Genomic DNA, 57,091 nt, shown 5'->3' on the forward strand with positions numbered 1-57,091 from the left:
GTTTCGAAGTTGTATTCACCATCGAGGTTCTGGATCTGCTCGATGACTTCCGGTGCAGTCTTCGACGGATGGCCGCCAACCTGCAGCAGGGCGAGCACCAGCGAGGTGGAATTCGTGCCCCATCGGGATGCCAGCGAAACGCAGGCTGATGTTGCCACCGATGCGGTTGAGTGCGAACGAGGGCTTACGCACGTCATCGCCGTCAGTACGCAGCGTAATCTTGTCGCTCAGGCTGGTGATCTCTTCCAGCAGGCTGAGCATTTCCTGGGATTTGGCACCGTCATCGAGGGACGCAACGATCTCGAACGGCTGGGTGACCTTTTCAAGATAGGCCTTCAACTGGGTCTTGAGATTGGAGTCCAACATGAGCAGCGATCCCCTTCTTGCGAAATTCAGGTAATAAAACGCCCGGACGGATCACGCCCAGGCGTTGGAGCTCGGATCGACGAAACGTCCGAAAAACAACCTTGCTGGCGCTGCGCAAGACGCAGCGCCGAATGGCCGTTTAGATCTTGCCAACCAGATCCAGCGACGGGGCCAGAGTGGCTTCGCCTTCTTTCCACTTGGCTGGGCACACTTCGCCCGGATGAGCGGCAGTGTACTGAGCGGCTTTCAGCTTACGCAGAGTCTCGGATACGTCGCGAGCGATCTCGTTGGAGTGGATCTCGACAGTCTTGATGACGCCTTCCGGGTTGATCAGGAAAGTGCCGCGCAGAGCCAGACCTTCTTCGGCAATGTGGACGCCGAACGCGTTGGTCAGCTGGTGAGTCGGGTCGCCGATCAGCGGGAACTGGGCCTTGCCGACCGCTGGGGAAGTCTCGTGCCAGACCTTGTGCGAGAAATGGGTATCGGTGGTGACGATGTACACCTCGGTACCAGCCTTCTGGAACTCGGCGTAGCTGTTGGCAGCATCTTCGATCTCGGTCGGGCAGTTGAAGGTAAAAGCTGCCGGCATGAAGATCATCACCGACCACTTGCCCTTCAGGGACTCTTCGGTAACTTCGATGAACTTGCCATTATGGAAAGCGTTGACTTTAAACGGCTGGACTTGGGTGTTGATCAGAGACATCTGCTAACTCCTTTTGGGATTCAGAACTTTAACGGCGCCTACGATACCGCAGACAACCGCATACGGTTAATTGATTGAAGAAATTGCGGCGATAGCCTATGCCTATCAACGCGCTCTTCAACTGGCGACGGCACTCGATACGACACCGATTTGGCCCCGCAATTCGGGCGATGACTCGCTTTCGACTCGGCTGCCGGAAACGGCTGTTTATCGCGGCCAGAGTGCCCGGATAGCCGCCACGCCTTGCGCGCCCTCGCACAAGGCTTGCGCCAGATCGTTTGGACCAAGACCGCCCAGCAGATAGGCGGGCTGGCCGAAACCTGACAGTAATTCGGCAGCGCGGCGCCACCCCAACGGCTGCGCTTCGGGGTGGGTCGCGGTACGCAGTATCGGCGAGACAGTAATGAAATCAACATCCAATGTCGACGCCATGCCCATTTCGGCCGCATCATGGCATGACGCAGCCAGCCAGCGTCCAGGTGCCAATGGCCGGCCCTGCCCCTCATGCTGACGTAATTGCTGAGCGGTCAGATGCCAGCCAGCTTCAGGAAAATCGTCCGCCCACTCCAGAGGCCCTTTGAGCATTACCTTCGCACGACCGACACACATATCCGAAACCTCGGTCGCCAGCGATCGGTAATCGGCGTCATCAAGGGACGTCGAACGCAATTGGATCAGACGAATACCTGCGTCCAATGCCAACGCCAGCCCGTCTAGCAGCTCGCGAGGGGCAAGATGATCCGGCGTGATGAGGTAATGATTCGGTAACCGCGCTGCAGTCACTATTGGCCGGTTCGCAGCAGGAAAGCTGTAACTCGACAGATCTTCGGGTTCCACCCAGGCTAATGCCTGCCCCTCTGCACCGTAGGCTTCGCCCGAGAAAGACAGCACTTCCCAGACATCCAGCAAAACCTGTTTATCTGGGTAATCGTGACGGACCTTAATCAACGGCCGCGCCGCAGCCACGGCGATGCCTAACTCTTCGGCCAGCTCACGAGCCAGTGCGGCCTCGGCTGTTTCGCCCGCCTCGACCTTGCCTCCAGGAAACTCCCACAGCCCGCCCTGATGCTTATCCAGCGGGCGCCTGGCGATCAGTATATGACCATCACCCCGACGAATTACGCCGGCGGCTACATGGAGTCGTTTCATGCCTCGGCTCCATGCCATGGGCTGCAGGACGGAAGCAGTAGCTGGTCCCGATCTGTCAGCCAGCCAGTCGCCGCAGCGACATCAGGTACGGTATTCAGCATTGATACGCACGTACTCGTGAGAAAGGTCGGTGGTCCAGATAGTCTCGCTGCAGCTGCCGCGACCCAGCTCGATTCGAATTTCGATCTCCTCCTCGGCCATCACCGCGGCGCCCTGCTCTTCGGTGTAGCTCGGCGACCGCCCGCCCTGGCTGGCAATGCAGACAGACCCGAGATAGACATCTATTTTGCTGACGTCCAGCTCAGGCACCCCAGCACGACCAACCGCCGCCAGAATGCGCCCCCAGTTGGGGTCGGAGGCGAACAGCGCGGTCTTGATCAGCGGTGAATGCGCAACGGCATAGCCGACGTCGAGACATTCCTGATGATTTTTCCCGCCGTTGACTATCACCGTGACGAACTTGGTCGCGCCCTCGCCATCTCGCACGATGGATTGCGCCACTTCCATGCTCACGTCGAACACGGCCTGCTTGAGCTTGATAAACAACTCGCCACTGGCCTCGGTGATCTCCGGCAATGCCGCCTTGCCGGTCGCCACCAGCATGCAGCAATCATTGGTCGAGGTATCGCCATCAATGGTGATGCGATTGAACGACTTGTCCGCCGCATCGCGCACAAGGTCCTGTAACACCGCCTGGCTGACTTTGGCATCCGTGGCGATATAGCCAAGCATGGTCGCCATGTTCGGGCGGATCATGCCGGCGCCTTTGGAAATGCCGGTAACGGTGACGGTGACACCCTGATGCTCGAACTGCCGACTGGCGCCCTTGGGTAGGGTATCGGTGGTCATGATGCCGGCGGCCGCTTCGGCCCAATGGTTCTCGTCCAGGTCAGACAGGGCTGCTGGCAACGCAGCCTCGATCTTGTCGACAGGCAGCGGCTCGCCGATCACGCCGGTGGAAAACGGTAGAACATTCTTTTCATCAACGCCCGCAAGGTTAGCGAGGCTGGCACAGCTGCGCATCGCCGCCTGCATGCCCGGCTCGCCCGTACCGGCGTTAGCGTTACCGGTGTTGGTCAACAGATAACGAACCGCTCCCTGCGCTCGCTGCTTGGCCAGAATCACTGGCGCAGCGCAGAACGCATTCAGGGTAAACACACCAGCAATCGTCGATCCTTCGGCGCAGCGCATCACCACGACATCCTTTCGCCCCGGTCGCTTGATGCCAGCCGAGGCAATGCCGAGCTCGAAACCGGGAACCGGATGCAGTGTAGGTAAGGGACCAAGACCGACAGCCATTGATGCACTCCTCAGGACATTTGGATGGCTTTCAGCCACCAGTAAAAAACAGGGCGAAAAACGCCGCGAGCGGCTAGGCCGGTCGCGGCGCGGGTCATAACAAAACGGCTCTGGTTATTGAACCTGTCCGTGACAATGCTTGTACTTCTTGCCGGAGCCACAAGGGCACGGCTCGTTGCGTCCGATCTTCTGTTCGGTACGCACCGGCGCGGCGGCAGCCACGCCGCCCTCGGCTTCCGGCTCATCGTCCGATTGCTCCAATGCCGATACTTCAGCGTGTTGGAACTGCATACGCTGCGCCAGCGCTTCGGCCTCACGGCGCAAGCGCTGTTCTTCCTCGGCCGGATCTTCACGACGAACCTGTACGTGGGACAGTACACGGATGCTGTCGCGCTTGATGGATTCGAGCAGATCCTGGAACAGCGCGAACGACTCGCGCTTGTACTCCTGCTTCGGGTTCTTCTGGGCATAACCACGAAGGTGGATACCATGACGCAGATGATCCATCGTCGATAGGTGATCTTTCCACAGATCATCGAGTACACGCAGGACGATCTGTTTCTCGAAGGTGCGCAGCGCTTCGGCGCCGGCCAGCTCTTCCTTCTCGTGGTAAGCGTCGGTCAACGCCTGGAGGATGCGCTCGCGCAGGGTTTCCTCGTACAGCTTTTCGTCTTCATCAAGCCACTGCTGAACCGGTAGCCGCGTACCGAAATCGCTGTAGAGGACGGCTTCGAGACCAGCGATATCCCATTGTTCCGGCAGCGACTGCGGCGGGATGTGCAGGCTGATTGCATGGTCGAGCGCCTCACGGCGGAACTCGCTGATGGTCTCGCCGATTTCGTCGGCGGCCAGCAGGCTATTGCGCATGTGATAGATCACCTTGCGCTGCTCGTTGGCGACATCATCGTACTCGAGCAGTTGCTTACGCATGTCGAAGTTGCGGCCCTCGACCTTGCGCTGGGCCTTCTCGATGGCGTTGGTCACCATACGGTGCTCGATGGCCTCGCCGGACTCCATGCCCAGCGCCTTCATGAAATTCTTCACCCGATCCGAGGCGAAGATGCGCATCAGGCTGTCTTCCAGGGACAGGTAGAAACGGCTCGAACCGGCATCCCCTTGACGGCCTGCACGGCCGCGCAGCTGATTGTCGATACGACGCGATTCGTGACGTTCGGACGMATCACATGCAGGCCACCCGCTTCCAGCACCGCCTGGTGACGTTTCTGCCAATCGGCCTTGATCTGCGCGACCTGCTCGTCGGATGGATTTTCAAGCGCCGCGACTTCGACTTCCCAGTTGCCACCGAGCAGGATGTCAGTGCCCCGGCCAGCCATGTTGGTAGCAATGGTCACTGCGCCAGGACGCCCGGCCTGGGCGATGATCTCGGCTTCCTTGTCGTGATGCTTGGCGTTGAGCACCTTGTGCTCGATGCCTTCCTTTTCCAACAGGCGCGAGACGTATTCCGAACTCTCGATAGTCGCGGTGCCGACCAGAACGGGACGACCATTGTTCTGGCAGTCCTTGATGTCAGCGATGATCGCAGCGAACTTCTCTTCCTGCGTCAGATAGACCAGGTCGTTGTAGTCCTTGCGCGCCAGCGGCTTGTTGGTCGGGATGACCATCACTGGCAGGTTGTAGATCTGCATGAATTCGAAGGCTTCGGTATCGGCGGTGCCGGTCATGCCCGAAAGCTTCTTGTACAGGCGGAAGTAGTTCTGGAAGGTGGTGGACGCCAGGGTCTGGCTTTCCGGCTGGATCGGCAGCGCTTCCTTCGCCTCGATGGCTTGGTGCAGACCTTCGGAAAGGCGGCGACCCGGCATGGTACGACCGGTGTGCTCATCGATCAGCAGGACCTGGTTGTTCTGCACGATGTATTCGACGTTGCGATGGAACAGCTTGTGCGCGCGCAGGCTGGAATAGACGTGAGTCAGCAACCCTAGGTTGTGCGCAGAGTAGAGGCTTTCGCCTTCTGCCAGCAGCCCCGCCTGGGTCAGCATTTCTTCGACGAACTGATGCCCCTGCTCGTTCAGCTCAACCTGCCGGGTCTTTTCATCGATACTGAAGTGGCCTTCCTGGGTAACGACACCCTCTTCTTCCTCGATGTGCTGCTTGAGGAGCGGGATCAGCTGATTGATCTGCTGGTAGAGCTTGGAGCTGTCCTCGGCCTGACCGGAAATGATCAGCGGTGTACGTGCTTCGTCGATGAGGATCGAATCCACCTCGTCGATGACCGCGAAATTGAGCTCGCGCTGATTCTTTTCCTCAAGGCTGAACGCCATGTTATCGCGCAGGTAGTCGAAGCCAAACTCGTTGTTGGTGCCGTAAGTAATGTCGGCAGCATAAGCCGCTCGTTTTTCTTCCGGCGGCTGGAACGGCGTGACGATGCCCACCGATAGGCCCAGAAATTCATATAGCGGACGCATCCAGTTGGCGTCGCGGCGAGCCAGGTAATCGTTCACCGTCACCACGTGAACACCTTTACCAGCGAGGGCGTTGAGATAGACCGCAAGCGTCGCCACCAGAGTCTTACCTTCACCGGTACGCATCTCGGCGATCCGGCCTTCATGCAAGGTCATGCCACCGATCAGCTGCACATCGAAGTGACGCATGCCCATCACTCGCTTGCCGGCTTCACGGCAGACAGCGAAGGCTTCGGGGAGAATCTGGTCGAGGGTCTCGCCTTGGCCGAGGCGGGCCTTGAACGCTTCGGTCTTGCTCCGCAGCTGCTCATCGGAGAGAGACAGCATCTGCTCTTCGAGCGCATTGACGGCCTGTACCGCCTTGAGCATGCGCTTGACCTCACGGTCATTCTTGCTACCAAAGAGCTTCTTCATTAAAGGCGCAAACATATCGACAAAGACTTCCATGCTGGGGATGGAGGCACGACCGCAGGGCCACCGCGGCTGCGTGCAAAGGGGGCATTCTACTCGGAAACGCCCGCGAGGAAAGGTGCCTACTGCGCAGCTGCAGCAGCCAGCGAGGCCGTAATTTTGCGACCTGGCGGTCACGCCAATAGCCAGCCAGAGCAATCTGCCAGTACGGACCAGCGCGGTCGCGGGCTGTCTGTTGGCGTGCTCGTCCGATCGCAAGCCTATTGATCGCGATACCCAATCAGCCCGGGCTCTCCGGCGCTTCTGCTAAGATTGCCGCTCACCTTCCATCTCCCCGGATGCCTGCTATGTCGTTGCGTCCCCCGCCAGCCCGAGCGCCCGCAACGTTGCTGCGCGAGGCGAAGCCGCTGAAAGCCTTGTTCGGTGAGGCAAGACGACTCGACCGCCTGCAACAACTGGTCGAAAGCCAACTGCAACCAGCCGCACGCGAGTACTGCCGAGTCGCCTCATGGCGCGAGGGCACTCTCCTGCTGATCGTCACGGATGGTCATTGGGCGACGCGTCTGCGCTATCAGCAACGCCGCCTGCAGCGTCAGCTGCAAGGCATGGAAGAATTCCGAGCGCTGAGCCGGATCCAGTTCAAGGTGCAGCCTCCCGAGACGCCTCGGCATAAGCCTGGCCCGGCTCCGGAACTGTCGGCACGGGCGGCGGACAACATTCAGGAAACCGCGCAGGGCATCACGGACCCTAGACTCAAGGCAGCGCTCGAGCGACTCGCCAGCCACGCGCGGCCAGCGACCGACGACTGATCGCCTCGAGGGCGTTAACAGGTGCTTGGCTGTGTCGCAACCCGCCGCTGCCAGCGTTAGGATGTCTGCGAACTCAAGCGAATAGAGGTACCGATGCCTATCCACCTGCAAGGCGATTCGCCATGCTGATTGGCGCCCTGCTGATCGCCACCTGGGTGATCCTGCTGGTCCGCTACCCACGTCGAGCCGTGCCGATTTCGCTGGGCGCGCTCCTAGGCTTGGGGTTGGTTGCCGCATGGGTGATCTGGCAGGAACAGCGTGAAGAGCATCTACTGGCTCAACTCGAGTTGCGACTGGCATATGCACCTTCCACCTGCCCACCTGCGCAGCCACTGCATATCACGCTCGACAACCGTAGCCCGAGCCCCTTGCGAAGTTTGCGCTGGGAGGTAGCCGCCTACCCGCCCGGCTCCAGCCTGAATCTCGTGACCTCTAACTACGATGCGCCGCAATACCGTGGCCCCGGCGATTTGCAACCCGGCCAACGCTGGACATCCTGCGCCCCCTTGCCGCCGCTGCGCCCGGGTTACCGCAGCAGCAGCCTGGAGTTTCGCGCCGAGCGGCTTCAGGGCCGATTCGCCAACTAAGATGGCCATCTGACACGCAGTGCTTTCCATTCTTCGCCAAGCGACTTATCCTGTACAAACAACCAGTACTTATTCAATTCAGCCGAGGTGGTAGATGGCCGTCGAAGTGGTATACCGCAGCAGCCGGGACCTGGAGCGTTTGTTCATGGATAAAGCCGAAGCCGATCGTCACGACAAAATGCTTGAGCTGGCGGAGGCTCTGGCCGCTGCGCTGCAAAAGGCCTCGCCATCACTGAGCGAGCAGCAGGCCGACGACATCGGCATTTTCATGGCGCGGCACCGAGATCTGTTTGCCAAGGCATTCAAGAACAATCCTGAAGCGCTGGCGGAGCTCCCGACGTTGATTGAGGCGTCCTGAGGCGAACGGCAACCAGGCACAGCGGCGAATCGCATGCTACGTTTTGCCGCTGCGGAACGCGCCCAGCGGGCGAAACTAGTTAATCCAGACTCGGTCCATTGGTGCAGGCATCCAATCAGGTAACCGGCGTGGACAGTCCATTCAAGAAAATCAGCGATGTGTTTCAGCCAGACTACAACGTCAATTTCAGCATTGAGAAACCTGACGGTAGCATTCTGCTGACTCTGACCGACGCCGCTGGCGTGGCGGTCAAGCGCTTCATCAGCTCTAGTCAATGGCGGGACCAGCAGCAACTCGAACGCTTAATTACCAGCCTGCAATTCAGCCTCGCGATTGAGCGCGGCGAACAGTCCAGCTCCTATCGTTTGACCAAGCATTCACACTCAACCGCTCAGTAGCTCTGCCTGACCGCCGGCCTGCAAACGGCCGCCCCAGCCCACCTTCCGACAACAATAATAAGATCTGTTGATCCGGCACTCCACCGGCGCGGTGCGTTTCTGTGCCTGGCGGGCCGGCCGATACGACTCACAACCAGGCCAACGCCTTGGCTCGTGCGACGGCCTGCGTGCGCCTGGCTACGCCTAGCTTGGTATTGATCCGCCGCGCATGGGTCTTGACCGTGTGTAAGGAAATAAAGAGCTGCTCGGCTATTTCCTGGTTCGAACAGCCTTGGGCGATGAGGCGCAGTACCGTGAGTTCCCGGTTGCTCAGAATGACCTCGTCACCCGAGGCGAGGGCGTCCTCAGGCTCGCGTTCGAATTGCAGCAGGCGATCACGAAGACTTTCCCCCTTGCCGTTGGGCAGCACGCTGGCGAGCCACTGCGGCTGGCGATGCTGCAATTCGTACAGAGGCTTGGCCAGTTGCTGTCGCGCGGCCTCGCCAAGTGCCTTTCGTAGTTCCAGCTCCGCTTCGTCGCGCCGACCGTCCAGCTGAAGGGCTTCCGCAAGGGTAAACCGGCATTCACAAGCCAGGCCCAGCCGCTGCGAGCGAAGATTCTGCTCGATCAGCTCCCGAAGGGTGTCGATGGCTAACGCCGAGCGTCCCGAGAGCAGGTCGACCACCGCGAGATAGCGTTGAACCCGCGGCAGCAGCTCATAGAACCCGGAAGGCGCCAGATACATATGCCCTTGATAAAGCTCTAGTACCTGCAGGAAGACGCATCTCGCCTTTCTCAGCTGCCCCTGATGCAACCAGGTCAGCCCCGTTATCAAAGGCAAGATTCCGCGAAAGCGCGCCTCTGGCACGTGCCGCCACTGGGTGAGCCGCTCGGCTTCGCGTAACCAGTGATAGGCCGTAGGGAACTCTTGATTACGCGCAGCCAGCTCCGCCAGCCCCGCGTAGCCGAAGAAAACATAGGAATCACCACAGGTTTCAGTCTCGATTCGCCCTTGTTGAAAAGCCTCACGGGCTGGCTCATCGAGCCCTTGATAGGCCAGCAGGTGCCCCTGTAGCAGTTTCAACCGACCGATAATCGGGCTGTGCCTGACGCTATCGCGCAGCACTAAAAGCGACTCTTCCAGTACGCCGACCGCCCGCTCGAATTCTCCGGTAAGTTCCAGCAGCTGGATTCGATCGACATTGAGCATCGCTTCATACAACACGCTGCCCTTGAGCCGCGCCAGCTTCATCCCTTCGCTGTTGTACTGCTGCGCCAGTTCGAGCTGACTCTCCGCCATCGCCTGCTGAGACAGCGCCTGGTAACAGAGTACCCGCTGCGCCCATGCGTGATCGGACAGAACTTCCAACGCTTGGAGACAGTAGCTGCGCGCCTCGGGCTCTCCACGTAAGCGCGCAAGAAAGCCGCGCAGGGCCTGCCACTGAGCCAGTAACTGTGCCTGGCGCCGAGCGTCGGGCTGGGGGAAGAACTTCGCCAGCCCGGCAAGACAGTCATCCACCTCATCGAGCCGGGCAGAAATAATCAGCGCCCAGCCATGCAGCACGATCAGCCGAGTCGTACTATTGAACAAATCCTGTGGCAGCTCGCTCCGCCATTTCATGAAATGCGAAACGTTATCGCCGATAAGCAACTGTTCCTGCCCGTAGCGCTGCAGAAAATTGGCTGCGACCTCAGGCTGCCCCGCCCACAGCGCATGCTCCACTGCCTCGCGCATCTCACCGCGATTGGCAAACCACTGACACGCACGCAGATGAGTCTGAGTTGGCGATACCGCTTCGGGTATCCGTTGCAACATCAACGCTAGCGGGCGCCACAGGCGAAACCACTCGCCGCAGTTGTCGATCTGGCGGATGAAAAGCTGGAAAGTCTTCAGAACGTCAAGAATCTCACTGCCTATCCCGTCAAGCACATGCTCGCAGAGCGGCGGTGAGAAGCGGGGCATCCGCGCCAGAGCAAAGAGAGCCCGGCGAACATCTTCGCTCTGCCCTTCGAGTACTTCCCGCTGAATATAATCTCTCAACAACGGCGTCCCCGCGACCAATCGCTCGCGCACGGCCTGCTCGTTCGCATTCAATAGCAGCAAACTGACACCGGCCAACCACCCCTCGCTGCCCGTCAGCAATTGCTTGAATGTATCGTCGGCTACATCCAGGCGGTGCGCCTTGAGTACTTGCCTAAGCTCGCCGGCGGTGAGAGCCAACGCCTCGGCCTCCAATTCGAATAGGTCGCCCTGCAGTAAAAGCCGAGGCAGTTTCCAGGCAGGTTGCCGGCGGCTACTCACCCACCAGCTGACAGATTCAGGGCCCCTTTCAATAAGCTGGTCGAGGCACGCATCGAATTGCACTGCCGTGTCACGCGGGTAATCGTCCAGCATGATCCACAGCGGCCGCGGAAAGCCCTCCATGAGTGCGATGAGGTCCAGCTGCACGTCCCCGCTGGGTATGGAAGAAGTATTGAGAACCCGGCTCAGCTGTGCATAAAGCGCTTCGGCGGAAAAAGGCCGGCCACCGAGATCGAGCCAGACGAGATGGGTGTCGGCAGGTACCAGCCGAGCACACTCGTTCATCAGCACGCTTTTGCCGAAACCTGCCGGCGCGCAGATCAAACGCAGGCGACAGCGGGCCTCGAGTAACGCCTCAACCAGCCGAGGCCTTGGAATATGTGAAGGAGGAAGGCGTGGAATAGTCGCAACTTGAACCTGCGCGGCGGCTTCTGTGCCGAGTACACCAGGATTGAAGCGTACGGACATAGCGAGGTTTCTCTTATTCGTATCAGTCCATTGAGGAACGCGACGCGCGCAGCCATCGGTCGAGTCTTGACCTGGCACACTGACCAGGTCGGTGCGTGTGCAACAACCTGCACGATTACGCGTCTTTTGTCGACTCGCCCGAATCGCCGAACCCTGTCCGACCCGATCCCCTAATGGCTAAAACCTATCACCCTCCTCCGAGCCTGAACAAAAAAGGCGGCCAACTGGCCGCCTTATTCACAACATGGATGCTAGATGATCAGCGCACCCCTGCGTTACGCAGTGCAGCCGGTGTGAAGTCTCGCGCCGAGGTCTTGTAGCCGAACTCGTGCGCTTTCTCCTCGTTGCTCATGCCGATCGCAATATAGCGCCCGGAGATCACATCGTAGAGCGCTTCGAATGCATAAGCCGGAACCTTGTGCTGGTAATACTGCAGCATGTGGGCTTCACCGACGCGCCACAGCTGACCACGGCCGTCATAAAGCTCGGACTGCACGATGGTCCAGGTATCTTCGTCCACGAAGAAACGGCGCTTGGCGTAGATATTACGTTCGCCATCTTTGAGGTTGGCCTCGATCTCCCATACCCGGTGCAGCTCATAACGCGCCAGATCCTGGTTGACATGACCGGCCTTGAGAATATCGCTGTATTTCACCTCGCTGGAGTTGATATCGAAGCTGTTGTAGGGAATGTACAGCTCCTTTTTGCCGACCAGTTTCCAGTCGTAACGATCCGGGGCGCCACTGAACATGTCGAAGTTATCGGTCGTCCGCATGCCGTCGGCCGCAGTACCGGGTCCGTCATAGGCGACCTGCGGGGCACGACGTACGCGACGCTGACCGGCGTTGTAGATCCAGGCCTGGCGTGGCTCTTTGACCTGATCCAGCGAATCGTGCACCAGCAAGACGTTACCGGCGAGACGCGATGGAGCCGTCACCCGCTGCTTGAAAAACAACAGTGCGTTCTTGGCGCGCTCCGGGTCCAGATCCGACATGTCGCTGGGAAACGCCACTTCGTCCTCGAAGTGCACCAGGGTGTAGCTGCCATTCGTTTGTGGAGTGGCCTGCACGATGTTACGGCGTACGTTGCCACCGCGATAACGGGTGATGTGGTTCCAGACGACTTCCAGGCCGTTCTTCGGAATCGGGAACGCGTAGTAGCGGCTGTCAGCAAAGTTGGCGATACCGTTACCGCCATCCACCAGCTCGGTATTCAGAGCACTTTTCTTTGCGGCCTCATAAATGCGATCCGGCACGGCAGCGCTGCGATGTGTCGGAAACACGCGAATCTTGTAGGTGTCTGGATAACGCTTGAACATCGCCTGCTGGCCTGCGGTCAGCTTGTCCTTGTACTGGTCGACGTTCTGCGCAGTGATGACGAACTCGGGCTGCTCATCCTTGAAGGGGTTGGTTATATGCCCGTCTTTTAACGGCGCTGCATCAGTAGGGAGACCGCCAGTCCACTCGGGAATGGTTCCATCGGCGTTACCAGCCTTCTCGGCGCCGAGTGGGGTCAGCGAGTTGCCGAGCTTTGCGGCTTCTTCGGGAGATACGGCAGCCATAACGCTGCTTGCCAGCAGCGAGAGGGCCAAGACACTGAATAGTTTTCTTGTTGTTTTCATACGTTTCCAGTTCCTCTTGATCTTGTTTTGGCCGGAGGCCTTGCATAACCGAGCCACGTGCGGAGCCCTGAGCAGGGCTCCGCGCCGGGATATCTGAAGCGGCCTCCTTAGAAGTTCACGCCCATGCTAAGCGCGAGGAAGTCACGGTCGACCAGGGTGTTGTAGTCGCCACCGAAAAAGTCGGTGTAGGACAGGCTGGCGGTGTAAGTATTCTGGTATTCAGCATCGACACCCACACTAACGGCCTTGGCGCCTTCGTTGAACAAACCGTTCGGTCCGTAGCCATCGACATCATGGGAGAAGGACAGGTTAGGTGTCAGGTTCACACCGGCAAAGACGTTGCTGTAGCTGGCCAGTGCGCGTAAGCGGTAGCCCCAGGAATTGGCGGTTACGAAACCGTCATTTCCATACGCCGCCAGTTGGCCAGCATCATCAGGCGTGCCGTAGATTGCGTCACGGCCATAGCGGAGTTCGCTCGTGCTCTCCAAACCGCCGACATGCGCGTAACCGACCTCGCCAACCAGAGTCACGCGACCCGCGCCAAGCACCTGATCGATGAAGTGAGTGAATGTGGTCTGGACCTGAGTGATTTCCTTACGGTTATAACCGCGGTTGTCCGCACCGAATGTACTCGAGACGGGAGAAATGCCCGGGGCAATCGGATTGAGCAGCGCCCGCGTCACGTCTGTCGTATTGATCTGAACTGGAGCATTAGGACGATAGCTCACCTCGCCCGACCAGGCGGTGCCTGTAGGGAGAGTGGTCGAGAAGCTCAGACCATACAGGCGAATGTCTTCTGGGTACTCCAGATAGTACTGGCCATTACCCAGCATCACGCTTTGGGCCAGACCGATTCCGGAGCCTGGCATGATGCCCTCAGCCGTACCGATAATGCTCGGCAGGGCTGCGGCAGTCCCCAAGCCTGCTGACTGCGTACTCACGTTTGGCGTGCGGCTGTGGTAATTCATGAAATACGCACCGTACTCGGTGGCATCACCGAGCCAGCGAAATGCCAGACCGAACTGCCCGGAATCACGGGCGTCACGATCGCCGCCACGAGGCAGCACGACCCCCTCCGGGGTTACCTCAAAGCCCTGCCCGAACATCGCGGCAACAGGCTGCAGCGGTGCGATAGCCGGATTACCGACGTGGTAGTTGTTATCGCAGCCATCTTGGGCAACGTCGACTGCGAAGAACGTGCCGCAGTTGTCGATAATTGTCTGGTCCCATTCAAGTTGGTAGAACGCCTCCATGCTCAGGCGATCACTTACACTCTGAGAGACGTAAAGCATATTTACCGGAATCAGACCCTCTTTAATCTCCGCACCGGGGCGGCGGAATGCTGCAGCATCGAGAGGGTTAATCGAGTTAATCGAGTTACCGATAAAGGTGCTCTCCCCCCAGCTCACAACTTGGCGTCCGACACGGACCGTGCCAGGCAGATCGCCTAGATAATAGTTGTGGTAGAGAAAAGCATCGAGAATCTGCGCACCGGAAGATTGCGCAGCTTCCTTGCGGTTGCTGTCACTGATGTCCTTGAACAGGCGATTTTCATCCTTCAGCTCAAAGTCATACCAATACTTACCACGAATAAAGGCGCCGCTGTCACGGTAGCGCAGCTCTAAGTCATGAATGCCCTTAAAGATCTTCGAAAAAGTTTCGCCTTTTTTAAAGTTCAGACGGCCATCATCACCGGTCTGAGTGTATCCCGTTCCACCATTGTTGATACCCACCAAATCCATATCCCGGTCCGTCGTTGACCAGCTGGCGCCTATGGACATGGCCGAGTCGAACTGCCCTTCAATTTCCCCAATATTGAAAGTAACCGCATAAGCCGGTGTGGCGATGCCCAGCGCGACCGCGAGGGCCAATGTCTTGGGCTGGAAGATTCCTTGCCTTGTTGTTTTTGTCATGAGGCGCTCCTGGTTGGTTCGAAGTACGCTCACCCTAACCACACGGCAACGGGGGGTTAAGCGCACTAAGGTTTGATTTGGCTTGTAATTCGAAAGTATGAATAGCCTTCCCACTACTGGCCTGCAACGGAACCTCACGGTGATTGCAGCGCGGCCCCTAGCGAAGCTATCCGAGAGCTTAGCCGCAAGCAAAATTGGCGCAACCTCCGAAATAGAGCAGCTGCGACGTTGTTTGCGGAAATTTCAGCTGAACGTGCCCGATCAAGCATTGGCGGCTCGGATTAGAACGCGCTGTAAGGCCCTACATCTCGTCACCTCGACGGCTGGAAACGACACGCAGCGCGCGGGAGCGTTACCGAAGCGCAGCGACTGGGACGAAACGAAACATTCAGCCGGAGCAGACTAAAATCAGGCGCTCGCGCGGATGAACGAACCACACGCGGGCCTACGAAGAGAGAACGCCGAGCCAGAGCGGTGCGCACTGAGGTGCGAAGGCTCCTCAACCGAGGCGAAGAGGGTTGCGGCACGGCATCCGTTGCCGGCCAGCGCTCAGGATCGAACGACGTCCGGCCCCTTCACACAGATATTAATAGACCGCCCTACATGCCTTTAACAGCGTAGATACCGGGGGCATTGCGCCAGTAACCCTTGTAATCCATGCCATACCCGAACACGTATCGATCATCACAGCTGAGCCCGACGTAGTCGGCTTTCAGATCCGGGCGGGCCTTGCGCTGATGATTCTTGTCGACCAATACGGCAGTATGCACAGAGGCTGCACCGGCATGCCGGCAGAAGTCGATGATCGCGCCAAGCGTATGCCCTTCATCGAGAATGTCATCGACGATCAGCACGTCGCGGTCGATGAATGAAATCTCCGGCTTGGCCTTCCAGAACAACTCACCGCCGCTCGTCTCGTTGCGATACCGCGTCGCGTGCAGATAGGAGAGCTCCAATGGAAAGTTCAGCTTGGGAACCAGCTTGCCGGAGAAAATCAGCCCGCCGTTCATCACACAGAACACCACTGGATTTCGCTCGGCCAGCTCGCCGTTGATTTTTGCGGCCACCGCGTCGATCGCCGCTTCAACTTCGGCTTCGGCATAGAGGCAGTCTGCTTCGGCCATGATCTGGCGGATGTGTGCGAGATCGACGGACATCGCGATGCTCCAAGATTGGTTAGAAGATGGATGCAGCTCGGTCGGCTGCCCACAAATAAAGGGCGCGACGATACCGATGCCGCGGTGGGCAGGGCAAGTCCTGTTTGACACATCAATAGCCGCTAACAACTTGATGCATTAATCTACGGCGGTTTATTCGACCGCCGGAGCCACCCATGACCATTCGAGAGATCCGCCACCCGCTTATTCGCCACAAACTTGGGTTGATGCGTCGAGCCGATATCAGCACCAAGAATTTCCGCGAACTGGCGCAGGAGGTTGGCTCGATCCTCACGTACGAAGCGACCCGCGATCTGCCGCTCGAAGACTACAGCATCGATGGCTGGTGTGGCCCGGTCCAGGTCCAGAAGATCTCCGGCAAGAAAATTACGGTGGTACCCATTCTGCGTGCGGGCATCGGCATGCTCGATGGTGTGCTCAGCCTGATTCCCGGCGCCAAGGTCAGTGCGGTAGGCATCGCGCGCAATGAGGAAACCCTGCAGGCCCATACCTATCTTGAGCGTCTGGTAGACGATCTCGACCAGCGACTGGCGATGATCATCGATCCGATGCTCGCAACCGGTGGGTCCATGGTCGCTGCGATCGACATGCTGAAAAAAGCCGGCTGCAAGGAAATCCGCGCATTGGTGCTCGTCGCTGCACCGGAAGGCATCGACGCCGTCGAAAAAGCACATCCAGACGTGACTATCTATACCGCCTCCATTGATGATCGCCTGGATGAAAACGGCTACATCATGCCAGGGCTGGGCGACGCGGGAGACAAGATCTTCGGCACCAAGCAGAAGGACGTCTAAGATGTCGCACCCCATGGAAGAACCGCTCGGACGCCAGGTATTGGCCGGCGCGCAGATGCTGTTCGTAGCCTTTGGCGCCCTGGTACTGATGCCACTGATCACTGGCATGGACCCGAACGTCGCGTTGTTCACCGCCGGTATCGGCACCCTCCTGTTCCAGTTGGTCACCAAGCGCCAGGTTCCGGTATTCCTGGCCTCGAGCTTCGCCTTCATCGCACCGATCATCGCCGCCAAAGGTGACTTCGGCCTGCCTGCTGTACTCGGCGGCGTGGTTGCAGCAGGCATCGTCTATATGATTCTCGGCTTTGCGGTTCGCCTCAAAGGACCGGGATTTATCGACCGGCTGCTGCCACCCGTAGTAATCGCTCCGGTGATCATTTCCATCGGACTGGCGCTGTCACCTGTCGCGGTGAATATGGCCATGGGCAAGGCCGGCGACGGTAGCGCTCAACTGATCCCCTACGAGACAGCAATGATGATCTCGATGTCAGCCTTGCTCACTACGCTGCTGGTTGCGGTGCTCGGCAAGGGACTGTTCCGCCTGGTGCCGATCCTGGCAGGCGTCGCGGTGGGTTACGGTCTGTCGTTCGCCTTCGGGGTCGTGGATACCGCCGGTATCGCCTCGGCACCGTGGCTGGCGGTTCCGAACTTTGTCGCGCCGGAGTTTCACTGGGGCGCGATCCTGTTCATGGTCCCGGTGGCGCTTGCCCCGGCGATCGAACACATCGGCGGCGTCGTGGCGATTGGTGGCGTGACCGGCAACAACTTCATCAAGAAGCCTGGCCTGCACCGCACCCTGCTAGGCGATGGCCTGGCGACCTCGGCCGCAGGCTTGTTCGGCGGCCCGCCCAATACCACCTACGCGGAAGTCACCGGCGCGGTCATGCTGACCAAGAACTACAACCCGAAGGTGATGACCTGGGCAGCAATTTTCGCAATCGTCCTGGCGTTCATCGGCAAGTTCGGCGCCGGGCTATTGAGCATTCCAGTACCAGTCATGGGCGGTATTCTTTGCCTGCTGTTCGGCTCGATCGCCGTGGTCGGCCTGAGCACGCTGATCCGCCATCAGGTGGATCTGGCCGAAGCACGCAACCTCATCATCGTATCAGTGACTTTGGTGTTCGGTATCGGCGGCATGGCTTTCGGCTATGGGGAATTCAGCCTGTCCGGTATTTCACTGTGCGCGATCATCGCGCTGGTTCTCAACTTGGTACTTCCGGGTGGCGAGGGCTGGAAGAACAAGCAACTCGAAGAACACAACTGAAATCGCTACCCGCCGCCAGCACCCCGTGTGCTGGCGCCTTCCTTCGTCGTACCGGATCTTCTTCTGCAGCCATCCCGGCACCAGACGCGTAGACTGCCGCGATGACCTACGCCGTGATTCCCCATCGCCAATTGCCAGCTGATAGCTCCGTCAGTTGCTCAACCTGTGCCGCCTGCTGCTGCCGGCTCGAAGTCCTATTGCTCACCGATACCGGGGTTCCCGAACGCTTCATCGATGAGGATGACTGGGGTGGGCAGGTCATGCGCCGTCTGGATGACGGCTGGTGTGTGGCGCTCGATCGGGACAGCATGCGCTGCACCATTTACCCCCAGCGACCACTGATATGCCGGGAGTTCGAACTGGGTTCGGACGATTGCCTGGAGGAGCGGAAGGGCTCCGCGGCAGCCTATCTGAACGGAGACTGACGGCGATACTAGCGCCGTCAGCCACACTGAATGACCTCGCTCAGAACGATGCGCGATAGTGCACGGCGTAGCTTTCGACGCCATCATTCGGGTTTTTGAGACCTGCGTTGGAATAGTGGATCGCACGCACGCCGACTTCCTGGCCGCCAGCGAACCGCAGTCCTGCACCGAAGCGATCCTCGAACTGGAACGACGACCCCAGGTCGTTGCCCTCCACTTCGGTGTTCTCGAAAGCTGCGATACCAATACCCACCTCCAGATAGGGCTTCACCGCATCGCCGGCGAACTCGTAAACGAATACCGGGGCCAGCGACAAGCTATGGTTGCTGGCCGTTTCATCGCCTTCCCAGTAGGTGTACCCGGCGTCCCAATAGCCTGTCAGCCGGCCAACGCTGGTCTGGAACCAGCTGCGGTTGAAGTCCAATTGCGCACCGAGGCGATAGGTCATGGTCGACTCACCGGTTCGCCCAACGGCAGCGGTCAGATCCAACGCATGAGCGGCAGCTACTTGCCCTAGAGAAACAGCCGCGACCGCAGCGAGGGAGATCAGTTTTTTCATTGAGAATTTCCTTGTCGAAAATTTTTGGCATCGCTTGTTGTTTTTCGAACATCAACTCAAATACAGATAGCAGGCGCGACGGGGAGTTCCTACTCAGGATAGTAGGCAACCGCCCCGCTTTCACCCCAAAGTACCGGCAGTACCGTGGCCAATCGGCGGGGATCACCGCTACTCCAAAAGCGCGTCATCGCCGCGCCATCCCCCAGCTGGTTGCGCGCCGCCAGCACCGTTTCGAGATGCCGCGCCACCGCCGCCCCGGTATCGACCAGGGTGACCGTCGACGGTAACAGTTCGAGCAGCAGCGGCTTGATGAAGGGGTAATGGGTACAACCGAGAATCAGCGTGTCGCAGCCCTGCTCGATCAAGGGCTGGGCGAAACCCTGTAGCAATAAGCGAGTCGCTTCGGTATTAAGCTCGCCGGCCTCGATGCATTCAACCAGGCCAGGACAGGGCTGGGTGATGACGCGAACGTCGCTGGCAAAACGATCCAGCAAGGCTGCGAATTTCGCGCTTTTCAATGTACCGGTGGTGGCCAACACCCCGACCGCGCCACTACGGGTCGCCTGAGCGGCCGGCTTGACTGCCGGTTCCATGCCTATCAGCGGGATAGCTGGATACAGCGCGCGAAGCTCGGCAATACCTGCAGCGGTGGCCGTATTACAGGCCAGCACCAGCGCCTTGGCGCCCTGCCCCAACAGAAAATCGGCAATCGACCGGCAACGCTCGCGAATGAACTCAGGACTCTTTTCGCCATAGGGCACGTGGCCGCTGTCAGCCAAATACAGCAATGATTCGCCCGGCAGACGCGCGCGTATCTCTCGCAGTACCGACAGGCCGCCGACACCCGAATCGAAGACACCGACCGGCGCGTTGTCAGCCATTGACGCTGCCGCAGACGGCACAGGCCGGATCGCGCTTGACCTTCAGCTCGCGGAAGCGGCTGGACAGTGCGTCCACCAGAAGAAGCCTGCCCACCAACGGCTCACCAAACCCGACCAGCAGCTTGATGGCCTCAAGCGCCTGCAAGGTGCCAATCATCCCAACGACTGGTCCCAGCACCCCGGCTTCGCTGCAGGTCAGCTCGGTTTCGCTGCCATGACCATAGAGGCAGTGATAGCAGGGGCTGGTTGCCACACGTGGATCGAACACCGACAGCTGCCCCTCGAGACGGATCGCAGCGCCGCTCACCAGAGGTTTCCTGGCGATGACGCAGGCCGCGTTCACCGCTTCGCGTACGGCGAAGTTGTCCGTGCAGTCGAGCACCAGATCCACAGCAGCGACTGCCGCTCCAAGGGTGTCAGCATCCATCACCGCGCGATGCGGCACCAGTTTCAGCAAGGGATTCAGCGACGACAGGCGCGCGATAGCCGAATCCACTTTATGCACGCCAACCGATTGGGAATCATGAGCGACTTGCCGTTGCAGATTGGTCAGGTCAACACTGTCAAAGTCCGCCAGGTGCAGCTCGCCTACGCCAGCGGCCGCCAGATAAAGCGCCACGGGCGAGCCCAGCCCGCCCAGCCCGACGATCAGCACCCTGCTCTGCTTGAGCTTCAGTTGCCCCTCGATGTCGACCTGTTTCAACAAGATCTGCCGGCTGTAACGCAGCAGCTCGTCATCGCTCAGCATGTCATTCTCCCTGGATGATGAATCATGGTCGGCGGCCGAGGCTGATACGCTCGTGCCCGCCGAAATCCCTGCGGCTCTGGATATCGGCGAAGCTGCTTTCTGCGAGCAGTTCGCGCACCGCCGAAGCCTGATCGTAACCGTGCTCCAACAGCAGCCAGCCATTGTTCGACAAATGATTCGGTGCGTTCGAAATAATCTTGCGAATGTCGTCCAGACCATCGTCCCCGGCAATGAGCGCGGTGCTGGGCTCGAAACGCACATCGCCCTGCCGAAGATGCGGATCGTGCGCCGGGATATAAGGCGGATTGCTGACGATAAGCGAGTACTGCTTGCCATCGAGCGCGGAAAACCATCGGCTTTCGCAGAACAAGGCATTATCGAGCCGCAAGCGCTGGGCATTGCGGGTCGCCAGGGCAACGGCTTCGGCAATGCGGTCAACCCCAGTGACGCGCCAACCCGGGCGCTCGTGAGCCAGGGCCAAGGCGATCGCACCGGTACCGGTGCCGAGATCCAGTACATCAGCCGGTGTTGCCGACAGCAGCTGCAGCGCAGTTTCGACCAGCAACTCGGTGTCCGGCCTGGGGATCAAGGTATGAGGCGCGACCTCGAGATCGAGACTCCAGAAACCTTGGCGACCGAGAATATAGGCCACCGGCTCACCGCGACGGCGGCGTGCCAGATCAGCGGTGAACCGCGCTTCGCACTCCGACGGCACCTCGCGCTCCGGCCAGGTACGCAGATAGCTGGCCGGCTTATCCAGAGCCGCAGCCAGCAGCCATTCGGCATCAAGCTTGGCGCTGGGAGAGTCCGGCAGGGCGGCGGCACGTAGCAGGGTTTCGATGGTGGCCATATTGGCGTTTCCGTAAGAACCGGATGGCAGACGCGGCATGCCAGGTTACGTCAGCCTCGTCATTGGGTGAATGAGCGCGACTTGCACGATCCGCTAACAGCCCGATGGTCAATCGCCCAGAGCCGCCAGCTGGTCCGCCTGGTACTCCTGAAGCAACGGCTCGATCACCTGCTCGACTGCACCACCAATGACTTCGCTAAGCGAGTACAGGGTCAGGTTGATACGGTGATCGGTGACTCGTCCCTGCGGAAAGTTATAAGTCCGGATGCGTTCGGAGCGATCACCTGATCCGACCAACAGCTTACGCGTATCGGAGATTTCCTTATGCGCAGCGCTGTCCTGCACGTCCTGCAGCTTGGCTGCGAGCCAGGACATGGCTCGAGCACGGTTCTTGTGCTGTGAGCGCTCTTCCTGGCATTCGACGACGATGCCGCTTGGCATATGGGTGATCCGCACCGCCGAGTCGGTCTTGTTGATGTGCTGACCGCCGGCGCCGGATGCGCGATAGGTGTCGACTCGCAGATCGGCCGGGTTGATTTCAATGGCGACCTGCTCATCCGGCTCCGGCAGCACGGCAACGGTGCAGGCCGAGGTATGAATACGCCCTTGGGATTCGGTTTCGGGAACGCGCTGGACACGATGCGCACCGGATTCGAACTTGAGCTTGGCGAACACGTTGTCGCCTTCGACGCGGGAGATGACTTCCTTGTAGCCGCCGTGCTCGCCAGGGCTTTCGGACAGAATCTCGACGCGCCATCCCTGCCGCTCGGCATAGCGGGAATACATCCGGAACAGATCACCGGAGAAGATCGCCGCCTCGTCGCCACCGGTACCGGCGCGAATTTCGAGAAAAACGTTGCGGCCATCCTTGGGATCCTTCGGCAGCAACATGCGCTGCAGGCGGGCCTCGATGTCATCGAGCTTTCCGCGGGCTTCGGCAACTTCCTCCTCAGCCATTTCGCGCACGTCCGGATCATTGTCCTTGAGCAACGCTTGAGCGCCTTCGAGATCGGACTGCATCTTGAGGAACTCGCGATAAGTGGCGATAACCGGCTCGACCTCGGCGTATTCGCGCGAGTAGGCGCGAAAGCGAGTCTGGTCGCTGATCACCTCGGCGTCGCCAAGCAACGCCGTCAGCTCTTCGAAGCGGTCCTGCAGGATGTCGAGTTTGTTAAGCAGCGACGCTTTCATGGTTTGTCCGTGCTATCCGGCAAAGCGAAGAGTTCCTGCACGATGCCCAGTGCCTCTATGCGCCCTTCGGCAGAAAGTTTTTTCAGCTGAACGCTGGGTGCGTGCAGCAGTTTATTGGTCAGCCCGCGGGCCAGTTGCGCCAGCGCATCCTCGGGGGTGCCGCCGTTGGCCAATAGTCGCTGGGCCTTGAGCATTTCTTCGTCACGAATCCGCTCGGCATGCTGGCGGTAGGCCTTGAGCACATCCACGGCGGCCAGCTCACGCAGCCGCACCATGAAATCATCGGTACCGGCTGCGACCAGCTCTTCGGCAGCCTGCGCGGCACCCTGGCGGCTCTTGAGATTCTCCGCCACCACTTCATGCAGATCGTCGACGGTATAGAGGTAGACATCGTCCAGCTCGCCGACCTGCGCTTCTATGTCGCGGGGCACGGCGATGTCGACCATGAAGATCGGCTTGTGCTTGCGCTTCTTCAGCGCCTGCTCCACGGCCCCCTTGCCCAGAATCGGCAATTGGCTGGCAGTTGAACTGATGACGATATCGCTGTTGTAGAGCTCGTGCGGGATATCGGCCAGCAGGATCGCATGCGCGCCGAACTGCTCAGCCAGAGCGCTGGCCCGCTCGAGCGTTCGGTTGGCGACCACGATGCGTTTGACGCCCTGCTCGTGCAGATGGCGAGCGACCAGCGTGATGGTTTCGCCAGCGCCAATCAGCAAGGCCTGACTGCGATGCAGGTTGGCGAAGATCTGCTTGGCCAGGCTGACCGCGGCAAACGCCACCGAGACCGGATTTTCGCCGATGGCAGTGTCGGTCCTCACGGTCTTGGCGGTACTGAACGTGGCCTGAAACAGTCGCCCCAACAGCGGGCCGACGCTGCCGGCCTCGCGCGCAACGGCATAAGCGGATTTCATTTGCCCGAGGATCTGCGGCTCACCTAGCACAAGGGAGTCCAGGCCCGAAGCGACCCGCATCATGTGGCGCACAGCCTGATCATCGGTATGAACGTAGGCGCACGCCTTAAGATCCTCAAGGCTCAGGCGGTGATAGCTGGCCAACCAGGCCAGCACGGCCTCGGCCTCGACCTGATCCTGTTCGAGATAGAGCTCGCTGCGATTACAGGTCGACAGGATCGCCGCCTCGCGCGTAGGCGTGACTCGGCAAAGCTGTTGAAGCGCCTCGACCATCTGTTCGGGCGTGAATGCAACACGCTCGCGCACATCCACCGATGCGGTCTTGTGATTGATGCCAAGCGCGATGAAAGCCATGCAGGTCGCTGATTCGAAAAACGGAGCGCGCGATTCTCCTACTTCGCCTGTCTCAGAACAACCGTTGCCGGTTATTGTCTGTACGTGTTCGATCCACCCGATTCGCCTGGCAAGCCGGCCCATGTGCTTGCCTGACGGCTTGTGTCATCATGCCGCGACCGCAGACCAGCCTATATTCCCTATGAAAAAACTCCTCGCCCTCAGCGCCGTCCTGCTTCTCGGTGGCTGCCAAAGTTTCATGCAGAGCGCTCCCGACAGCAGCCCGCCGGTCGAGGAGACCGCACCGAAAACCGTGGAAACGGGCCCCAGTTCGTATGGTTCGTTCAGCAGCGACACACTGTATGCGCTGTTGGTGGCGGAGCTGGCGGGCCAGCGAAACCGCTTCGACATCGCGCTGGGTAACTATGTCCAGCAGGCCAACGCGACCCAGGATCCCGGCGTAGCCGAGCGGGGTTTCCGAATCGCGGAATATCTCGGTGCCGAGCAGGCAGCGCTGGATACGGCGATGATCTGGGCAGGCAACGCACCGGAGAACCTCGAGGCCCAGCGTGCCGCGGCGGTGCAGCTGGCACGGGCCGGGCGTTACGAGGAATCCATGGGGTTCATGGAAAAAGTGCTGCAGGGCCAGGGCGATACACACTTCGACTTCCTCGCGCTATCCGCGGCCGAAACGGATCCGGATACACGAACCGGCCTGATTAAGAGCTTCGATCAGCTGCTGACCAAGCATCCTGACAACCCCCAGCTGAAATTTGGCAAGGCGGTGCTGCTACAACAGGATGGCCGTCCTGAAGAAGCACTCGCATTGCTCGAAGAGCAACCCGCCAGCCAGCAGGAAATCCCCTCGACCCTGCTCCAGGCTCGCTTGCTGCAGGTGCTGGAGCGCGGCGAGGAAGCGCTGCCATTGCTGGAAAAAAGCCTCCGTCGACACCCCGAGGACAAGCGCCTGCGACTGACCTATGCACGGCTGCTGGTCGAGCAGGATCGCCTGGAGGAAGCCATGGGCGAATTCGCCACTCTGGTCCAGCAGCACCCCGGGGACGACGACCTGCGCTTCTCGATGGCACTGGTGTGTCTTGAAGCACAAGCCTGGCGTGAAGCCATCGTTTATCTGGAAGAGCTGATCGAGCGCGGCAGCCACCTCGACGCCGCCCACTTCAACCTTGGCCGCGCTTATCGCGAGTTGGGGGAACACGAGCAGGCGCTCGCGGCGTTCACCAAGGTCGGCCCCGGCAACGAATATCTACCAGCGAAACTCATGCAGGCGGAGCTGCTGTTTTCCCTGAACCGCAATCAGGAGGCATCACAGCTGCTGGCCGGCGCGCGTGACGAACAGCCCGATTACGCGATCCAGCTATACCTGATCGAGATCGAGGCCCTTTCAGCGCAGCAGCAGATCGAGGCGGCCTGGCAGCTTGCCGAACAGGCTCTAGCGCAGTTTCCCGACGACCTCAATCTGCTCTATACCCGGGCCATGATCGCCGAAAAGCGTGGCGATCTGGACCAACTGGAACGGGACCTGCGCTTTATCATCGAGCGCGAACCAGACAATGCCATGGCAATCAACGCGCTGGGTTACACGCTGGCTGACCGCACCGACCGATACGATGAGGCCCGTGCTCTCATTGAGCAGGCTTACCGGCTTAATCCCGATGATGCCGCCATTCTCGACAGCCTCGGCTGGGTCAATTACCGTCTGGGCAATCTGGAAGAGGCCGAAACCCAGCTACGAAAGGCACACGAGCGACTTCCTGACCACGAAATCGCCGCCCACCTCGGCGAGGTGCTCTGGGTCGCTGGCAAGCAGCGCGAAGCACGGACTATCTGGGCTGAAGCGCTGAAGCAGCAACCGGACAGCGCCGTGCTGCGCGAAACCATCAAACGCCTAACAGGTACGGAGAAACCCTGACTCATGAAGGTGATGCGTAACCTGCTGACCCCTGCCCTCGCCCTGTTGCTGGCTGGCTGCGCCGGCCTTGCCCCCCAGGAAACCGTCGAAGGCCCCGGCAACGCGGAAGACTGGAAGGCGCACAAAGCACAGGTCAGCGAAATCGATGGCTGGCAGATCAGCGGGAAGATCGGCATTCGAGCACCGCAGGATTCGGGCAGTGGCACCTTGTTCTGGCTGCAGCGCCAGGATTATTTCGACATTCGCCTGTCTGGCCCGCTGGGCCGCGGCGCCACTCGCCTGACCGGTCGTCCTGATGCAGTCACGCTGGAGGTCGCAGGGGAGGGTCGCTTCGAAGCCAAGTCGCCGGAAGCGTTGGTTGAAAGCCAACTCGGCTGGCAGCTGCCTGTATCGAATTTGCTCTGGTGGGTGCGCGGCCTTCCCGCGCCGGATAGCCGCAGTCGCATCGCACTGGACGCCAACGGCCACCTTGCCAGCCTTCACCAGGATGGCTGGGATGTTCAGTATCTCGGCTACAGCGAGGAAGACGGCGATACCCTGCCTGCACGCATCAAGCTGGCCGGTCGAGACCTGCAAATCACCCTCGTCATCAAGGACTGGCAGCCACGCCGGCTCGGCCGCTGATGCACAAACTGACCTTGCCGGCTCCGGCCAAACTCAACCTGATGCTGCACATCCTCGGTCGCCGCGCCGACGGCTATCACGAGCTGCAGACCCTCTTCCAGTTTCTCGATTACGGCGACGAGCTCAGCTTCACCTTGCGCACTGATGGCCAGATTCGCCTATGCACCGAGCTGCCCGGTGTCGATCACGATAGCAACCTCATCGTGCGCGCCGCCCGCCTGCTGCAAGCGCACAGTGGTTGCGCACTTGGCGCCGATATTCAACTGACCAAACGCTTGCCCATGGGCGGCGGTATAGGCGGTGGCAGCTCCGACGCGGCGACCACGCTGCTTGGCCTCGATCAGCTGTGGCAAACCCATCTGAATGAAGACGCGCTGGCGGAGATTGGCCTTAGCCTTGGGGCCGATGTGCCCGTGTTCGTTAGAGGGCGCGCGGCCTTTGCCGAGGGGGTCGGCGAATGCCTGCAGCCAGTCGAATTGAGCGAACCCTGGTTCCTCGTGATCGCCCCGCAAGTCTCTGTTAGTACAGCGGAAATATTTTCCGACCCAGAGTTGACACGTAATACCCCGGCCATTACAGTTCGCAGCCTTCTTGCAGGGGGCGGTCATAACGACTGTCAGCCGGTGGTCGAGAAGCGTTATCCAGAAGTGCGTAACGCTTTGAGCTTGTTGAACAAATTTGTTCCAGCAAGGATGACCGGCACTGGAGCTTGTGTGTTTGGGAGCTTCCCAAACAAAGGTGAGGCTGATAAAGTTTGCCGCCAACTTCCGGTCGATTTACCAGCTTTCGTAGCTCAAGGGCGCAACATTTCGATGCTGCACCGAAGGCTCGCGCAACTGGCGCAGGAAATGAGTGGTTAGAGGTTGTACATTACAGGGGCGTCGCCAAGCGGTAAGGCACCAGGTTTTGATCCTGGCATGCGTTGGTTCGAATCCAGCCGCCCCTGCCATAACCTTTCGGGTTTTGTACAACTGCAAGCACATTCAAGGCTACATCTACAGGGGCGTCGCCAAGCGGTAAGGCACCAGGTTTTGATCCTGGCATGCGTTGGTTCGAATCCAGCCGCCCCTGCCAAACATCATGAGAGCTGTTCAGAATGCCTGGCCTTTTGAACAGCTTTTTGTTTCATCGGATCCACCCTCAGGCAGGTACTGCGCGTGTCCAAGATGATGGTCTTCACGGGGAACGCCAACCCCGACCTGGCCCGGCGTGTTGTACGTCAGCTGCATATCCCCCTCGGTGACGCCTACGTCGGAAAGTTCTCCGACGGCGAAATCAGTGTCGAGATCAACGAGAACGTTCGCGGTAAGGACGTCTTTCTGATTCAACCGACCTGTGCGCCCACCAACGACAATCTGATGGAACTGGTTGTGATGGCAGATGCCTTCCGCCGGTCCTCCGCCACCCGCATTACTGCCGTCATCCCCTACTTTGGTTATGCCCGTCAGGATCGCCGTCCGCGCTCCGCACGTGTGCCGATCAGCGCCAAGGTCGTGGCCGACATGCTCGATGTGGTGGGCGTCAACCGCGTCCTCACCGTTGACCTGCATGCCGATCAGATTCAGGGTTTCTTCGATTTGCCCGTGGACAACATCTACGGTTCGCCGGTCCTGGTCGATGACATTCAGGCCCAGCGCTTCGAGAACCTGATGATCGTTTCCCCCGACATTGGTGGTGTAGTGCGTGCTCGCGCCGTCGCCAAGTCGCTGGGTGTGGATCTGGCGATCATCGACAAGCGTCGCCCGAAGGCTAACCAGTCCGAAGTGATGCACATCATCGGTGATATCGAAGGCCGTACCTGCATCCTCGTCGATGACATGGTCGATACCGCTGGCACTCTGTGCCACGCCGCAACTGCCCTGAAAGATCATGGCGCTGCCAAGGTCTTCGCGTATTGCACTCACCCGATTCTGTCCGGTCGCGCCATCGAGAACATCGAAGGCTCGGTCCTCGACGAACTGGTGGTGACCAATACCATTCCGCTGTCCGCAGCGGCGCAAGCCTGTACCCGTATTCGCCAATTGGACATCGCGCCAATGGTGGCTGAGGCGGTTCGCCGTATCAGCAATGCTGAATCGATCAGCGCGATGTTCCGCTAAGCCGAAAGCTTAGCCCTTCGCGCAGAACGAAAATGTGCCCCGCCCCGTGCGGGGCTTTTTGCCCAACCGCCCGGTAGTGCTGGTCGCGAGCACTTCGGGAGCGTTGTTATCCTGGAGAAACACAATGAATGATTTCACTCTGAATGCCCAAGTGCGTTCCGACCTGGGGAAAGGTGCGAGCCGCCGCCTGCGTCGTAACGCCAACCTCGTCCCGGCCGTCATCTATGGTGGCGACAAGGCTCCGCAATCCATCAGCCTGCTGGCCAAAGACCTGGCCAAGATGCTGGAAAACGAAGCGTCCTTCAGCCACGTGCTGACCCTCAACGTCGACGGCCAGAACGAGTCCGTTCTGATCAAGGCGCTGCAGCGTCATCCGGCCAAGAGCTTCGTCCTGCACGCTGACTTCGTTCGTGTCGTAGCCGGCCACAAGCTGACCGCTATCGTTCCGCTGCACTTCCTCAACCAGGAAACCTCGGTTGGCGTGAAGCAGCAAGGTGGCGAAATCCTGCACAACATCAACGAAGTGGAAGTCTCCTGCCTGCCGCAGGATCTGCCAGAGTTCATCGAGGTCGACATGGCCAAAGTTGAAATCGGCCAGGTTCTGCACATGACCGATCTCAAGCTGCCGAAAGGCGTCGAGCTGGTTTCCCTGTCGCACGGCAGCGACCTGCCGGTGGCCAACGTTCATGCTCCGCGCGTGAACAAGGAAGACACTCCGAAAGAAGAAGGCGCTGCCGAGTAATCCACTCGCAAGCACCTGAGGAAGGGCCTCTGTCGTGACTGCCGTCAAACTGATCGTTGGCCTGGGTAATCCAGGCCCTGAATACGACCAGACCCGGCATAACGCAGGGGCCCTTTTCGTTGAGCGTCTGGCTGCCCACAAGAGCGTCAACCTCAGCGTCGATCGTAAATACTTCGGGCTGGTCGGCAAGTTTCGCCACCAGGACGAAGATGTCCGCCTGCTGATCCCCACCACATTCATGAACCGCAGCGGTCAGGCGGTGGCGGCACTGGCCGGATTTTTCCGAATTTCTCCTGAGTCCATCCTGGTCGCCCATGATGAACTCGACATGCCCCCCGGCGTCGCCAAGCTCAAACAGGGCGGCGGCCATGGCGGGCATAACGGGCTGCGCGACATCATCGCCAGGCTCGGTAATCAGAACAGTTTCTACCGCCTGCGTCTGGGCATCGGCCATCCCGGGCACAGCAGTCTGGTTACCGGCTATGTGTTGGGACGCGCGCCGCAGGCGGAACGCGAAAAGCTGGATGCCAGTATCGATTTCGCCCTTGATGTGCTGCCCGAAATTCTCGCTGGCGACTGGACACGTGCCATGCAGCGGCTGCACAGCCAGAAGGCGTAGCGTGCAAGCCTGCAGTACAGGCATACAAGACAAGGCAACGGCTGGGATCGGGCAGTTCTTTCTTATCATGCCCAAAGCCGTTTAACGCAGTTTGGCAATGCCGGTAGCTCAACGCTGCCAGCCAACACCGAGGCAAGACACCATGGGATTCAATTGCGGCATCGTCGGCCTGCCCAACGTCGGCAAGTCCACCCTGTTCAACGCGCTGACCAAGTCCGGTATCGCTGCGGAAAACTTCCCCTTCTGCACCATCGAGCCGAACAGCGGGATCGTGCCGATGCCCGACCCACGCCTGCAGGCGCTGGCCGAGATCGTCAAACCCGAGCGCGTGGTGCCGACCACCATGGAATTCGTCGATATCGCCGGCCTCGTCGAAGGGGCCTCCAAGGGCGAAGGCCTAGGCAACAAGTTCCTGGCCAACATCCGCGAGACCGATGCGATAGCCCACGTGGTGCGTTGCTTCGAAGACGAAAACGTCATCCATGTATCCAACTCGGTCGATCCCAAGCGCGACATCGAAATCATCGAGCTGGAACTGATCTTTGCCGACCTCGACAGCTGCGAAAAGCAGCTGCAACGCGTAACCCGCAACGCCAAGGGCGGCGACAAGGAAGCCGTGGCGCAAAAGGCGCTACTGGAGAAGCTGATCCCCCACTTCACCGAAGGCAAGCCGGCCCGCACTCTGCTAAAAAAGCTCGGCGATGACGAAGTTCAACTGGCCAAGGGCTTCCACCTGCTCACCAGCAAGCCGGTGATGTACATCGCCAACGTCGCTGAAGACGGCTTCGAGAACAACCCGCACCTGGACGTGGTCAATGCCATCGCCGCCGAAGAAGGCGCTGTCGTGGTGCCGGTATGCAACAAGATCGAAGCGGAAATCGCCGAGCTGGACGATGGCGAGGAGAAGGACATGTTCCTCGAGTCCCTCGGCCTCGAGGAACCCGGTTTGAACCGCGTGATCCGCGCCGGTTACGAACTGCTCAACCTGCAGACCTACTTCACCGCCGGTGTGAAGGAAGTCCGTGCGTGGACCGTCAGGGTTGGTGCCACCGCCCCCCAGGCCGCCGCCGTCATCCATACCGATTTCGAGAAAGGCTTCATCCGCGCCGAAGTGGTCGCCTATAACGATTTCATCCAGTACAAGGGTGAAGCCGGTGCCAAGGAAGCCGGCAAATGGCGCCTGGAAGGAAAGGAATACATCGTCAAGGACGGCGACGTGATGCATTTCCGTTTCAACGTATAGCGAGACGCAGGAAAGCCGTACTACGGCGGCCCTCGCAGAGCACACCGAACCCCGTAATCACTAACGTGATACGGGGTTTTTTGCGCCCAAGGAACCCAGAGAAATCACCGGAGTCTCTCGATCCGCGATCCCCGTGGCCGACGCTTCGCTCTCCTGCACCTCATCGGCCGGCTCAACCGCTGCCGCCAGGGTCGCACTGGCCAGTCCGTTGGGTGTGGCCTGGTGCTGCAGCGGAGCATCCGCCTGCAGATGCTCGCCGGTCACCCGGTCCTGCCCCACCGCCAACGCCAGCAGCGCGCTGCAGCCGGCAAAGAAGTAATACAGGCTCGGCGCACCGAAACCCTCCATCAACGCACCGGCCAGAAGCGGCCCGACACAGGCACCGACGCCGAATGCACCCAGCAACAAGCCAGCCAGCGAAACCCTCATCTCGGGTTCGATATTGTCGTTGGCGAGCGCGACACCCAGCGGGTAGAGGCAGAACTGTAGAAAGCCGATGCAGCCGCCGAATACCAGCAACCAGGCGAACGTCAGCTGCTGGAGGTATGCCAGCGGCAGGCATGCAAAGATCAGCAGCACCGACACGCATCGAATCAGGCTGGCGCGCGGTAGCCGATCCGATAGCCAGCCAAGGGGCAGCTGCGCCACAAGACCTGCGGCGATGGACAACGCCATGAACTGGCCGATCTCGACGGTGCCCAGACCCTGTCTGGCCGCATAGATCGACGCCAAGCCATAGAAGCCGCCGTTGATGATGCCCGAAACCAGGCAAGTGATCAGCGATTGCGGCACGCGCTGCAGGAACAAACGAATGTCGATGGGTGCCGGGTGCAGATCGGCCGGATGCATGCTACGAGTCAGCGCCACTGGCACCAGACACAGCGCAAACGCAATGGCGACGCCGAGCATCAGGCGAATATCCAGGTCACCGCCCAGGCTCAGGGCCAGTTGCCCAAGCATCATGCCGATATACACCGCGACCATGTAGATGCCCAGCACCTTGCCTCGCTGATCGCTCTGTGCGCGATCGTTGAGCCAGCTTTCCAGTACCATCAACTGGCACATCATGGCGAGCCCTACCACGCCGCGCAGTAACAGCCAGAGCGGCAAGGCACTGCTGAATTCATGGGTCAGGACAGCGGCGCAAATGACACCCGCACAGGCGACATAGGCACGGATGTGCCCGACACGCTCGATCAGCACGTGGCCCACCTTGCCGCCCAGCACCATGCCCAGCGCATTGGCCGCCATCAGCGCGCCGGCCCACAGCTCGGCCACGCCATCGGCGTTCAGACGCAGCGCCAGATAAGTCATCAACAGGGTCGAGCCAAGCTGCATCAGCAAGGTGGCCAGGTACAACGCACCAAACGTCTTGGTCAGTCCGAGCACCGGCCGGCCTCCCTTCAATAAGCGCCAACCCTGCGCGCCAATTCGTGACCGGCATTACCATGCAGTCACATTCCAATCGACCAAACGGAATGACAAGCACACCGAGCGTTCAGCGCTGACGCTAACGCTCGTCACCTGCCTCGGCGCGTTTCAGACCAGGCCGTGGCGCTGCTTCCAATCGCCCGGGTGCACCACGTAGCCGAACAAGGCATGGCCGCCATAGACCAGTTCGGTGCCTTCGGGTATCCACAGCAGCTGCCCCGGTTCAACCCGATACAGCTCGCCGTTGGCCTGCAGCTCGAAGCAGCCCTCGATGACGAAAATTACCTCGTCATAAAGTAACGTCCAGGCGACCTCGGCGCCTTCCCAGCGAGCGAAGCCAATGCCGATGTTCGGCGACACCTCGTTGCTGATCGCGCGCGCCACGTAGGCAGCGCCCGGTGGGCCGCCACGGGGGATGAAATCGAGATCATGATGATCCACCCGCAACACCGGCCCACGTCCGGAAACGACCTTGCTCATAGCTCACTCCGACTGTTCCAGGCTGCCAGGCGAATGCGCGAGCGCACGCCCAGACCGAGGAAGGGTTCAGGGGGATTAAGCGAGGGCATACCGGTCACCGCCTGGATGTCTCGCAGCTGTGCCGAGTCGGCCTGCACCGCGAGATCCGCCAGCAACGTTCCGGAGATGGTGCCCCAAGCCGCACCGACGCCGTTGTCACAAGCCGAGGCGTAAACGCCCTGCTCCAACTCACCGAAGAAATTGGTGAAGTTGCGCGAGATGGCGTAAACCCCACCCCAGGTGTGGCTGAAGGGCACCTCAGCCAATTGCGGAAAGCGCGCCTGGAAGGCCTTGCGATGATCCTCGCGGATACTGGTGCGCATGGCCTCGCTGCTGCTGCGCCCATACTTGGGTACATGCTTGTAGGTGTTACGGATGATGATTCGACGGTCCTGGGTCATGCGCACCGTGGTGCCGGCATGGTCCGCCGGGGTCAGGCCCCAGTCGAGCTGCCCGCCATAGGCCGCCAGCTCGGCGTCGCTCAACGGGCGCGTCCAGCTGGCGAATGTCATCACCGGCAGCAAGCGGTTGCGCAGGTAACCGAACTCCTGGGTGAAGATGCTGGTGCCGAGCAGCAATTGCGGGGTGCGGATGCGCCCGTTGCTACCGTGCAGCAACCAGCCGCCCTGACCATCACGCTCGAGACGCTGGATCGGCGACTCTTCAAGCAGCTCGACATTGCCAGGCAGCGATCGGGCCAAACCGGTGACCAGTGCTGCCGGCTGCATCAGGTAACAGCCCGGCGTGAAGATCGCGCCGCTGTAATGCTGGGTACCGAGAACCTGGGCCAGCTCGCCGCGCTCGACCCGCCGGTAGGGCTCGCCAAGTCCCTTGAGCAGATGCTCGAAATGCTCGAGATAGGCCAGCCCGCGAGAGCCCACCGCACCCTGATATTTACCGGCGTGCGACCACTGGCATTCGATGCCGTGGCGCTGGATCAGACCCTGCAGCTGTGCAATGGCGGCACGGTTGAGCGCCAGCAGACGCTGCTTATGCGCAGGCTCAGGATGCTCCAATGCAAACTTGTGCGGCAGATCGATGACGAAACCGGAGTTGCGCCCCGAGGCGCCATAGCCGACGCGTTGTGCGTCGACCAGCAGAATGCGCGCCTGCGGATGGTGTTCGGCGAGGCGCCGTGCGGCCGCCAGTCCGGCGAAACCTGCGCCGATCACCGCGTAATCGGCGCGCTGCTCGCCCTGCAAGCGAGTGCAAGCCTGTGCTTCGGGCAATGCGCTGTACCAGCCACAACTGGCGTCGTCGTGGGGCAGATTGATTGAGCTTTTCATGATGACCCCTCAGGCAACGGCCCGTTGTGCGCTCTGGCAGGATTGCAGCCAAGCATTGCGTTGCAGCTGAGCCTGACGACCGAGCAGCACGAAGCCGCACAGTTGCCCTTCGCTGTCGTAGAAACCGGCACTCACACCGTCATCGGCGGGAGTCACCCGCCATTCACCGGCACAGCCAGCGGCCGGCGCCAGTAGGCACAGCGGGGCGACGGGCGTCTTCACCGTGACCGGCATCAGCGGATAGCTGACCTCCGTCGGCTGCCCCAGCAGGGTTTTGCTCAGCGCCTGTATGCCCTGATTGATCGGTGCCAGGTACGGCAACAGCTGACCTTCGATCTCGATGCCATCGCCCAGGGCGTAGATTCCTTCCTGCGAGGTGCGTAGCTGTGCATCGACCCGTATGCCGCGCCCCACCGCAACCCCAGCACTTTCGGCCAGGCCCAGGTCCGGACGCAGGCCCACCGCAGAAAGCACCAGATCGGCATCCAGCTGCCGGCCATCGGCCAGGCTCAGGCGGTAGCCCTGCTCCAGCGGATCGATCCGCTGCAGCGTGTTCTGCAGATACCAGTCCACCCCCAGCTCGGCCAGCGCCGCCTGCAAGTGCCGGCCCGCTTCGACTGGCAGCAGACGCTCCATCGGCCACTGGCCGAGACCGATCACGCTGACCTCGAAACCGTTGCTCGCCAGGTCATTGGCGAATTCGCAGCCGATCAGGCCATCACCGAGAATCGCCACCCGCCGCGCACCGACCAGACGCTGGCGAAAGCCCTGGTAGTCATGCAGATTGTTGATGCTGCACAACGCCTCGGTAGCACCTTCGATAGGTAGCCGGATCGGCTGAGCGCCACAGGCCAGCACCAGCTGGCCATACTCCATCTCGCCGAAACTGGTGTGTAGCCGCCGCGCGGCGCTGTCGACACGCTCGACAGAACAATGCGGGTAAACGCGGATATTCAGGCGTTTTTCGATGGCCAGAGGAGGCTCACCCGCCATCGCTTCGGCAGTCTTGCCTTGAGCCAGACCGATCGATAAGCCCGGCTTGGAATACAGATGCCCGGATTCGCGAGTCAAAACGCGAATCTCGACCTTCGGATCAGCCTTGCGCAGCGCCTGGGCCAGCCCGTAGCCGGCATAACCGCTACCGATGATGACGATCGGCTGACGCGGCGTCGGAGCGGATTGCACGACAGACGGCTGCGGCAATGGCGTGCTGGCGGCAACATCGGCAATCACCGACTCGCTGACGTCGAGCATCTCGAAATCGCTCTTGCCGACGCCGCATTCGGGGCATTTCCATTCTTCGGGCACATCGGCCCAGCGCGTGCCGGCGACGATACCGTCCTGTGGCCAGCCGAGTGCTTCGTCGTAAATCAGGCCACAAACCACACAAAGCCAAGTCTTGAACATATCGATTACTCCCCCGCCACGCGGATCGCCACGTTCTTGGTGCGAACGTAGCTGTACAACGCCTCCTGGCCTTTTTCTCGGCCGTAGCCCGACAGGCCGACGCCGCCGAACGGCGTCTCAATGCCGCCTGCATACCATTCGTTCACGAACACCTGGCCCGCCTTCAAACGGCGCGAACAGCGCATGGCGCGATTGATGTTCTGGGTGAACACGCCAGCGACGAGGCCGAAATCGGTTCCGTTGGCAATGGCGATGGCTTCCTCTTCCGTGTCGAAGGGAATCACCGTCAGCACCGGACCGAACACCTCCTGCTGGGCGATGGACATCTCGGGGCTGACATCGCGAAACACCGTGGGCCGCATGAAGTGTCCGCTTCGGTCGCTGAACGCCTCGCCTCCGGTGGCGGCCACTGCCCCCTCGTCAGCCGCGCGTCGGCATAGGGTTTCGATGCCGGCCAGCTGGCCGGCGCTGATCACCGGAGTGAGGTCGGGGTTGTCCTGGCCGAGCCCGACGCTGAGCCCTTCGGCCAGCGCCACTACGTCCGAGACGATTTCCTCGTAGATGTCACGCTGCACCAGCAAGCGCGACATGGCCGAACAGACCTGGCCGGCGTTGAAAAAAATCCCGCCCTTGACGCTGGCCAGCAGCTGCTCGCGGTCGGCATCGGCAAAGACGATTGCCGCCGATTTGCCGCCGAGCTCCATGACACAGGGAATGGCGTGCTCTGCCGCAGCGCGCAGGATCGATTGTCCGGTTGCAACCGAGCCGGTGAAGACGATCTGGTCCACCTTGGCGCTGCTCACCAGATGCGCACCGGTTTCTCGACCCAGACCGCAGATCAGATTGACCGCCCCATTCGGCAAGCCCGCGTTGGCGATGGCGCGGATCAGCACGCACATGCCCAACGGCGAGAGCTCCGGGGATTTGATCACCACCGCATTGCCGGCAGCCAATGCCGGCGCCAATGAGCGCGCGCAGATGGATACCGGGAAATTCCAGGGCACGATCTGCGCCGAAACGCCGATCGGGTCGTAAACGGTGAAATCCATGTAGCCGTCGCCCAGCGGAATCGAGGTGCCCTCGATCTTGTCGGCCATGCCGGCGTAGTATTCGAAATAACGTGCGGCCTCGGTGAACTCGTCTCGGGCGTCGGCCAGGCTCTTGCCATTTTCCTGACACAGCACCCAGGCGCCTTCGTTCGCCAGGTCGCGAATCTCGCTGGCGATCCGCAGCAACCAGCTGACGCGCTGAGCCGGGCGCACCCGACTCAATGCACCGCTGTCGGCACAACGCCGCGCCGCCAGCAGCGCGCGCTCGGCGTCGGCGACACCGGCGCGGGCGACCGTGGCCAGCGGCTCGGCAGTACCTGGGTTGTTCACCACCAGATGCTGCGGGCTGTCGACCCATTCACCATCGATGTAATTCAGCCAATGAGAGGCAATCGAATGCATGGCGGCTTCCTCAGGCAGACGGCGTGATTTCGAGCAGCTGACGCGCAGCCCACTGATGGAAGAAATGCGTCGGGACATCCATCACCGGCGAGAAGACGCCGCCGGTATAGCCCGGCGAGAGGCGGCCTTTCTGCATGCCTTCCACCGAACTGATGTCTTCGGCGAACACCACCTTCCAGGATTCGAGCACGGCGTTGCGACAGGCCGCGTACTCGTCGCTCAGCGCTTCGTCACCCACGTAGAACACCCGCAGGTGCTCAAGCGTGCGGCCCGGCGCGACCGGCTCCAGCTGCATGGCGAACGCGTGATCGGCCTGGATACCGAGCAATACGTTGGGGAAGAAGGCCACGTATTCGGCGTTGCGCAAACGATCCTGCGGCCAGCTGGGAAACTTCGGTAGGTGGGTGCCGGCGACATCCGACAGGTTGTAGGCGTGGCTGCCCTGCCCGGCGAAACGCTCGTCGAACATGATGTTGTAGTGATCTTCCAGCCGCGAATAGCTGTTTAGGCTCGGATGCACCCAGGGCAGGTGGTAGGCCTCGCAATAGTTCTCGACGGCCAGTTTCCAGTTGCAGTTGATGTCCAGGGTGGTGGCGTCCTGACCCGGGCGGCGGCGCAACAGGCTCATGCCTTCGTCGCCGAGGAACTGCGACCAGCGCGCGGTCAGCGGCGCCAGCATCTCTTCCAGCGGCTGGGCATCGCCGGACAGGTTGATGAACACCATGTCCATCCAGATCGAGCTGCGCAGCGGCTTCAGGCCGTGCTTCTCGCAAGCGAAGCGCTCGTCCTTGTGGTTATCGATCCCACCGACATGCGGCGTGCCACGCAGCTTGCCGTTGAGATCATAGGTCCAGGAATGGTACGGGCAGCGAATCACGCCCTGTACTTCACCCTCTTCCTGCACCAGCTTCATGCCGCGATGGCTGCAGACGTTATGGAATACCTGCACCAGGCCTTCGCGGTTGCGCATCAGCAGCAACGGCAAGCCCATGAAGTCGATCGGCTTGACCGAGCCATTCTTGACCAGATCGCTGGCGAAGCCGACGCACGCCCAAGTCTTGCCCAACACTTCGTCGCGCTCCAGCTCAAAATAGCGCTGGTCCGTGTAAAACTCATTGGCGAGCCCGGTGGCTTGCTCGATCGGGTTGAATATACGTTCCAGTTGTTGAACCGGAATGAGTCGAGAGCTGGAAGTTGTCATTGTTGTTCTCCACTGCAAGGCACGGTTTTTCTTATGATCGGCTGGCACGCTGGCCAGGTCCGTTGGCAGCGAGTTTCATCAACCTTTGAATGCCTCCACAAACGATTTTTCCGGCGACATTAATGATATTTCCTCATGGACCGAGCTACCCCTCGCCTGGATAGGCAACTCAACACGGGCAATAAGTGGCCGCTCGGCGGATGCGTAAAACTCATGAGTTAATGAGAAAAAATGGCTTGTTGATTGCGGGCATCAGCCGTCACTTTGATGCCGCAACAAGGGCGGCCGGGATACCGGCTCCATCTGCCACAAGCCTGTTTGTGGCTGTCTTCGACCAGTTGGCCGAGGCTGTGGATGGAGCTCTCCATGGTCTGCACCAAAACCCTTTACAACAAACACAAAAAGGGACATTGCGATGCGTGCACAATCAGGCCCGTTCAGAGGCCTCAACCCTACCGTTACCGTGATCTCCAAGCTGCTTGTCATCGGCTTCGTAGTGCTTTGTGCAGTACTCGCCGAACAGGCTGGAGCGTTCTTTCAGAACACCTCGGATTTCATTCTCGGCAACTTCAAGTGGTTCTACCTGAGCCTGGTCAGCAGCGTGCTGGGCTTGCTGCTATATCTGATGGTCAGTCGCTTCGGGCACATACGCCTGGGGCGCGACCATGAGAAGCCGGAATTCTCGTTCGTGTCCTGGATTGCCATGCTGTTCAGTGGCGGCATGGGCATCGGCTTGATCTTCTGGTCAGTCGGCGAACCGATGTTGCACTACGGCAGCAACCCGCTCGCCGAAGGCCTGACCGACGAGGCCGCCACCGCCGCCATGCGCCTCACCATGTTCCACTGGGGTCTGCATCCGTGGGCGATCTTCACCATGATCGGCCTGGCCCTGGCCTACTTCGCCTATCGCAAGGGCTTGCCCTTGACGATGCGCTCGATCCTCTACCCGCTGATCGGCGATCGTATCTACGGACCCATCGGTCATACCGTCGATATCATCGCGGTCGCGATCACCGCGTTCGGCGTGTCTCAATCGCTGGGACTCGGCGTAACCCAGATCAATACCGGCTTCAATCAGGTGTTCGGCCTGCCGGTCAACTTCGGCGTGCAGGCGGTGATGATTGCGCTGATCAGCGGCTGCGCCATTGTCTCGGTCATGTCTGGCGTCTCGCGTGGCATCCGCCGCTTGTCGGAATGGAACATGATTCTGTCCATTCTGCTGATCGCCGTGGTGCTGCTGCTCGGTCCTACCCGCTATCTGCTCAATCTCACCCTGGAAACTACTGGCGATTATCTGCACAACATCGTCGGCCTGAGCTTCTGGAGCGACACCCAGAAAGACAGCGGCTGGCAGAACTGGTGGACCGCGTTCTACTGGCCCTGGTGGATGACCTGGGGGCCTTTCGTCGGGCTGTTCATCGCTCGGGTTTCCCGCGGTCGCACGATTCGCGAACTGGTCGCCGGCACGCTGCTGGTACCGACGCTGGTGACGGTCGTTTGGATGTCCGTTCTTGGCGGCTCGGCGCTGAAGGCCGAGCAGGACGACCGCCTGGCGCACCAGCAGAAGGTCGAGAGCGGCCAACTGGTTGGCGAAGCGGCTGTCTTCACCGGCGGCGAGATACTGACGGCGACCAAGGCGGAAACCACTTCGGCGATCTTCATGCTGATGGAGCGGATAGACGCCGGCGTGGTCGGGCAGCTGCTCAGCATTCTGGTCTGCCTGATGCTGGCAACCTACTTCATCACCTCGGCCGACTCAGGCACGCTGGTGCTCTGTACCCTGTGCTCCAGCGGCGATGCCGAACCGCCACAAAGCATTCGTCTGCTGTGGGGCGTGCTGCAAGCATTTATCGCCATGGGGCTGCTGTACGCAGGGGGATTGAAGACGATCCAGATGGCCTCGATTGCCGCCGGTTTGCCGATTGCCGTGTTCATTCTGGTAATGAGCTACAGCTTGATGCGCTGCCTGCGCCAGGAGACCTTTATCGGACTGCCGACGCCGATCCCACAACCGGATGATTCGCTCGACGCTGATCAGCCGGAGCAGGATCCGAACCGCCATGGCCAGAGCATGGCTGCTCGGCCGGCATCACGCATGCAGGATACGCGGACGCTTCAGCCAGCCACCTGAATCTGGCACCTCGCTCCCACACGGCCGTCGGCGAAAAGCCCGCGGCCGTTGTTTTTCGGCTTCGATAGGCCTATTCCTCGGCAATCGACGTCGGCAACTGTTCGAGCAGCCAGCTGCGAAACCGTGTCACGCTGTGGCGGCTAATGCCGCGACTCTGGGGTTCGAGCAGGCAGAATTTCGCCTTTGTCCTCAGCACGGCCTCGATGGGGCGAACCAACGCCCCGCTCTGCAAATGGGCATCGACCAGATTCGACCACCCGAGAGCGATCCCCTGTCCACTCAGCGCAGACTGAATCAGCATTGAGTAGTTGTTGATGTTGATGCGTCGCTTAGGCTCCGGCACCTTCTCCCCGAGTTGCCGGAACCACTCTTGCCAGCCGATCCAATCCATCTGCGGATCTTCCAGCCACAGCCAGGTGCAACCGGCTAGTTGCTGCGGCTCGGTCAGCCCGGGATGCTTGGCCAGATAACCGGGACTGCAGACCGGAAACACCTCTTCGGAAAACAGCGGCATCACCTGGACACCCTTCGGCGGTGTACTGCAGTAATACAACGCCAGGTCGCAATCCAGGCGGGCGTAATCCTTGACGTGGTCGTAGGCGATGATTCGCAGGTCAATCTCTTCGTTATCTCGCTGAAATTCGGCCACCTTGGGCAATAGCCACAACGAGGCCATCGCCGTACTGGTCGCGACGGTCACCTGTTGCGCCCCCCGCCAATGCCGAATTTCTCCGGTGGCCTGGGCGACCTGGGTAAGCGCGTCACGCACCGTCTCGTAGTACTGGCTCCCGGTCGGGCTCAGGTTGATCGACCGGGTGGTGCGCTCGAACAGGGTCTTGCCCAGATAATCTTCGAGCAGGCGGACCTGCCGGCTGATGGCGCCCTGGGTGACATTGAGCTCGTGCGCGGCGAGGGTAAAGCTCAGATGCCGCGCGGCCGCTTCAAACGCCACCAAGCTGTTGAGCGGAGGGAGCGGATGGATTTTCATAGGTGAACCACGCTTAATTCGTCTCGGGCCATGCCGGGATCAGAAGGGTGACTTGCCTCGCCAGCCATGAAAAGCGCTCGCGGCGGAACACAATCACAGACGACGGGTACGTCGTACCAGGCACCATCGATTGATTGTTTGCGCGTGTGGCCATAAATGAATAGTGGATTCGAAGCCCAGTCCTCGCCAGTTTTTCACGGAGAGACCCACCACGGCCTGACGGGCAGCGGGCCGCTTGGCAGGCCGCACAACTTCGCTCTACGGCACGTATTACTGACGACTGGTAAGGCAAGTTGTTCTCATCGGCGGAAATTCGTCCCGCTTGTGTGGTCGGAACAGGCAGACTTGCCGACGCCGGAGTATCGATGAACAGCCTCACCGAACCACCTCTGCACTACCTGAGCGACGCTTTTTTCGATCGGGACGCGCAACTCGTCGCCCAGGATCTGCTGGGAACCGTGATTCGTCATTGCGTCGATGGTCTGTGGTTGTCGGCACGGATCATCGAGACCGAGGCTTACTACGTCGATGAGAGGGCCAGCCACTCCTCGCTCGGCTACAGCCCGTCTCGGCGGGCAATGTTCATGCCGGCCGGCCATCTGTACCTCTATTACTCGCGTGGCGGTGATTCGCTGAACTTCAGCGTGCAGGGCGACGGCAACGCGGTGTGCATCAAGGCCGGTTACCCCTGGGTCGATTCACTGTCCTGTGAAGAATCCATCGAGCGCATGCGCTGCAACAGCCCCGCCGCGGCTGGCGGCCCACGGCCGCTGACCCGCCTCTGCTCCGGCCAGACGCTGCTGTGCAAGGCGCTCGGCCTGACGGTCAAGGAATGGAACGCGCAACGCATGGACCCCGCGCGACTTCGAGTCGACGATATCGGCGCACGCCCCGACATCGTCCAGACTACGCGGCTCGGCATCCCGACCGGGCGCGATGAGCATTTGCCCTATCGCTTCGTCGATGCCGGCTTCGCCGCGCACTGCACGCGCAACCCGCTGCGCCGTGGGCAAGTGGAAGGCGAGGACTACGAACTGCTGCGCCGCGAGCTGTTGGCGAGCTGAACGGCTTAGGTTGCCGTCCTGATCAAACGAATACGGGTGATCTCCGATGGCGCGCCGAAACGCAGCGGTGGCCCCCAGTAACCCGTGCCTCGGCTGATATAGATCTGCATCTCGCCGACACGCTGAAGGCCCGCCACCCATGGCTGCTGCCAACGCACGAAATGCATCCAGGGCCAGAACTGCCCGCCGTGCGTATGGCCGGATAGCTGCAGATCGCAACCCGCCTCCACTGCCGCCATCGCCGACCGCGGCTGATGCGCCAGGAGGATGCGCGGCACATCCGGCGGTGCACCCGCGAACGCCGCGACCGGATCGCTGCGATGGCTGGGTCTGAACAGTTCGGCCGAATAGTCGGCAATGCCCGCCAACACCAACCGGGCGCCCGCCTGTTCGACCAGCACGTGACGGTTGAGCAGCACCGCCATGCCCAGTCGCTCGAACTCAGCAATCCAGCTGTCCGCACCGGAGTAGTACTCGTGGTTGCCGGTCACCACGTAGACGCCGTGACCTGCCCTCAGCTGAGCCAGCGGTGCGATGTCGTCGGCCAGATCAGCGACGCTGCCGTCCACCAGGTCGCCAGTAATGGCCACCAGGTCGGGCGACAATCCGTTGACCCGCTTCACGATCGCCTCGATATAGCCCTGCTTGATCGTCGGGCCCACATGAATATCGCTGAGCTGAACGATGCTGAACCCGTCCAGCGCGGCAGGCAGATTGCGCAGGGCGATGTCACGCTCCACTACCCGAGCGGTTCGCCGCGCGTTCAGCAGACCGAACAGCGTCACCGCCAGCACCGCGGCGATCACGGCCAACGCTGAGTTCTGCGTGAACGCTGCCGACTCCCAGCCCAGCAGCGATGCCAGCGCCAGCATGAAGGCGCGAATCAGCGAAAGAACCGCCAGGCTGGAAAAGATTCCCATGGCGAGCAAGCCGGACCATGCCAGCGGCGCGCTACCCGACCCTCGCACCAGTACGCCATAGCGCATCAGCACTGCAGAAAGCGCGAGGTACCCGCAGGCCAGAACGCTGCCCGGCAATCCAAGCGATAAAGCCGGAATCAACGTGACGCCAACGAACACATGCAGGCCAATCAGCAGTACCCCAACCAGTAACCGCCTGTTCATGCTTCTGCTCTTTAGAGAAATATTTGAAGATTTTGGAATCGACCGTTCACGCCGGCAGTTCCGCATCCGGCCTTAGCGCTCGCGCAATGGGTGTCACGGAAGCGGCAAACACTGCAGCGGCTATGCCAGCAGGCTGAGACATAGCGTGCCATCGTACCCCACGCAGGCGCGTGGGGTACGATGACTGCGGAGTCGAAGACCGATGGTTTCTACGCATTCGCGTGGGAACCAGTGCCAGGTGCATCCTGGGCGGCGATGAGCCTATCGATCAGATACAACCGAACCGCTACATCACCCCTGGGTCAGGCATCGGATCGGGCGGCGGCGGCTCTTTTTCCAGTTGCTCGACCACTTCATCGGGCAGCGTATCGCCGTCGTCCAGTTCGGTGTCGCTCTCCGCCTCGTCGAGATCGTTCAGCGGCGACTCGTCGGCCAGCCAGGGATTAAGCGGCGGATCGCTTGGAAAGGTGATGCTGAGCATGAAGTTCTCCTCGCAGATGTGCCTGCAGCGTTAGGCAAAGTCACGCAGGCATCGTTCGGACCGGTTATCCGTCGCACGTCCACGCCTGCTCTCCCAGGCAATCATTCAGGTAATCAAGGAAGCAGGTGATGCGCGCCGCCAATGCGGTATTGCGGTAGTACACCGCGTGAATCGGTTGCAACACGTTGGTATTGGCCTCGGGCAGCACTTCCACCAGCGCACCTTCGGCCCGATCCCGTGCCGTCATGAAATCAGACAGACAGGCGATACCTTCGCCGGCCAACGCCAGATGCCGCACCGTCTCCCCGCTCGACGCCCATAGGCTCGGCACGATGGGCCAGGTTTCACCGAGCGGATGGCGCAGCGGCCATTGATTGAGACTCTCCGGCTGGGTGAAGCCGATCAGGCTGTGCGCCGCCAACTCCTCCACCTGCTGCGGGGCACCCCTTCGCGCCAGATAATCAGGACTGGCCACCGCACGCAGCCGGCTGCGGCCCAGCGGCCGGGCGTGCAAAGTGGAATCGCGCAGCGGGCCATGGCGTAGCGCCAGATCGGTGCGATGCTCCAGCAGATCGATGATCTGATCACTGCTGTGCAGTTCCAGTTCGATATCCGGGTAGCGCTCGCGGAACCCGCCAATCAAGGGCACCAGCACGTGCAGCATGAACGGCGCCGAGGCGTTGACGCGTAGGCGCCCGGCGGGATGCTGCTGGCGTCGCGACATCTGCTCTTCGGCCTCTTCCACCGCGTCGAGAATTCGCCGCGCCTGAATCAGAAAGGCACTGCCTTCCTCGGTCAGCTCCAGCCGTCTTGTCGTGCGGCGCAGCAGCGTGGTGGCCAGTTTGGCTTCGAGCCGACTCAACGCGCGACTGATTCCCGAGGCGGTTTGCCCCAATTGCACCGCGGCACTGGAGATCGAGCCGGTATCAATGACGGCGGTGAACGCCTGCAACTCGTCGAGCGTGGTTTTCATCTGTGGCACTCGGGGCCTATCAAGTTTGGCAGTGGACCTGATCCGGCCCACCTGAACCGACGCGCTGTTGGTGCTGACGGCCCAGACCTCTCCTACCGAAGTGGCCGGCCAGTCATGGAAGCCTTATCGCGAACTGCCGGCCGGAGAGCCGCACCTGACCGACGAAGATATACCGGTCGCCACGATCATCTGGCAATCCCAGGCATCACGTCAAAGTGGATCGATCCGAGGCAAACAGACGCTCCATCAAGCCGGCTCTGGCGGCCGCGGATGGGGCAGCATAAGCATTTGATAGACGGACGAAAAATCATCGAGGAAGGGTTGACAGCTACAGGCACGACGAGAATAATGCGCGCCACTTGGCTACGTAGCTCAGTTGGTTAGAGCATAGCATTCATAATGCTGGGGTCCGGGGTTCAAGTCCCTGCGTAGCCACCAAATTAAAAAGGGTTCAGCGAAAGCGGAGCCCTTTTTTTGTGCCCGCTGTTTAGCCAAGCCCCACCGAGAGCGCACTATGAGAGACTACTGGGCCGATAGCTGCCCGTGACCCGGTATAGATTGCGAGAGAAGCGATATAGGCGTGCTAGCCAGCGTCAGCTGAGGCTTACTCAGTCTATCCCCGAGCTCCGCCCGGGTGGGCATCGTCCAGTCCGAGGCTCTTGGTTTGTGAATCGAATCGGCGTGGTTATCGATCTCGTAGGCAAATGTCAGCAGATAAAACACGAATGCGGTGGCAGCTAGTGCCGCTCTCCCTAGGGGGTTGCATCTTTGGACAAACCGGCTGGGCCAATGGCAACCGATCCTCCCCGAAGGTACGCAAACACCGCTTGCATGAACCATGCGTGTGCTGCCAGAACTGACCAGAAATGGCTCCAGTCACCACCGAAGCGCACAAAGCGTTTACCCGCGAGGCTATGACCATCAATGCCAGTATTGGATACCGAAAGCGCTTCAGAAATTTCAGGACGTTACTATTCCTTTCAATCATCTCGTCCTGACTAATCAGCCCGTAAGCAACCCCTTTTCCCCATATCGGCAGGTTCGAGTCGATCCTGAATTACAAGCAATTGAGGCGCGCAACGCTATGGACGAAAGCTGCCGCTCCCCATTGGGTCCTGCCATATCCGACTTGCATGCTGGTAATCGTCCACTAACGACCCAAAGGGATGACAGCAGTTAATAACTGCGAAGATGGATGAGCCAGCCTATTAAGGCTACGAAGGGGGCGAACAGTACCAAACCGCCAAGGACGACTGCCCAGCCCCAGGCAAAGCCGCTTACACCCTTGAACCGGCCGCCGCTCAGGAACCCCAGCACGCAAACGCCAATGCGATGGGCCAACAGATTAATTATTGCGTCAGAGGTAAAGACCATTTGATCCATGTGCCCATGTTTGAGAGCCCACAAACGAATGGACAGTGACTAGTTAAGCATACCTATCAGCAACATTCGGCGATTGCGTGCTCATGGCCGATAGCGCTCGGAAGCAGCGAGCGCTTTCGGCTCTCTCCACTCTTGTCGGAGCCATACGCGGTCCGGCCACGTGCGCACCGCTACGTGCGTTCGCAGGTCGCAGGTCGCAGGTCGCAGGTCGCAGGTCGCAGGTCGCAGGTCGCATCAGCATCTCTATTTCTGTTCGACGATCTGGATGAGATTGCCGCACGTGTAGTCGAACACGGCGATGGTGACGTCTCCCATGGCCGTGGGATGCTGCGTGAAATGTACGCCGGCTGCACAAAGCCGGGCATGCTATGCCTGCACGTCGTCGACCGAGAAGAAGGTGCAGGGTATTCCGTCCTGTTTAAGGGCGGACTTGAACGGCTTCGCAGCGGGATGCGCGTCTGGCTCCAGTAGCAACTCGACGCCGCTCGGGTCGCCAGGTGAGGTGAGCGTAAGCCAGCGGTATTTGCCCATGGGTATGTCATGCTTCGGCTCGAAGCCGAGAACATCTCGGTAGAAGGCCAGTGCCTTCGTCTGGTCGTCGACGAGCACACTTGTTACAGAGATTTTCATAAGCACTTCCTGCCAGGTTCCGACGCGATGGCTTGGATACGTAAATCCTCTCCTTGTGTACTCATTGTCTCAAGGCTTTTTCACCTTGAGGCTGCTGCGCTGAGCAGCTCTTTCTATTTGTTTGAACATAATTCAGCGTGGTGACTGCGCTGGCGTTCCATTAACCAGCTAGGCGACCAAAACCGGATAATTCACCTCTTCCAGAACCTCGCCATGGTGGGTGGGTCGCTGCCAGTGGTGGCGTTCGGTGCCGGTCGTTTCAATCTGGACGCGCGTCGCGGCTGATTCATCGGTGCGCAGTTGGCGAGATCGCCGCCCTGTGAGAAACCATTGCCAGCAGCACGCTGATGCCTACCCTTCGCTAACCCTAGGAGATGCCGCATATCTAGAGACCGCTTTCGGGGGCATCTGCAAAGCTATGTGGCTAACCCAACAGCGCATCGATACATAAATTGGCCCGCTTCACGGCGTCATCGAATTGGCCGCCGCCGATAGCCGTGTATTCAAGGTTTACCGTCGTTATGTCGTGGATGCCCAGCATGCCCAGTACCGCCCTCAAGTAGGGTTCCTGGAAGTTCATGTGTGCGTATGCTCCGTCTTCCTCATAGCCATGGCCGCCTCTCACAAGCAGCAGGTACGCCTTCTTGTCGTGCAGTAGGCCGGCGTAGGGGCTGCCAGGTGTGCCAGGTACCAGGCGGGTCGTCACTCCCATGCGGACGGTCTGGTCGATATAAGCTTTTAGCGTACTGGGCACCGACAGGTTGTGCATGGGACAGCCGATCACAAGCTGGGTGGCCTGCTTCAGCTCGCTCACCAGCTCATCGCTGAGCGCCAAGACGTCTTTCTGTTGAGGGTTTCGGGCCTCGGACGGGGTGAAAGCGGCCTCAACCCAGCGCTCATCGACGTGTGGAATCGGCTGGTTGCCCAGCTCGCGGTAGACGATTTCGCCGCTCGGGTATCGAATGCGCCAAGAACGCACAAAGCGTTCTGTCATTTGCCGACTGTACGACGCACTGCGCTGCGGGCTGGTGTTGATGACGAGCAATTGTTCCATGAGCGACTCCTTGGTCTTTCGATATCCAGAATTACCGTTGCACCAGTTCAGGCAGCGAATCCGGTCCGAGAATCTGGGGCAGTAGTCGTGGCTCGGCTTCACCCGCTCCGTACCACAGGTACAGCGGAACGCCTGAGCGACCTTGACGCTCGAGGAATGAGGTAATGACTGGATCGCCATTGGTCCAGTCGCCGCGCATCATTTCGACCCCGGCAGCAGCAAAAGCCTGCGCGGTCGCTTTACGGTTGATGGCGACTTGCTCGTTCACCTTGCACGTGATGCACCAGTCGGCAGTGAAGTAGAGAAACACCGGTACCTTATCAGCGCGAAGTTGGGCCAGTTGCTGCTCGTCGAACGCGCGTCGCTGCACATCCAAGGCAGGCGCGGTTTGCCCAGAGACCTGGCTCCAGCCCAGGCCGAGCGCCAGAATCAATGCCAGAGCAGCGGGCAACCAGGCATTGCGTTTCAGTTTCTGCTGCCAGAGGCCAGTCAGCCAGAGCCCGAGTGCAAGCAGCATGGCGCAGCCCAGGGATGCGACCAGCGCATTGGCCGGGACCTGTTGGCTGAGTACCCACAGGAGGGCGAGCACGGTGAGGAACATCGGCACTGCGAGGAGGCGGCGCAGGGTTCCCATCCAAGGGCCAGGTCTGGGCAGGCGCCGCTGCAGCGCGGGGATGAACCCCAGCAGTAGAAAAGGCAAAGCGATGCCCAGGCCGAGCCCGGCGAATACCAGCATGGCTGCGGCAGTCGGCAATACCAGCGCTGCGCCAAGGGCCGCAGCCATGAAAGGTCCGGAACAAGGCGTGGCGATGAAGGCCGCGAGCGCGCCGGTCCAGAATGCACCACCGACGCCGCTTTGTTTGGTTAGCTTGGCTCCAGCATCGATCGTTGCCAACTCGAACAGCCCGGCTAAATTGAAAGCGATGCCAGTGGTGAGCAACATCAGGGTCAGAATCACGCTAGCGTTCTGCAGCTGGAAGGCCCAGCCGACCTGGGCGCCAGCAGCACGCAGGGCGAGTAGAACGGCGCCGAGCAAGACGCACACCAGCACCACACCGCTGGTGTAGGCCACGGCGTCGCGACGAGCTATAGCCGGGCTGATCCCAGAGCGCGCCAGGCTCATGGCTTTGAGGCTGAGGATAGGAAAGACGCACGGCATCAGATTCAGCAACAGCCCCCCGGCAATCGCGCCGGCCAACGCAAACAGGATGACGCTCAAGCTGCTGTCGGATGTGCTGGCGGGCACGCTCGTCGCGCCGCCGCGTTTCGCGTCTATATCTAGCCCGAGGCTGGCGCTCAGTTTTAGCGTGGCCTGGAAAGCATCGGCTATTTGATCGCCCGCAGGCGTTTCGATGATCAACTCATCGCCGCGTCGCTCGATGCGTTGAGGGGCAGCGTTGTCGATCGCACCCCTGGTTGCGGAAAACAGGTGGGGATCATGGATCGATACGCTGGCCGGAAGGGGCACGCGAAGCCTTAAGAGATCGCCTTCTACGTCAAAACTGGCCGGCGCAGCCAGCGGCCGGGGCAGCGCCTGGCGCCAACTGGCGAAGCGGGCTGCAACGTCAGAGGTCTGGTGGCCGTCGCCTACGTGCAATGTCGTGTACAACGAGGCACGCTCAGGGACGCAGGCGTCGTACCGGCAGGCCAGATATTGCATATCCACACGGATCGGCAATGCGGTCCCGTCTGGCAAGTTGTCTTCCAGGGTCAGGTCTACAAGCAACGCATAGGGATGCTCGTAGACATGGTTCATCAGACCTTCGATCAGCAGCGTTTGCGGCAGCGGATAAGCGGGATCGCCCACCGTTACACCGTCCGGCAGATGCCAGGTGAACTTGGCGGGGAGACCGACATCGCCTGGTTGCTTCCAGTAGCCATGCCATTCGCCCTGCGGTTCCATGAAGATCGCCAATGTTGTGGTCGACCCAGATGAAGGCGCCTCGGTTGAAGCGATCAGCGACGATGCGATCAATACATCGTCAGGCCCGGGCATCTCGACCGCCAGGCCAGGCAGGTTGATAACGCACAGGCAAAAGCCGAGCAGGAGCCCTTTTAGCGATAGCAGTGACATGCGGTTCCTGAGCAAGGTATCGAGTGGATAAATGGCAGCAGGCGTCTTGTCGCCGCCCCCCCCCCCCGGAACCGCAGGACGCAACCGGTCAACGCAGCGCCTTGACTGCCTCTACGAGATTGTTGTCCTGCGGCTTGAGGATATTGGCGACACGGCCTTGCGCATCTAGGAGGACCACCGTCGGAATGTCGCGAATGGCGAAGGCACGAAACAGTTCATCCTGCTCGTCGAGCGCTAGTGGCAGGGTGGTAGGCGTGGTGTTTTTGTAATCCTGCAGGTCGCTGGCGGAGACCCACAGCCCTGAAGAAACACCCAGCCACTCTATGTCGCCCTGGTCCATCAAGCTATCCACATCCTTGCGTACCCGTAGGCAGGCCAGGGATGTCTCGGGCCTGCTTTCCTCAAGATAAGACTCGCACCAGGGCGCGAAGAACACCAGTGCGCGCGGCTTGCCGCCCTTGCCTAGCTGTACCTGCTCGCCGTCCAACGTCTCGATATTCAGGTCGGTCACGGTATCGCCTGGGGTGAACTGCGGTGTCTCTGGGGCTGCGTTGGCCTGCGAGCGACTGGTAGAGGCTGTTTGCTCTGATACGGCATTTTCCAGCGCGGCATGCAGAGCCTGGTCATCGAGGTGACCGATATGAAATATCCGCCCATCCCGGCCGATCACCACATGCTGGGGCGTGACCCGTAGGTTGAGGTCCGCCGCCAGGCTGCCGTCATCAATGACGATCGGCATGGTCAACTGATGCTCCTTGCGGTATGCACGGATCGAATCAATGTCGTCGCTGAAGCCGGTGTTTACCGCGATGACCTGCACCTTGTCGCCCATCGTCTGTTGCAGCTGCTCAAAGCCGGGCATTTGCTGGCGGCAGGGCACGCACCATGTGGCCCAGAACTTCAGGTAAACCGGCTTTTTTCCGTACAGCTCAGCCAGGTCGATCTTCTCCCCATCGATGGTTTCGAGCACTGCAACCGGCGCAAGCTGTCCGATCAGCGAAGCGCCGGCAGTGCGTGCCCGCCGCGCACCCTCATCGTCCAGGCTGTCATCGGCGTGAGCCAAGTGGAGTGCGCTACCGAGCACGAGCAGGGCCAGGAATTTCTTGATGAGAGAGAGCAGAAACGGTGATTGCAAAGGAAAGCTCCTTGGCCTGGATGGGCGTGAATGGGTCGTTCTAACGCTGCATCATATTGATTAACGGTTCAGTAAAAAGGCCCATGAATAGCAAATCCGGCTGTACCATCGGTGCGCCTGATATTGTTTTCGTCTTTTTCCATCAATGCCTGCGGGTGAAAGCTGCATGGAAGATTTGCGTATTGAACTCAACCGCGAGGCAGGGCTTTCTCTGGTTGAGCAAATCGTTGGAGCCATTGGCAGATCAATCAGCGAGGGACATCTGTATGCGGGCGCTCGCTTGCCGTCCTGGCGGGACCTCAGCGTTCAGCTGGGCGTTGCTCGTGGCACCGTGCGGGCGGCTTATGAACGGCTGATCGACGAACAGCTGATCGTCTCCCGTGGCGCTGCCGGTACTTTTGTCGCGCAGCCATTGCCTACGGTCCGACCGACAGACCCCAGCAGTCTGCGCTCGCCATTGCCGGACTTCTACCAGCATTCATTCAGCAACGCGCCCATGGTGTTTCAGGCGGGTATCCCCGCGCAGGACGTTTTTCCCTACAAGGTGTGGTCACGCATTGCCGCGAGCGCGGCCCGCCAGGCCGCAATGGCACCGGTCAGCTATCCGGACCCTCGCGGAGAGCCCGGCTTGCGGACCGAGATCGCCGCCTATCTTTCCGTGGCGCGAGGCGTCATCTGTGCGCCAGAGCAGATCGTCATCACCTCGGGCTACTCCGGTGGTCTTGGGCTGATCCTGCATGCGCTCGGTTTGCGAGGGCAGACGGCGTGGATGGAAGATCCCGGCTATCCGATGACACGCACAGCGCTTTCCATGGCAGGGATTGAAACGGTTCCGGTCAGCGTGGATGCACAGGGCCTGAACGTCGACGAAGGTATTGAACGTGCGCCAAATGCTGCGTTGGCGGTGGTGACGGCAGGTCAGCAGGCGCCGCTTGGCATGACCCTTTCGCTGTCACGACGTCTTCGGCTGTTGGAGTGGGCGGATGAGAACGGGAGCTGGATTATCGAAGATGATTACCTGAGTGAGCTTCAGCTTACTGGTCGGGCTGCCCCAGCGCTTGCCTCCCAGGATCGTTCAGGTCGGGTCATTCACATCGGGACCTTTAGCAAGACCATCAATCCGGGCCTGCGTCTAGGTTTTGTCGTGTCGCCGACCGCCCTGGCAAACCGGGTCGCAGACACAGCGGCTGCGCTGGCACCCTCTGCGTCGATTGCCAGCCAGTGGGCGCTAAAGGAGTTCATGCGCAAGGGCCACTATCTACGCCATCTGCGAAGAATGAAGCGCACCTATACCGCCCGGTTGGCTGCCTTACAGCGTGCCTTGAGCGTTCCAGCCACGAGCGAGGCGATGGCGGGGCTTGCCTTGCTGTTGCACTTGCCTAAAGGCACCGACGATATTGCCATCAGCCAGAAGGCATTGGCATTCGGGCTTGCACCCTTACCGTTATCTATCTGGTATGCCGACCCTGCGCAGGCCCTAAGCGGCTTACTGCTGGGCGTCACCAACGTTCCAGACGAAGGCATCGAGGATTGCTGCAGACGCCTGGTTCAGTTCACCCAAACGCTTATGTGAGGACGGAAAAACCCTTCTAATACGGACGCGCATGAGCGCCAGCTTATGGCCGAAACTGCCTCTCACAGCGGACAGCGTCCGGTCATTTGCAGCCTATCGCAGCTTCTACAAAACTAGAGGCGAATCTCGAACCTGATTCGGGCTTCTGCCCCAGCAAGATACCGGCTAGATACCGTCCCTTGGAGGGAGCCATGGCTCAACTCACAGCTACAGAAAAACGTGCGGTATTTCGTGAGATGCATCGGACAGGATGCTTTTTATTACCCAACCCGTGGGACGCTGGCAGCGCCCGTATCCTGGAGACGCTCGGTTACAAAGCGCTAGCGACTACCAGCTCTGGCTATGCGTGGTCGCAATCACGAGCTGACGGTCAGCTGTCCCGCTCCGATACGTTGGCTCATATGCGTTATATGGCCGCCATTAGCAACCTTCCTATCAATGCGGACTTCGAAAGCGGTTATGCAATGACCGCCGAGGGGATATTCGAAAGTGTCAGCATGGCTGTCGATACCGGCGTGGCAGGCCTTTCGATTGAAGACTCAACAGGCGACTCAAGACAGCCGTTGAGAGACAAATCGGAAGCTGTGGAGCGCATGCAGGCAGCCCGTGCAGCTATCGATGCAAATGGCGGCGACACCCTCTTGGTCGGACGTGCAGAGAACTACTTCGTGGATCGCCCAGACCTGGACGATACCATCGAGCGTTTACTTGCCTATTCGGACGCGGGGGCCGACTGTTTGTATGCCCCTGGCCTCAAGACGCGGAAAGAAATCCAGACGGTTGTGAGCGCGGTAGCCCCTAAGCCTGTGAACGTTCTCATCGGCTGGGCCAGTGACTTGTCTGTACAAGATCTGGCCGACCTTGGCGTGAGGCGAATCAGCGTGGGTGGTGCCTTGGCTCGAGCAGCTTGGGGCGGTTTTATAACCGCCGCCCGGACGATGAGTGAACAGGGTCGATTCGATGGGTTTATCGATACGCCCTCAGGTGCGGAGCTCGACAAATTATTCGGTTCACCTCGCTGAGTCGCATTAAGCAACTTTGGCACGCCGCTCAGAATGGGCGCGCCACAGCAAGTTGCTGCGCTTCGGAAACGCGCCGGCTCAGGCTTTAGAAACCGTTACCGGCTGCGGAAATGTAAAACCACTCAACGGCAGCTTTAGCGAAACCACTGCGGCAATCAAAAGCAGCCCGCCCGAACTACCAAAAGCGAGCCAATGGGTACCGAACTGCTCGAACCCCCACCCACCTAGCCATGAGCTGATCATTGCTCCGACCTGATGGCCCAAATAAGCAGTTCCGTACAGAACGCCGACCAGCCGCACGCCATATACATCCGCGAGTATGGCCGACGAAGCTGCAATACTGCCCGCCCAAACCATTCCTCCAATAGCCGCCGCGATGTACAGCTCCCAATGGGTACCTACTAGGAGCAGCGCAAAGAACCCCAGGCCCCGAATGAAGTAAATCGCCCCTAGGATGTTCCTTCGAGGGAGCCGGTCGGACAATCGACCCAGTACCAGCGTTCCAGCAATGGCCACAAGACCGATGAGCCCGATGCCATAAGAGCTCGTCATGGCATCGAATCCGTGATCCATGAGCATAGGCACGCCATGAGTCCCAAGAAGATTCATGCTGTATCCGCATGCGAACAGACCGAGCACGATTTTCCAAAAGGGCGAAGTGCGCATAGCGGCACCGAACGTGAGTTCAGGCGCCGCATTGGTTGATGGCACAGAATCAGGCGTCGCTTGTAGCAGATCCGAATTTTGCGGCGCCTCGTCCTTAATGATGAATAAGGCTGCCGGCACGGTTACCACAGCGAATGTAATAGCGAAGCCAACAAGTGTGGTTTGCCAATCAAATAACGTAATAGACAGCGTCAGCAGCGGCGTCAGTACCGCCATACCAGCCATTGAACCAGTAGACAGGAAGAACAGCGCCATACCACGTTGCCGAGTAAACCATCGGCTAATGACCGGCGTTAGCGCCACTGGGCTGGTGAACGCAAGACCAATCGACAGCAGCACACCGAATGAAAGTAGAAAGGTGAAAGGCGTACGTGCAACGACTGTCCATACCGTTGAGGCGACGACTATTGTCGTTCCGAGCAACAACACGGAGCGCGTTCCTATTACCCCAACAAGGTACCCCGCGAGAGGCATCGCTAAGCCATAGAACAGCATGCCAATCCCAACGATGGTAGCCAGAAGGCTGCGGCTAAAGCCGAGGTCTTCTGCCATCGGGAGGAAAAATGGCCCGATCCCGAGGCGCATTCCAACCGTCAGCAGCGTGAGGACCGTGGCGGCAGCAACGATGTTCCAGCCGTGGTACCAGTTACCTTTGCGAAGGGATAAGGACACAGATCGCACCTCTGAAATGAGTTTCGTGCTGCTCATACAAAGCTAACAAACAATCCTACGTCCGACCTCATGCATCCTTCGTACAAATATTCAAACCATTCAGATTCGCCATAAGGCTACTCGGCCAAAGGCGGATTCGAAAAAGCCTGCTACACATTACTTTAAGGACCGTAGGCACAGGCAGTTCTTGTACTGAGAAATCAGGAACTGGGTTCAACGTGTCGGCCTCTCATTTTTATTCGCCCAACGGAGCATGATTATGTTCGTATCAAGCGAAAACCGAACCGCCACCCGAGCAACCGCCATCACCGCACGCGATGTTGCGCATCGTATGGTCTTAGTGCTTTGCGTCACAGCTATGGTGCTGTTTGCAACGCAGGCCTTCGCTCACCACGGTTGGGCCTGGGCGGAAGAAGAGCAGTCGGAGTTGAAGGGCACGATTACCGAGATATCGATGGCCCCACCTCATCCGGCCTTGCGCGTAAAAGCCCAAGACGGCCGTTTATGGCAAGTCGATCTGGGGAATCCGAACCAGACGCAACGTTCCGGTTTCACTGGCGATACCGCCAAGGTGGGAGATGACATCACCGTACTCGGCAACCGCACCAAGGAGCCGAACGAAGCGCATATAAAAGCCGTGCGCATCACGGTCGGCGGCAAGCAATACGACATGTATCCGGAGCGCATCAAGGAATGACGACACGGCGATGACGGTTTTTCTGCAATCAGTTGCCGGCTGGCCCGGTGCCGTCGTCCTACAGGAATACTGGATCGCCTATCTGGTCGTCAATGCAGCTCACATCCTTGGCATAGGGCTACTCCTAGGCGCGATCCTGCCGCTCGATTTGCTCCTTTTGCGTTCAAGGCACGGACGGGACCTGCCGGTCATTGGACCCTTTCTTGTACGCGCAGCGGCCACGGGCGCCACACTTGCGGTGATAACGGGGCTTTGGTTGTTCTCTGTGAAGCCGGCGGAGTACGCAGAGAACCCAGCCTTCCTCTACAAGGCCGCACTGCTAGTGCTGGCAATCTGCAACATCGCACTCCAGCATCGCGGAGAGCGCTTTGATATCGCCCTGTGCGGCGGCCGACCAACTGTGCGAGTTCGCGCCCTGGCCGTCGCATCCGCGATTCTTTGGCTTTCTATCCTCATAGCCGGCCGCTGGATCGGCTTTGTCTGACACGAGGAAATCGGCGGGATGTAGCGGCGCCACCGATTAGCGACTCTGACAGCGCAGTTGATATTCAAGGAGAAGGTTTCGTCTGGCCGTTCGTATGAGCCCGCCCGCTCCAGAGCAGCAGATCGCTCGCCGCCACGCGGCCTAGGTCTGTGCCGTTGCGGGTTTTCGCAGGCCTATGCTGTTGCGGACCATGGGGCCAATAAGTAGTCCCACGATCTTCCGCTGACGGATTGCCCGCCGCTATCGAATCGGCGTCGATTATCTGCAGGCCCAGTTCCAGTAACCCCTTCAGCAGCTAGTGAAAGTCCGCTTTATGCATCAGACGATGAGCGTCCGCTCCTGCCAGAAGTCGACTCCGCCAAAGCCTGCTTTCGTCCGTTGCATCGCTAAGACGCTGCCCTGCCTCGCCCAACTCCGCTACCAATCAGCACATCCGGAGAGCGCAAGGACATCCGCAGCGTAAGTCGGTTT

The 57,091-nt window shown here is 60.0% G+C and carries 47 protein-coding genes, 3 tRNA genes and 4 pseudogenes; 24 read left to right on the forward strand and 30 right to left on the reverse strand.

Going from position 1 to position 57,091, the window contains the following annotated elements; all coding sequences use genetic code 11:
- The 5 genes and pseudogenes from DQ405_RS18765 to secA all read right to left on the reverse strand — a co-directional run.
- A pseudogene (locus tag DQ405_RS18765) lies at positions 1 to 366 on the reverse strand (alkyl hydroperoxide reductase subunit F); the annotation flags it as partial.
- A 139-nt stretch (positions 367 to 505) separates the two neighbouring features.
- The gene (gene ahpC / locus DQ405_RS18770) at positions 506 to 1,069 is read right to left on the reverse strand and encodes an alkyl hydroperoxide reductase subunit C (RefSeq protein WP_168425597.1); all 564 of its coding nucleotides are present in this window, start codon (positions 1,067 to 1,069) and stop codon (positions 506 to 508) included.
- A gap of 207 nt (positions 1,070 to 1,276) precedes the next feature.
- Positions 1,277 to 2,218 carry a Nudix family hydrolase gene (locus tag DQ405_RS18775; RefSeq protein WP_168425598.1) on the reverse strand — a complete coding sequence of 314 codons (942 nt, stop codon included), beginning with the start codon at positions 2,216 to 2,218 and terminating at the stop codon, positions 1,277 to 1,279.
- Between the two features lie 81 nt (positions 2,219 to 2,299).
- Positions 2,300 to 3,517 carry a bifunctional glutamate N-acetyltransferase/amino-acid acetyltransferase ArgJ gene (argJ, locus tag DQ405_RS18780; RefSeq protein WP_168425599.1) on the reverse strand — a complete coding sequence of 406 codons (1,218 nt, stop codon included), beginning with the start codon at positions 3,515 to 3,517 and terminating at the stop codon, positions 2,300 to 2,302.
- 114 nt (positions 3,518 to 3,631) lie between these two features.
- Positions 3,632 to 6,366 (reverse strand): annotated as a pseudogene (gene secA, locus DQ405_RS18785) (preprotein translocase subunit SecA).
- A 329-nt stretch (positions 6,367 to 6,695) separates the two neighbouring features.
- Between secA and DQ405_RS18790 the strand changes: the two are divergent.
- From DQ405_RS18790 to DQ405_RS18805, 4 genes are all read left to right on the forward strand, one after another.
- Positions 6,696 to 7,157, forward strand: a complete 462-nt coding sequence (locus tag DQ405_RS18790) for a DUF721 domain-containing protein (protein ID WP_168425600.1) — start codon at positions 6,696 to 6,698, stop codon at positions 7,155 to 7,157.
- 122 nt (positions 7,158 to 7,279) lie between these two features.
- On the forward strand, positions 7,280 to 7,744 hold the full coding sequence (locus tag DQ405_RS18795; RefSeq protein WP_168425601.1) for a multidrug transporter: 465 nt from the start codon (positions 7,280 to 7,282) through the stop codon (positions 7,742 to 7,744).
- Positions 7,745 to 7,838: 94 nt separating this feature from the next.
- Positions 7,839 to 8,102 carry a YebG family protein gene (locus tag DQ405_RS18800; RefSeq protein ID WP_168425602.1) on the forward strand — a complete coding sequence of 88 codons (264 nt, stop codon included), beginning with the start codon at positions 7,839 to 7,841 and terminating at the stop codon, positions 8,100 to 8,102.
- Between the two features lie 128 nt (positions 8,103 to 8,230).
- Positions 8,231 to 8,500 carry a DUF3509 domain-containing protein gene (locus tag DQ405_RS18805; protein WP_168425603.1) on the forward strand — a complete coding sequence of 90 codons (270 nt, stop codon included), beginning with the start codon at positions 8,231 to 8,233 and terminating at the stop codon, positions 8,498 to 8,500.
- 127 nt (positions 8,501 to 8,627) lie between these two features.
- On the opposite strand, the gene DQ405_RS18810 is transcribed toward DQ405_RS18805, so the two are convergent.
- The 4 genes from DQ405_RS18810 to DQ405_RS18825 all read right to left on the reverse strand — a co-directional run bounded on the left by DQ405_RS18810 (position 8,628) and on the right by DQ405_RS18825 (position 15,940).
- Positions 8,628 to 11,249 (reverse strand): LuxR C-terminal-related transcriptional regulator, encoded by a 2,622-nt coding sequence (locus tag DQ405_RS18810; protein WP_168425604.1) that lies wholly within the window; start codon positions 11,247 to 11,249, stop codon positions 8,628 to 8,630.
- Between the two features lie 259 nt (positions 11,250 to 11,508).
- Complete coding sequence (locus tag DQ405_RS18815) at positions 11,509 to 12,870, reverse strand: DUF1329 domain-containing protein (RefSeq protein WP_168425605.1); 1,362 nt, start codon at positions 12,868 to 12,870, stop codon at positions 11,509 to 11,511.
- Between the two features lie 107 nt (positions 12,871 to 12,977).
- Entirely contained in the window at positions 12,978 to 14,783 is a 1,806-nt protein-coding gene (locus tag DQ405_RS18820; protein ID WP_168425606.1) for a DUF1302 domain-containing protein, read from the reverse strand.
- Positions 14,784 to 15,382: 599 nt separating this feature from the next.
- Entirely contained in the window at positions 15,383 to 15,940 is a 558-nt protein-coding gene (locus DQ405_RS18825) for a hypoxanthine-guanine phosphoribosyltransferase (RefSeq protein WP_168425607.1), read from the reverse strand.
- Between the two features lie 176 nt (positions 15,941 to 16,116).
- Here DQ405_RS18825 and upp point away from each other — a divergent pair, with 176 nt between their 5' ends.
- The 3 genes from upp (at position 16,117) to DQ405_RS18840 (ending at position 18,444) form a co-directional block, all read left to right on the forward strand.
- Positions 16,117 to 16,755, forward strand: a complete 639-nt coding sequence (gene upp, locus DQ405_RS18830; protein WP_168425608.1) for a uracil phosphoribosyltransferase — start codon at positions 16,117 to 16,119, stop codon at positions 16,753 to 16,755.
- 1 nt (position 16,756) lies between these two features.
- A complete protein-coding gene (locus DQ405_RS18835; RefSeq protein WP_168425609.1) occupies positions 16,757 to 18,019 on the forward strand; it encodes a uracil-xanthine permease family protein in 1,263 nt (420 codons plus the stop codon).
- 101 nt (positions 18,020 to 18,120) lie between these two features.
- Entirely contained in the window at positions 18,121 to 18,444 is a 324-nt protein-coding gene (locus tag DQ405_RS18840) for a YkgJ family cysteine cluster protein (protein WP_168425610.1), read from the forward strand.
- 40 nt (positions 18,445 to 18,484) lie between these two features.
- Here the strand turns inward: DQ405_RS18840 and DQ405_RS18845 are convergent, their stop codons facing one another.
- The 6 genes from DQ405_RS18845 to hemA form a co-directional block, all read right to left on the reverse strand.
- Complete coding sequence (locus DQ405_RS18845) at positions 18,485 to 19,003, reverse strand: acyloxyacyl hydrolase (RefSeq protein ID WP_168425611.1); 519 nt, start codon at positions 19,001 to 19,003, stop codon at positions 18,485 to 18,487.
- A gap of 89 nt (positions 19,004 to 19,092) precedes the next feature.
- Positions 19,093 to 19,884, reverse strand: a complete 792-nt coding sequence (gene murI / locus DQ405_RS18850; RefSeq protein WP_168425612.1) for a glutamate racemase — start codon at positions 19,882 to 19,884, stop codon at positions 19,093 to 19,095.
- Complete coding sequence (locus DQ405_RS18855; protein WP_168425613.1) at positions 19,877 to 20,632, reverse strand: molybdopterin-synthase adenylyltransferase MoeB; 756 nt, start codon at positions 20,630 to 20,632, stop codon at positions 19,877 to 19,879. Before DQ405_RS18855 ends, murI begins: the two co-directional genes overlap by 8 nt.
- Positions 20,633 to 20,654: 22 nt before the next feature.
- Positions 20,655 to 21,482, reverse strand: a complete 828-nt coding sequence (gene prmC / locus DQ405_RS18860) for a peptide chain release factor N(5)-glutamine methyltransferase (RefSeq protein WP_168425614.1) — start codon at positions 21,480 to 21,482, stop codon at positions 20,655 to 20,657.
- A gap of 108 nt (positions 21,483 to 21,590) precedes the next feature.
- Complete coding sequence (gene prfA, locus DQ405_RS18865) at positions 21,591 to 22,673, reverse strand: peptide chain release factor 1 (protein ID WP_168425615.1); 1,083 nt, start codon at positions 22,671 to 22,673, stop codon at positions 21,591 to 21,593.
- On the reverse strand, positions 22,670 to 23,938 hold the full coding sequence (gene hemA / locus DQ405_RS18870) for a glutamyl-tRNA reductase (RefSeq protein ID WP_168425616.1): 1,269 nt from the start codon (positions 23,936 to 23,938) through the stop codon (positions 22,670 to 22,672). The genes prfA and hemA overlap by 4 nt, the downstream gene beginning before the upstream one ends.
- A gap of 181 nt (positions 23,939 to 24,119) precedes the next feature.
- Here hemA and DQ405_RS18875 point away from each other — a divergent pair, with 181 nt between their 5' ends.
- From DQ405_RS18875 to ychF, 9 genes are all read left to right on the forward strand, one after another.
- Entirely contained in the window at positions 24,120 to 25,847 is a 1,728-nt protein-coding gene (locus tag DQ405_RS18875; protein WP_168425617.1) for a tetratricopeptide repeat protein, read from the forward strand.
- Between the two features lie 3 nt (positions 25,848 to 25,850).
- Positions 25,851 to 26,471, forward strand: a complete 621-nt coding sequence (lolB, locus tag DQ405_RS18880; RefSeq protein WP_168425618.1) for a lipoprotein insertase outer membrane protein LolB — start codon at positions 25,851 to 25,853, stop codon at positions 26,469 to 26,471.
- A complete protein-coding gene (gene ispE, locus DQ405_RS18885) occupies positions 26,471 to 27,331 on the forward strand; it encodes a 4-(cytidine 5'-diphospho)-2-C-methyl-D-erythritol kinase (RefSeq protein WP_168425619.1) in 861 nt (286 codons plus the stop codon). Before lolB ends, ispE begins: the two co-directional genes overlap by 1 nt.
- 14 nt (positions 27,332 to 27,345) lie before the next feature.
- Positions 27,346 to 27,420: transfer RNA gene (locus tag DQ405_RS18890), tRNA-Gln, on the forward strand.
- A 50-nt stretch (positions 27,421 to 27,470) separates the two neighbouring features.
- Positions 27,471 to 27,545 (forward strand) — tRNA-Gln (locus tag DQ405_RS18895).
- An 83-nt stretch (positions 27,546 to 27,628) separates the two neighbouring features.
- Positions 27,629 to 28,570, forward strand: coding sequence for a ribose-phosphate pyrophosphokinase (locus tag DQ405_RS18900; RefSeq protein WP_025242805.1), 942 nt, complete (start codon positions 27,629 to 27,631; stop codon positions 28,568 to 28,570).
- 124 nt (positions 28,571 to 28,694) lie between these two features.
- Entirely contained in the window at positions 28,695 to 29,312 is a 618-nt protein-coding gene (locus DQ405_RS18905) for a 50S ribosomal protein L25/general stress protein Ctc (RefSeq protein WP_168425620.1), read from the forward strand.
- 34 nt (positions 29,313 to 29,346) lie between these two features.
- Complete coding sequence (gene pth, locus DQ405_RS18910; RefSeq protein WP_168425621.1) at positions 29,347 to 29,931, forward strand: aminoacyl-tRNA hydrolase; 585 nt, start codon at positions 29,347 to 29,349, stop codon at positions 29,929 to 29,931.
- Between the two features lie 142 nt (positions 29,932 to 30,073).
- Entirely contained in the window at positions 30,074 to 31,174 is a 1,101-nt protein-coding gene (ychF, locus tag DQ405_RS18915; protein ID WP_168425622.1) for a redox-regulated ATPase YchF, read from the forward strand.
- A 60-nt stretch (positions 31,175 to 31,234) separates the two neighbouring features.
- Here ychF and DQ405_RS18920 read toward each other — a convergent pair whose 3' ends face one another.
- The 6 genes from DQ405_RS18920 to DQ405_RS18945 all read right to left on the reverse strand — a co-directional run bounded on the left by DQ405_RS18920 (position 31,235) and on the right by DQ405_RS18945 (position 38,469).
- The gene (locus DQ405_RS18920) at positions 31,235 to 32,554 is read right to left on the reverse strand and encodes an MFS transporter (RefSeq protein WP_168425655.1); all 1,320 of its coding nucleotides are present in this window, start codon (positions 32,552 to 32,554) and stop codon (positions 31,235 to 31,237) included.
- 159 nt (positions 32,555 to 32,713) lie between these two features.
- Positions 32,714 to 33,085 carry an ethanolamine utilization protein EutQ gene (locus tag DQ405_RS18925; protein ID WP_168425623.1) on the reverse strand — a complete coding sequence of 124 codons (372 nt, stop codon included), beginning with the start codon at positions 33,083 to 33,085 and terminating at the stop codon, positions 32,714 to 32,716.
- Entirely contained in the window at positions 33,082 to 34,410 is a 1,329-nt protein-coding gene (locus tag DQ405_RS18930) for an NAD(P)/FAD-dependent oxidoreductase (protein ID WP_168425624.1), read from the reverse strand. The genes DQ405_RS18925 and DQ405_RS18930 overlap by 4 nt, the downstream gene beginning before the upstream one ends.
- Positions 34,411 to 34,419: 9 nt before the next feature.
- Positions 34,420 to 35,817 carry an FAD-dependent oxidoreductase gene (locus tag DQ405_RS18935; RefSeq protein ID WP_168425625.1) on the reverse strand — a complete coding sequence of 466 codons (1,398 nt, stop codon included), beginning with the start codon at positions 35,815 to 35,817 and terminating at the stop codon, positions 34,420 to 34,422.
- A 5-nt stretch (positions 35,818 to 35,822) separates the two neighbouring features.
- Positions 35,823 to 37,268 carry an aldehyde dehydrogenase family protein gene (locus DQ405_RS18940; RefSeq protein ID WP_168425626.1) on the reverse strand — a complete coding sequence of 482 codons (1,446 nt, stop codon included), beginning with the start codon at positions 37,266 to 37,268 and terminating at the stop codon, positions 35,823 to 35,825.
- 10 nt (positions 37,269 to 37,278) lie between these two features.
- A complete protein-coding gene (locus DQ405_RS18945) occupies positions 37,279 to 38,469 on the reverse strand; it encodes an aromatic ring-hydroxylating oxygenase subunit alpha (protein ID WP_168425627.1) in 1,191 nt (396 codons plus the stop codon).
- A gap of 415 nt (positions 38,470 to 38,884) precedes the next feature.
- Between DQ405_RS18945 and DQ405_RS18950 the strand changes: the two genes are divergently transcribed.
- Complete coding sequence (locus tag DQ405_RS18950; RefSeq protein ID WP_168425628.1) at positions 38,885 to 40,600, forward strand: BCCT family transporter; 1,716 nt, start codon at positions 38,885 to 38,887, stop codon at positions 40,598 to 40,600.
- Positions 40,601 to 40,670: 70 nt separating this feature from the next.
- On the opposite strand, the gene DQ405_RS18955 is transcribed toward DQ405_RS18950, so the two are convergent.
- Complete coding sequence (locus DQ405_RS18955) at positions 40,671 to 41,588, reverse strand: LysR substrate-binding domain-containing protein (protein ID WP_168425629.1); 918 nt, start codon at positions 41,586 to 41,588, stop codon at positions 40,671 to 40,673.
- A 365-nt stretch (positions 41,589 to 41,953) separates the two neighbouring features.
- Here DQ405_RS18955 and DQ405_RS18960 point away from each other — a divergent pair, with 365 nt between their 5' ends.
- A complete protein-coding gene (locus DQ405_RS18960; protein ID WP_168425630.1) occupies positions 41,954 to 42,652 on the forward strand; it encodes a DNA-3-methyladenine glycosylase in 699 nt (232 codons plus the stop codon).
- Positions 42,653 to 42,657: 5 nt separating this feature from the next.
- Here DQ405_RS18960 and DQ405_RS18965 read toward each other — a convergent pair whose 3' ends face one another.
- The 3 genes from DQ405_RS18965 to DQ405_RS18975 all read right to left on the reverse strand — a co-directional run bounded on the left by DQ405_RS18965 (position 42,658) and on the right by DQ405_RS18975 (position 45,230).
- The gene (locus tag DQ405_RS18965; RefSeq protein WP_168425631.1) at positions 42,658 to 43,776 is read right to left on the reverse strand and encodes a metallophosphoesterase; all 1,119 of its coding nucleotides are present in this window, start codon (positions 43,774 to 43,776) and stop codon (positions 42,658 to 42,660) included.
- A 286-nt stretch (positions 43,777 to 44,062) separates the two neighbouring features.
- The gene (locus tag DQ405_RS18970; RefSeq protein ID WP_168425632.1) at positions 44,063 to 44,257 is read right to left on the reverse strand and encodes a hypothetical protein; all 195 of its coding nucleotides are present in this window, start codon (positions 44,255 to 44,257) and stop codon (positions 44,063 to 44,065) included.
- Positions 44,258 to 44,321: 64 nt separating this feature from the next.
- On the reverse strand, positions 44,322 to 45,230 hold the full coding sequence (locus DQ405_RS18975) for a LysR substrate-binding domain-containing protein (RefSeq protein ID WP_168425633.1): 909 nt from the start codon (positions 45,228 to 45,230) through the stop codon (positions 44,322 to 44,324).
- A 361-nt stretch (positions 45,231 to 45,591) separates the two neighbouring features.
- Between DQ405_RS18975 and DQ405_RS18980 the strand changes: the two genes are divergently transcribed.
- Positions 45,592 to 45,668 (forward strand) — tRNA-Met (locus DQ405_RS18980).
- 1,188 nt (positions 45,669 to 46,856) lie between these two features.
- Here DQ405_RS18980 and DQ405_RS18985 read toward each other — a convergent pair.
- Positions 46,857 to 47,243: pseudogene (locus DQ405_RS18985) on the reverse strand (VOC family protein).
- Positions 47,244 to 47,374: 131 nt separating this feature from the next.
- Here DQ405_RS18985 and DQ405_RS27535 point away from each other — a divergent pair.
- Positions 47,375 to 47,528: pseudogene (locus DQ405_RS27535) on the forward strand (LysR family transcriptional regulator); the annotation flags it as partial.
- Positions 47,529 to 47,667: 139 nt separating this feature from the next.
- On the opposite strand, the gene DQ405_RS18995 reads toward DQ405_RS27535, so the two are convergent.
- The 3 genes from DQ405_RS18995 to DQ405_RS19005 form a co-directional block, all read right to left on the reverse strand.
- Complete coding sequence (locus DQ405_RS18995) at positions 47,668 to 48,297, reverse strand: FMN-dependent NADH-azoreductase (RefSeq protein WP_168425634.1); 630 nt, start codon at positions 48,295 to 48,297, stop codon at positions 47,668 to 47,670.
- Between the two features lie 31 nt (positions 48,298 to 48,328).
- Positions 48,329 to 50,371 carry a protein-disulfide reductase DsbD family protein gene (locus DQ405_RS19000; protein WP_168425635.1) on the reverse strand — a complete coding sequence of 681 codons (2,043 nt, stop codon included), beginning with the start codon at positions 50,369 to 50,371 and terminating at the stop codon, positions 48,329 to 48,331.
- A gap of 88 nt (positions 50,372 to 50,459) precedes the next feature.
- Complete coding sequence (locus DQ405_RS19005; protein WP_168425636.1) at positions 50,460 to 51,506, reverse strand: TlpA family protein disulfide reductase; 1,047 nt, start codon at positions 51,504 to 51,506, stop codon at positions 50,460 to 50,462.
- A 166-nt stretch (positions 51,507 to 51,672) separates the two neighbouring features.
- On the opposite strand from DQ405_RS19005, the gene pdxR reads away from it, so the two are divergent.
- Positions 51,673 to 53,079, forward strand: coding sequence for a MocR-like pyridoxine biosynthesis transcription factor PdxR (gene pdxR, locus DQ405_RS19010; RefSeq protein WP_168425637.1), 1,407 nt, complete (start codon positions 51,673 to 51,675; stop codon positions 53,077 to 53,079).
- A gap of 191 nt (positions 53,080 to 53,270) precedes the next feature.
- Positions 53,271 to 54,101 carry an isocitrate lyase/PEP mutase family protein gene (locus tag DQ405_RS19015; protein ID WP_168425638.1) on the forward strand — a complete coding sequence of 277 codons (831 nt, stop codon included), beginning with the start codon at positions 53,271 to 53,273 and terminating at the stop codon, positions 54,099 to 54,101.
- Positions 54,102 to 54,179: 78 nt separating this feature from the next.
- On the opposite strand, the gene DQ405_RS19020 is transcribed toward DQ405_RS19015, so the two are convergent.
- Positions 54,180 to 55,439 carry an MFS transporter gene (locus DQ405_RS19020; RefSeq protein ID WP_206678914.1) on the reverse strand — a complete coding sequence of 420 codons (1,260 nt, stop codon included), beginning with the start codon at positions 55,437 to 55,439 and terminating at the stop codon, positions 54,180 to 54,182.
- A 259-nt stretch (positions 55,440 to 55,698) separates the two neighbouring features.
- Between DQ405_RS19020 and DQ405_RS19025 the strand changes: the two genes are divergently transcribed.
- Positions 55,699 to 56,136, forward strand: a complete 438-nt coding sequence (locus DQ405_RS19025) for a DUF6152 family protein (protein WP_241730068.1) — start codon at positions 55,699 to 55,701, stop codon at positions 56,134 to 56,136.
- Between the two features lie 10 nt (positions 56,137 to 56,146).
- A complete protein-coding gene (locus DQ405_RS19030; RefSeq protein ID WP_168425640.1) occupies positions 56,147 to 56,620 on the forward strand; it encodes a DUF2214 domain-containing protein in 474 nt (157 codons plus the stop codon).
- The last annotated feature ends 471 nt before the right edge of the window (positions 56,621 to 57,091 follow it).

The sequence above is a fragment of the Pseudomonas sp. SST3 genome (genome assembly GCF_003325755.1).

What these genes read in the sequence shown, in the direction of transcription:
- DQ405_RS18925 (WP_168425623.1), bottom strand. Translation starts at nt 33,085, where the DNA reads ATGAGCAAGGTCGTTTCCGGACGTGGGCCGGTGTTGCGGGTGGATCAT.
- hemA (WP_168425616.1), bottom strand. Translation starts at nt 23,938, where the DNA reads ATGGCTTTCATCGCGCTTGGCATCAATCACAAGACCGCATCGGTGGAT.
- prmC (WP_168425614.1), bottom strand. Translation starts at nt 21,482, where the DNA reads ATGGCCACCATCGAAACCCTGCTACGTGCCGCCGCCCTGCCGGACTCT.
- upp (WP_168425608.1), top strand. Translation starts at nt 16,117, where the DNA reads ATGACCATTCGAGAGATCCGCCACCCGCTTATTCGCCACAAACTTGGG.
- DQ405_RS18960 (WP_168425630.1), top strand. Translation starts at nt 41,954, where the DNA reads ATGAACAGCCTCACCGAACCACCTCTGCACTACCTGAGCGACGCTTTT.
- DQ405_RS18875 (WP_168425617.1), top strand. Translation starts at nt 24,120, where the DNA reads ATGAAAAAACTCCTCGCCCTCAGCGCCGTCCTGCTTCTCGGTGGCTGC.
- DQ405_RS18930 (WP_168425624.1), bottom strand. Translation starts at nt 34,410, where the DNA reads ATGAAAAGCTCAATCAATCTGCCCCACGACGACGCCAGTTGTGGCTGG.
- DQ405_RS18975 (WP_168425633.1), bottom strand. Translation starts at nt 45,230, where the DNA reads ATGAAAACCACGCTCGACGAGTTGCAGGCGTTCACCGCCGTCATTGAT.
- DQ405_RS18995 (WP_168425634.1), bottom strand. Translation starts at nt 48,297, where the DNA reads ATGGAACAATTGCTCGTCATCAACACCAGCCCGCAGCGCAGTGCGTCG.
- DQ405_RS19000 (WP_168425635.1), bottom strand. Translation starts at nt 50,371, where the DNA reads ATGTCACTGCTATCGCTAAAAGGGCTCCTGCTCGGCTTTTGCCTGTGC.
- DQ405_RS18795 (WP_168425601.1), top strand. Translation starts at nt 7,280, where the DNA reads ATGCTGATTGGCGCCCTGCTGATCGCCACCTGGGTGATCCTGCTGGTC.
- DQ405_RS18775 (WP_168425598.1), bottom strand. Translation starts at nt 2,218, where the DNA reads ATGAAACGACTCCATGTAGCCGCCGGCGTAATTCGTCGGGGTGATGGT.
- DQ405_RS18935 (WP_168425625.1), bottom strand. Translation starts at nt 35,817, where the DNA reads ATGTTCAAGACTTGGCTTTGTGTGGTTTGTGGCCTGATTTACGACGAA.
- lolB (WP_168425618.1), top strand. Translation starts at nt 25,851, where the DNA reads ATGAAGGTGATGCGTAACCTGCTGACCCCTGCCCTCGCCCTGTTGCTG.
- DQ405_RS18835 (WP_168425609.1), top strand. Translation starts at nt 16,757, where the DNA reads ATGTCGCACCCCATGGAAGAACCGCTCGGACGCCAGGTATTGGCCGGC.
- DQ405_RS18815 (WP_168425605.1), bottom strand. Translation starts at nt 12,870, where the DNA reads ATGAAAACAACAAGAAAACTATTCAGTGTCTTGGCCCTCTCGCTGCTG.
- DQ405_RS18840 (WP_168425610.1), top strand. Translation starts at nt 18,121, where the DNA reads ATGACCTACGCCGTGATTCCCCATCGCCAATTGCCAGCTGATAGCTCC.
- prfA (WP_168425615.1), bottom strand. Translation starts at nt 22,673, where the DNA reads ATGAAAGCGTCGCTGCTTAACAAACTCGACATCCTGCAGGACCGCTTC.
- DQ405_RS18845 (WP_168425611.1), bottom strand. Translation starts at nt 19,003, where the DNA reads ATGAAAAAACTGATCTCCCTCGCTGCGGTCGCGGCTGTTTCTCTAGGG.
- DQ405_RS18905 (WP_168425620.1), top strand. Translation starts at nt 28,695, where the DNA reads ATGAATGATTTCACTCTGAATGCCCAAGTGCGTTCCGACCTGGGGAAA.
- DQ405_RS18970 (WP_168425632.1), bottom strand. Translation starts at nt 44,257, where the DNA reads ATGCTCAGCATCACCTTTCCAAGCGATCCGCCGCTTAATCCCTGGCTG.
- DQ405_RS19025 (WP_241730068.1), top strand. Translation starts at nt 55,699, where the DNA reads ATGTTCGTATCAAGCGAAAACCGAACCGCCACCCGAGCAACCGCCATC.
- DQ405_RS18790 (WP_168425600.1), top strand. Translation starts at nt 6,696, where the DNA reads ATGTCGTTGCGTCCCCCGCCAGCCCGAGCGCCCGCAACGTTGCTGCGC.
- DQ405_RS18950 (WP_168425628.1), top strand. Translation starts at nt 38,885, where the DNA reads ATGCGTGCACAATCAGGCCCGTTCAGAGGCCTCAACCCTACCGTTACC.
- ychF (WP_168425622.1), top strand. Translation starts at nt 30,074, where the DNA reads ATGGGATTCAATTGCGGCATCGTCGGCCTGCCCAACGTCGGCAAGTCC.
- DQ405_RS18965 (WP_168425631.1), bottom strand. Translation starts at nt 43,776, where the DNA reads ATGAACAGGCGGTTACTGGTTGGGGTACTGCTGATTGGCCTGCATGTG.
- DQ405_RS18820 (WP_168425606.1), bottom strand. Translation starts at nt 14,783, where the DNA reads ATGACAAAAACAACAAGGCAAGGAATCTTCCAGCCCAAGACATTGGCC.
- DQ405_RS19030 (WP_168425640.1), top strand. Translation starts at nt 56,147, where the DNA reads ATGACGGTTTTTCTGCAATCAGTTGCCGGCTGGCCCGGTGCCGTCGTC.
- DQ405_RS18800 (WP_168425602.1), top strand. Translation starts at nt 7,839, where the DNA reads ATGGCCGTCGAAGTGGTATACCGCAGCAGCCGGGACCTGGAGCGTTTG.
- ispE (WP_168425619.1), top strand. Translation starts at nt 26,471, where the DNA reads ATGCACAAACTGACCTTGCCGGCTCCGGCCAAACTCAACCTGATGCTG.
- pdxR (WP_168425637.1), top strand. Translation starts at nt 51,673, where the DNA reads ATGGAAGATTTGCGTATTGAACTCAACCGCGAGGCAGGGCTTTCTCTG.
- DQ405_RS18955 (WP_168425629.1), bottom strand. Translation starts at nt 41,588, where the DNA reads ATGAAAATCCATCCGCTCCCTCCGCTCAACAGCTTGGTGGCGTTTGAA.
- DQ405_RS18810 (WP_168425604.1), bottom strand. Translation starts at nt 11,249, where the DNA reads ATGTCCGTACGCTTCAATCCTGGTGTACTCGGCACAGAAGCCGCCGCG.
- DQ405_RS18945 (WP_168425627.1), bottom strand. Translation starts at nt 38,469, where the DNA reads ATGACAACTTCCAGCTCTCGACTCATTCCGGTTCAACAACTGGAACGT.
- argJ (WP_168425599.1), bottom strand. Translation starts at nt 3,517, where the DNA reads ATGGCTGTCGGTCTTGGTCCCTTACCTACACTGCATCCGGTTCCCGGT.
- ahpC (WP_168425597.1), bottom strand. Translation starts at nt 1,069, where the DNA reads ATGTCTCTGATCAACACCCAAGTCCAGCCGTTTAAAGTCAACGCTTTC.
- DQ405_RS18855 (WP_168425613.1), bottom strand. Translation starts at nt 20,632, where the DNA reads ATGCTGAGCGATGACGAGCTGCTGCGTTACAGCCGGCAGATCTTGTTG.
- DQ405_RS19015 (WP_168425638.1), top strand. Translation starts at nt 53,271, where the DNA reads ATGGCTCAACTCACAGCTACAGAAAAACGTGCGGTATTTCGTGAGATG.
- DQ405_RS18825 (WP_168425607.1), bottom strand. Translation starts at nt 15,940, where the DNA reads ATGTCCGTCGATCTCGCACACATCCGCCAGATCATGGCCGAAGCAGAC.
- DQ405_RS18940 (WP_168425626.1), bottom strand. Translation starts at nt 37,268, where the DNA reads ATGCATTCGATTGCCTCTCATTGGCTGAATTACATCGATGGTGAATGG.
- murI (WP_168425612.1), bottom strand. Translation starts at nt 19,884, where the DNA reads ATGGCTGACAACGCGCCGGTCGGTGTCTTCGATTCGGGTGTCGGCGGC.